This window comes from Bacillus sp. BB081, assembly GCF_008368895.1.
In the GTDB taxonomy this organism is placed as follows: Bacteria; Bacillota; Bacilli; order Bacillales; family Bacillaceae_G; genus Bacillus_A; species Bacillus_A wiedmannii.
Map to the genome: position 1 here is coordinate 57,672 of NZ_QOZX01000041.1, position 57,671 is coordinate 115,342.

General features: G+C 35.7%; 48 protein-coding genes, 2 other RNA genes and 3 riboswitches (1 of these 53 only partly in view). Of the genes, 17 read left to right on the forward strand and 33 right to left on the reverse strand.

Translation table 11 applies throughout. The features are described from left to right. The 4 genes from DN394_RS18175 to DN394_RS18190 all read left to right on the forward strand — a co-directional run. Positions 1-484: the 3' portion of an MFS transporter gene (locus DN394_RS18175; RefSeq protein WP_149294084.1), read on the forward strand. 731 nt of this gene lie to the left of the window's left edge; 484 of the gene's 1,215 nt are visible here — the last part of the coding sequence; its start codon lies beyond the left edge, outside the window; the stop codon is at positions 482-484. Between the two features lie 128 nt (positions 485-612). Further along, the gene (locus DN394_RS18180; protein WP_149294085.1) at positions 613-1,062 is read left to right on the forward strand and encodes an ArsR/SmtB family transcription factor; all 450 of its coding nucleotides are present in this window, start codon (positions 613-615) and stop codon (positions 1,060-1,062) included. 19 nt (positions 1,063-1,081) lie between these two features. Continuing rightward, positions 1,082-2,302, forward strand: coding sequence for an MFS transporter (locus tag DN394_RS18185; RefSeq protein WP_074651096.1), 1,221 nt, complete (start codon positions 1,082-1,084; stop codon positions 2,300-2,302). A gap of 127 nt (positions 2,303-2,429) precedes the next feature. After that, positions 2,430-3,155, forward strand: coding sequence for a sulfite exporter TauE/SafE family protein (locus DN394_RS18190; protein WP_149294086.1), 726 nt, complete (start codon positions 2,430-2,432; stop codon positions 3,153-3,155). 87 nt (positions 3,156-3,242) lie between these two features. Here DN394_RS18190 and nfsA read toward each other — a convergent pair whose 3' ends face one another. The 3 genes from nfsA to DN394_RS18205 form a co-directional block, all read right to left on the reverse strand. Then, a complete protein-coding gene (nfsA, locus tag DN394_RS18195) occupies positions 3,243-3,977 on the reverse strand; it encodes an oxygen-insensitive NADPH nitroreductase (RefSeq protein ID WP_149294087.1) in 735 nt (244 codons plus the stop codon). Positions 3,978-4,250: 273 nt separating this feature from the next. After that, positions 4,251-4,568 carry a magnetosome magnetite crystal formation protein family gene (locus tag DN394_RS18200; RefSeq protein ID WP_000678049.1) on the reverse strand — a complete coding sequence of 106 codons (318 nt, stop codon included), beginning with the start codon at positions 4,566-4,568 and terminating at the stop codon, positions 4,251-4,253. A gap of 148 nt (positions 4,569-4,716) precedes the next feature. Further along, complete coding sequence (locus tag DN394_RS18205; protein ID WP_149294088.1) at positions 4,717-5,295, reverse strand: YdcF family protein; 579 nt, start codon at positions 5,293-5,295, stop codon at positions 4,717-4,719. 160 nt (positions 5,296-5,455) lie between these two features. Here DN394_RS18205 and DN394_RS18210 point away from each other — a divergent pair, with 160 nt between their 5' ends. Continuing rightward, on the forward strand, positions 5,456-6,121 hold the full coding sequence (locus tag DN394_RS18210; protein WP_149294089.1) for a DUF421 domain-containing protein: 666 nt from the start codon (positions 5,456-5,458) through the stop codon (positions 6,119-6,121). 36 nt (positions 6,122-6,157) lie between these two features. Here DN394_RS18210 and DN394_RS18215 read toward each other — a convergent pair whose 3' ends face one another. From DN394_RS18215 to DN394_RS18225, 3 genes are all read right to left on the reverse strand, one after another. After that, positions 6,158-7,513: an MATE family efflux transporter gene (locus tag DN394_RS18215; RefSeq protein WP_097918050.1), complete on the reverse strand. Its 1,356-nt coding sequence runs from the start codon at positions 7,511-7,513 to the stop codon at positions 6,158-6,160. 129 nt (positions 7,514-7,642) lie between these two features. Then, on the reverse strand, positions 7,643-8,488 hold the full coding sequence (locus tag DN394_RS18220) for a MerR family transcriptional regulator (protein ID WP_149294090.1): 846 nt from the start codon (positions 8,486-8,488) through the stop codon (positions 7,643-7,645). A 96-nt stretch (positions 8,489-8,584) separates the two neighbouring features. After that, positions 8,585-10,258 carry a ribonuclease J gene (locus DN394_RS18225; protein ID WP_137052277.1) on the reverse strand — a complete coding sequence of 558 codons (1,674 nt, stop codon included), beginning with the start codon at positions 10,256-10,258 and terminating at the stop codon, positions 8,585-8,587. A 331-nt stretch (positions 10,259-10,589) separates the two neighbouring features. On the opposite strand from DN394_RS18225, the gene DN394_RS18230 reads away from it, so the two are divergent. After that, entirely contained in the window at positions 10,590-11,753 is a 1,164-nt protein-coding gene (locus DN394_RS18230; RefSeq protein WP_000393879.1) for a cation:proton antiporter, read from the forward strand. A 63-nt stretch (positions 11,754-11,816) separates the two neighbouring features. On the opposite strand, the gene DN394_RS18235 is transcribed toward DN394_RS18230, so the two are convergent. From DN394_RS18235 to DN394_RS18270, 8 genes are all read right to left on the reverse strand, one after another. Then, positions 11,817-12,095 carry a DUF3986 family protein gene (locus tag DN394_RS18235; protein ID WP_000759748.1) on the reverse strand — a complete coding sequence of 93 codons (279 nt, stop codon included), beginning with the start codon at positions 12,093-12,095 and terminating at the stop codon, positions 11,817-11,819. Positions 12,096-12,151: 56 nt separating this feature from the next. Further along, complete coding sequence (locus tag DN394_RS18240; protein WP_000850952.1) at positions 12,152-13,501, reverse strand: aspartate aminotransferase family protein; 1,350 nt, start codon at positions 13,499-13,501, stop codon at positions 12,152-12,154. Between the two features lie 180 nt (positions 13,502-13,681). Continuing rightward, complete coding sequence (locus DN394_RS18245; protein WP_046958956.1) at positions 13,682-15,232, reverse strand: solute symporter family protein; 1,551 nt, start codon at positions 15,230-15,232, stop codon at positions 13,682-13,684. Between the two features lie 2 nt (positions 15,233-15,234). Then, the gene (locus DN394_RS18250; RefSeq protein WP_046958955.1) at positions 15,235-15,576 is read right to left on the reverse strand and encodes a DUF485 domain-containing protein; all 342 of its coding nucleotides are present in this window, start codon (positions 15,574-15,576) and stop codon (positions 15,235-15,237) included. A gap of 309 nt (positions 15,577-15,885) precedes the next feature. Next, complete coding sequence (locus DN394_RS18255) at positions 15,886-16,515, reverse strand: sterol desaturase family protein (RefSeq protein WP_046958954.1); 630 nt, start codon at positions 16,513-16,515, stop codon at positions 15,886-15,888. 82 nt (positions 16,516-16,597) lie between these two features. Continuing rightward, a complete protein-coding gene (locus tag DN394_RS18260) occupies positions 16,598-16,891 on the reverse strand; it encodes a hypothetical protein (RefSeq protein WP_000286368.1) in 294 nt (97 codons plus the stop codon). A gap of 19 nt (positions 16,892-16,910) precedes the next feature. Further along, positions 16,911-17,543 carry a LysE family transporter gene (locus tag DN394_RS18265; protein WP_046958953.1) on the reverse strand — a complete coding sequence of 211 codons (633 nt, stop codon included), beginning with the start codon at positions 17,541-17,543 and terminating at the stop codon, positions 16,911-16,913. A gap of 138 nt (positions 17,544-17,681) precedes the next feature. Then, a complete protein-coding gene (locus tag DN394_RS18270) occupies positions 17,682-18,410 on the reverse strand; it encodes a YqcI/YcgG family protein (RefSeq protein WP_046958952.1) in 729 nt (242 codons plus the stop codon). Positions 18,411-18,676: 266 nt separating this feature from the next. Here DN394_RS18270 and cspB point away from each other — a divergent pair, with 266 nt between their 5' ends. Both cspB and DN394_RS18280 read left to right on the forward strand, forming a co-directional pair. Further along, positions 18,677-18,874: a cold shock-like protein CspB gene (cspB, locus tag DN394_RS18275; protein ID WP_001161731.1), complete on the forward strand. Its 198-nt coding sequence runs from the start codon at positions 18,677-18,679 to the stop codon at positions 18,872-18,874. Between the two features lie 119 nt (positions 18,875-18,993). Next, positions 18,994-19,242, forward strand: a complete 249-nt coding sequence (locus DN394_RS18280) for a DUF2564 family protein (RefSeq protein WP_097918025.1) — start codon at positions 18,994-18,996, stop codon at positions 19,240-19,242. 34 nt (positions 19,243-19,276) lie between these two features. On the opposite strand, the gene DN394_RS18285 is transcribed toward DN394_RS18280, so the two are convergent. The 3 genes from DN394_RS18285 to DN394_RS18295 form a co-directional block, all read right to left on the reverse strand. Further along, positions 19,277-19,453: a zinc-finger domain-containing protein gene (locus DN394_RS18285; protein WP_000358801.1), complete on the reverse strand. Its 177-nt coding sequence runs from the start codon at positions 19,451-19,453 to the stop codon at positions 19,277-19,279. 12 nt (positions 19,454-19,465) lie between these two features. Further along, positions 19,466-20,125: a ribonuclease H family protein gene (locus DN394_RS18290; protein ID WP_000875530.1), complete on the reverse strand. Its 660-nt coding sequence runs from the start codon at positions 20,123-20,125 to the stop codon at positions 19,466-19,468. 151 nt (positions 20,126-20,276) lie between these two features. After that, entirely contained in the window at positions 20,277-20,762 is a 486-nt protein-coding gene (locus DN394_RS18295) for a QueT transporter family protein (protein ID WP_001026467.1), read from the reverse strand. A 6-nt stretch (positions 20,763-20,768) separates the two neighbouring features. After that, positions 20,769-20,813, reverse strand: a riboswitch (PreQ1 riboswitch). Positions 20,814-20,945: 132 nt separating this feature from the next. Here DN394_RS18295 and DN394_RS18300 point away from each other — a divergent pair. The 3 genes from DN394_RS18300 to DN394_RS18310 all read left to right on the forward strand — a co-directional run bounded on the left by DN394_RS18300 (position 20,946) and on the right by DN394_RS18310 (position 23,193). Then, positions 20,946-21,818, forward strand: a complete 873-nt coding sequence (locus DN394_RS18300; protein ID WP_046955187.1) for an aldose 1-epimerase family protein — start codon at positions 20,946-20,948, stop codon at positions 21,816-21,818. A 69-nt stretch (positions 21,819-21,887) separates the two neighbouring features. Next, complete coding sequence (locus DN394_RS18305) at positions 21,888-22,274, forward strand: reverse transcriptase-like protein (protein WP_002011911.1); 387 nt, start codon at positions 21,888-21,890, stop codon at positions 22,272-22,274. A gap of 13 nt (positions 22,275-22,287) precedes the next feature. Further along, a complete protein-coding gene (locus DN394_RS18310) occupies positions 22,288-23,193 on the forward strand; it encodes a DMT family transporter (RefSeq protein WP_141475196.1) in 906 nt (301 codons plus the stop codon). Between the two features lie 2 nt (positions 23,194-23,195). Here DN394_RS18310 and DN394_RS18315 read toward each other — a convergent pair whose 3' ends face one another. Continuing rightward, positions 23,196-23,456, reverse strand: coding sequence for a DUF6123 family protein (locus DN394_RS18315; RefSeq protein WP_001195212.1), 261 nt, complete (start codon positions 23,454-23,456; stop codon positions 23,196-23,198). 182 nt (positions 23,457-23,638) lie between these two features. On the opposite strand from DN394_RS18315, the gene DN394_RS18320 reads away from it, so the two are divergent. Continuing rightward, entirely contained in the window at positions 23,639-24,199 is a 561-nt protein-coding gene (locus DN394_RS18320) for a cysteine hydrolase family protein (protein WP_149294091.1), read from the forward strand. Positions 24,200-24,233: 34 nt separating this feature from the next. Here DN394_RS18320 and DN394_RS18325 read toward each other — a convergent pair whose 3' ends face one another. After that, entirely contained in the window at positions 24,234-25,094 is an 861-nt protein-coding gene (locus DN394_RS18325) for a GNAT family N-acetyltransferase (RefSeq protein ID WP_149294092.1), read from the reverse strand. A 122-nt stretch (positions 25,095-25,216) separates the two neighbouring features. On the opposite strand from DN394_RS18325, the gene DN394_RS18330 reads away from it, so the two are divergent. Further along, positions 25,217-40,249: a DUF11 domain-containing protein gene (locus tag DN394_RS18330; protein WP_149294093.1), complete on the forward strand. Its 15,033-nt coding sequence runs from the start codon at positions 25,217-25,219 to the stop codon at positions 40,247-40,249. Positions 40,250-40,315: 66 nt separating this feature from the next. Here the strand turns inward: DN394_RS18330 and DN394_RS18335 are convergent, their stop codons facing one another. The 6 genes from DN394_RS18335 to DN394_RS18360 all read right to left on the reverse strand — a co-directional run bounded on the left by DN394_RS18335 (position 40,316) and on the right by DN394_RS18360 (position 45,106). Beyond that, complete coding sequence (locus tag DN394_RS18335) at positions 40,316-40,456, reverse strand: FbpB family small basic protein (protein WP_016088576.1); 141 nt, start codon at positions 40,454-40,456, stop codon at positions 40,316-40,318. A 360-nt stretch (positions 40,457-40,816) separates the two neighbouring features. Then, complete coding sequence (locus tag DN394_RS18340) at positions 40,817-41,683, reverse strand: 5'-3' exonuclease (protein ID WP_000757060.1); 867 nt, start codon at positions 41,681-41,683, stop codon at positions 40,817-40,819. Positions 41,684-41,813: 130 nt separating this feature from the next. Continuing rightward, a complete protein-coding gene (locus DN394_RS18345; RefSeq protein WP_046958946.1) occupies positions 41,814-42,539 on the reverse strand; it encodes a P-type ATPase actuator domain-containing protein in 726 nt (241 codons plus the stop codon). Between the two features lie 342 nt (positions 42,540-42,881). After that, positions 42,882-43,047: riboswitch (M-box (ykoK) riboswitch) on the reverse strand. 125 nt (positions 43,048-43,172) lie between these two features. Further along, positions 43,173-43,559, reverse strand: a complete 387-nt coding sequence (locus DN394_RS18350; RefSeq protein WP_000606860.1) for a DUF350 domain-containing protein — start codon at positions 43,557-43,559, stop codon at positions 43,173-43,175. Further along, on the reverse strand, positions 43,556-44,791 hold the full coding sequence (locus DN394_RS18355) for a glutathionylspermidine synthase family protein (protein WP_149294094.1): 1,236 nt from the start codon (positions 44,789-44,791) through the stop codon (positions 43,556-43,558). The genes DN394_RS18350 and DN394_RS18355 overlap by 4 nt, the downstream gene beginning before the upstream one ends. 3 nt (positions 44,792-44,794) lie before the next feature. Continuing rightward, positions 44,795-45,106 carry a hypothetical protein gene (locus tag DN394_RS18360; RefSeq protein ID WP_000169026.1) on the reverse strand — a complete coding sequence of 104 codons (312 nt, stop codon included), beginning with the start codon at positions 45,104-45,106 and terminating at the stop codon, positions 44,795-44,797. 719 nt (positions 45,107-45,825) lie between these two features. Here DN394_RS18360 and DN394_RS18365 point away from each other — a divergent pair. Together DN394_RS18365 and DN394_RS18370 are read left to right on the forward strand one after the other, a co-directional pair. Then, complete coding sequence (locus DN394_RS18365; RefSeq protein ID WP_149294095.1) at positions 45,826-46,956, forward strand: RNA-guided endonuclease InsQ/TnpB family protein; 1,131 nt, start codon at positions 45,826-45,828, stop codon at positions 46,954-46,956. A gap of 148 nt (positions 46,957-47,104) precedes the next feature. Then, complete coding sequence (locus DN394_RS18370; RefSeq protein WP_097914907.1) at positions 47,105-47,554, forward strand: hypothetical protein; 450 nt, start codon at positions 47,105-47,107, stop codon at positions 47,552-47,554. 54 nt (positions 47,555-47,608) lie between these two features. Here the strand turns inward: DN394_RS18370 and ssrS (DN394_RS18375) are convergent. From ssrS (DN394_RS18375) to DN394_RS18395, 5 genes are all read right to left on the reverse strand, one after another. Then, positions 47,609-47,792, reverse strand: a non-coding RNA gene (ssrS, locus tag DN394_RS18375) — 6S RNA. Positions 47,793-47,813: 21 nt separating this feature from the next. Next, positions 47,814-47,996: non-coding RNA, 6S RNA (gene ssrS, locus DN394_RS18380), on the reverse strand. Positions 47,997-48,112: 116 nt separating this feature from the next. After that, a complete protein-coding gene (locus DN394_RS18385) occupies positions 48,113-48,946 on the reverse strand; it encodes a sulfurtransferase (RefSeq protein WP_149294096.1) in 834 nt (277 codons plus the stop codon). Between the two features lie 2 nt (positions 48,947-48,948). Beyond that, positions 48,949-49,221 (reverse strand): YpbS family protein, encoded by a 273-nt coding sequence (locus tag DN394_RS18390; protein WP_000451806.1) that lies wholly within the window; start codon positions 49,219-49,221, stop codon positions 48,949-48,951. Between the two features lie 21 nt (positions 49,222-49,242). Then, positions 49,243-49,710 (reverse strand): GNAT family N-acetyltransferase, encoded by a 468-nt coding sequence (locus tag DN394_RS18395; protein WP_097914903.1) that lies wholly within the window; start codon positions 49,708-49,710, stop codon positions 49,243-49,245. 72 nt (positions 49,711-49,782) lie between these two features. On the opposite strand from DN394_RS18395, the gene DN394_RS18400 reads away from it, so the two are divergent. Continuing rightward, a complete protein-coding gene (locus tag DN394_RS18400; RefSeq protein WP_000369740.1) occupies positions 49,783-50,037 on the forward strand; it encodes a DUF3931 domain-containing protein in 255 nt (84 codons plus the stop codon). A 3-nt stretch (positions 50,038-50,040) separates the two neighbouring features. Here DN394_RS18400 and DN394_RS18405 read toward each other — a convergent pair whose 3' ends face one another. Then, the gene (locus tag DN394_RS18405) at positions 50,041-53,700 is read right to left on the reverse strand and encodes a dynamin family protein (protein ID WP_149294097.1); all 3,660 of its coding nucleotides are present in this window, start codon (positions 53,698-53,700) and stop codon (positions 50,041-50,043) included. 549 nt (positions 53,701-54,249) lie between these two features. Here DN394_RS18405 and DN394_RS18410 point away from each other — a divergent pair. Next, positions 54,250-55,413, forward strand: a complete 1,164-nt coding sequence (locus DN394_RS18410) for a DUF418 domain-containing protein (RefSeq protein ID WP_149294098.1) — start codon at positions 54,250-54,252, stop codon at positions 55,411-55,413. A gap of 15 nt (positions 55,414-55,428) precedes the next feature. Here the strand turns inward: DN394_RS18410 and pbuX are convergent, their stop codons facing one another. Together pbuX and DN394_RS18420 are read right to left on the reverse strand one after the other, a co-directional pair. Beyond that, positions 55,429-56,751: a xanthine permease PbuX gene (gene pbuX / locus DN394_RS18415; RefSeq protein WP_000809222.1), complete on the reverse strand. Its 1,323-nt coding sequence runs from the start codon at positions 56,749-56,751 to the stop codon at positions 55,429-55,431. Between the two features lie 3 nt (positions 56,752-56,754). Continuing rightward, positions 56,755-57,348 (reverse strand): xanthine phosphoribosyltransferase, encoded by a 594-nt coding sequence (locus DN394_RS18420; protein ID WP_000866483.1) that lies wholly within the window; start codon positions 57,346-57,348, stop codon positions 56,755-56,757. Positions 57,349-57,454: 106 nt separating this feature from the next. Then, a riboswitch (purine riboswitch) is annotated at positions 57,455-57,556 on the reverse strand. Between the last annotated feature and the right edge of the window lie 115 nt (positions 57,557-57,671).

Sequence of the window (57,671 nt, forward strand, 5' to 3'; positions counted from 1 at the left end):
CGAAAAGATTTTCCACACCAACATTGGAATTTTATATACGATTCAAGGGGCTGGGCTTATGATTGGAAGCCTCCTCGTTAATCTTTATATGCCTCATAATAAAGAAAAAATGAAAAAAGCATTCGGTTGGGCCTATTTCCTACAAGGAATTTTCTTTCTCGGATTCATTTTGTCCAATCAACTTATTATCGGTATCATTACATTGCTCTGTATGCGCATAGCAGGAGGAATCATCGTTCCACTTGATACGACATTACTTCAAACTTACACGAATGAAAATATGATGGGTAAAGTTTTTTCATTCCATTATTCCATTTATGGATCTCTTATTCAGTTATCCATGTTTTTTACAGGAGCACTTTTAGAAGTCCTTTCTCCGCAAATTATTGGTAGCCTATTAGCTATATGCTGTATTTTTGTTAGTTTTATATGGCTTTACCTGTTTTATCGCGGGAAACTGAGTGAAGAATCTACTATCACTTAATAGCATGTTTATATACATGCTATTTTTCTTTATGTCGAAATATAAAGGAAAAAGGCGATTTATTTCCCTTACGTTCTAATTTTTTAGAATGTACAATAAATTTAGATTATAAGAAAGGAGATGTCATAATGTTTGACGATAGACTTACTATTTCAGCTGAGCAGCAGAAGCTCATTTCTAATGCAACTCGCATTCAAATTCTTCACCTTTTAAAAGACGAGGCACTCACTGCAAAACAAGTAGCTACTAAACTAAATAAATCTGCTGGTAGCGTACATTATCACGTTCAAATTTTATATGATGGAGGGTTACTTGAATTAGTAGACACGAAAGAAAAACGAGGAATTATTGAAAAATATTACAAGGCAAAATCTGCTCATTTCTATATTGAAGAAAGCGGCACAGAAGGACCGAATACAGGCAGTCATATTGTATCTCATTTATTTTTAACTCCAGAGGAATTACAACAACTTACTTGGGAAGTTACACAAGTTTTATTACGCTGGGAAAACAAAACCGCTCGTCAATCAAACTCCGAAGAGGAATACGCTATTTCCTGCAGGATTAAAAAACAATGAAAGAAAGGTCCAACTGCTCATGAAGAATAAATTATTATTATTGTCGGGAACAGGAATTTCTCGTTTAGGTGATTTTATGTATCTCATCGCCCTAAACTTAATGGTATTAAATAGCACAAACTCCCCTGCTGCTGTAGCAGGATTATGGATTGTAGGTCCAATTGCTACCGTTGTTACAAAAATATGGTCTGGTAGTATAGTAGATCGATTAAACAAACGGTCCATTATGCTCATCACAGATATAATTCGAGCAGCTCTCATTGGCTGTATTCCATTATTTGATTCTATTTGGGCCATTTATATTTTTATCTTTTTAACTCGCATCGCTACATCGTTTTTCGATCCAGCTTCATTTACTTATAAAACAATGCTCATACGAGCTGAAGAACGCGCTCAATTTAACGCTTGGAATAGCTTATTTACAAACGGGGCTTTTATTATCGGTCCAGCCCTTGCTGGAATACTTCTCACCACGTACTCAGCAGCCTTTGTTATTTACTGCAATTCTCTTTCCTTTCTACTTTCTACTATTCTCATTTACTTCTTGCCAAACATTACATTACAAACAAAGCAAAAAGAAGAGGTTGCAAATACTTTCGTACAAACATTACGAAGTGATTGGAAACAAGTTTTTTCATTCGCTCGAACTGAAACTTACATTATTCTCATATTCGTTTTATTTCAAGCTACTATGCTTGTCTCTATGGCACTCGATTCACAAGAAGTTGTTTTCACAAGACAAGTACTGTTTTTATCCGATATAGAATATAGCATGCTTGTTAGTATAACTGGTGCTGCGTACGTTTGCGGTTCATTTCTTGTCTCTCTCTTTGCCAAACGATTACCAATTCAATATTGTATCGGACTCGGTATGATTTTCACAGCAATAGGCTATGTAATTTTCGCCTTTTCAAATTCATTTATAGTTGCAGCGAGTGGTTTCATTTTACTTGGCATTTCTTCATCATTTGCTGGTACTGGCTTTATAACATTTTATCAAAATAACATCCCTGTACATATGATGGGACGTATTGATAGCGTGTTTGATTCAATAAAAAGTTTCATCCAAATCTTTTTCGTTTTAGCAATTGGGGCATCCGCACAATTCCTTTCCGTTCAAATCACTGTAATAAGTAGCTCATTACTCATTCTTTTCCTTTCCTGTTTATTAGCAATCCGTGTAATGACGCCTTCACGAGAAAAATATTTTAAAGCTACAGGATCGTCATTAGAATACTAACTGCAACATAAAAAGCGGCTATTTAGCCGCTTTTTTCCCGTATTAAAGGACAGTAAGCCCTCCCACTGATTAAAGCTTCACTTTATGTTAAAATATGTATTGGATCTGATTATGTAGGAGGGCAATTTTGGAGATTATATTCATTTTCATATGTATTATATTAGTAGCTTCTATTTTACAGACAAGTACAGGTTTTGGCTTTTCTATTATGGCAACACCTTTCTTACTCATGTTATTTCTACCACAAGAAGCTATACAAATAAATATCATTTTATCATTAATTATTTCCATATCACTCATTTGGAAAATAAGAATGGACATTGATTTTATTCTACTGAAAAGATTAATATTCGGAAGTATAGTTGGTGTTCCTTTTGGTATTTTCATTTTCATTTCCATTAACATCAACACTTTTAAATTAGCAATTAGCATCCTGCTCTTACTATTAACGTTGATGCTAATATGCAACCTTAAGATTAAATCGACAAAATCTAGAGATTTCTTAGTAGGCGGATTATCCGGTCTTTTAACGACAAGTATCGGTATGCCAGGACCACCCCTGTTACTTTACTTCACAGGAACTAATACGAAAAAAGAGAAGTTGAGAGCAACTACTTTGGCTTTTTATCTATTTATATATTTCATTAGTCTACTAACTCAAATACTCTTTACTGGCACGAACAAAACAATTTGGGAATCAAGCTTTTATGCTATCCCTATCGTATTTCTAGGTTTGTATATAGGCCAAATTATTTTCAAATGGCTTAATCAACGGATTTTCAAAATATTTACGTATATCCTTTTAAGTTGCACGGGTATGTATCTTCTTATTGAAAGTTTACATTTGTTATAAGTAAGTTTTTCAAGATAAAACGATTAAAGCTTGCTTCATCTTTCTCCTCCAAAAAAGGCAGACCTGCATGCAGGTCTGCCTTTTTACTCATTTCTTATTAAATCCTTTTTCACTTAAAAACTCTTTCATATGCATTCTTTTCTCTTTAGCCATAAACGAACTCATTGATTCCGTCCATGTTACGTTTTTCTTATTTGATGATCTTTTTTTGTAATAGGAGCTCATCGTTTCATCGTATTCGTTTAATAATTCATCATATTTCTTTTCATCATACCCATCTTCATGAAGGATTGCTGCTACTGGTAAACGCGGTTTCACTCCATGATTTTCATCTGGTACACCAACTGTCATTCCGAATATAGGATATACTTTATCTGGTAAATGAAGCAATTCACTTACTTCCCTCGGATTATTACGAATACCACCAATATAACAAATACCGTATCCTAACGATTCTGCTGCTAACGCTAAGTTTTGCGCGAACAATGAAGCATCTACTGTCGCAACGATAAAGTCTTCTACTCCTTCATGCTTTATTTCTGTACCATGTTGTTCACACGCCATTTCAAGTCGTTTTAAATCTGCACAACAAACAAAGAATGCTGCGCAGTCTTTCACGTGACGATTTCCGGATAGCTCTGCTAGTTTAACCTTTAGGTCTCGATCTGTTACATATATAACAGAATACGCCTGTACAAAATGCGAGGAAGCAGCATGCTGCGCAGCTTGCACCATTCTTTCTACAACATCTTTCGGAATTGATTCTTCTTTATATTTACGAACTGAAACGTGTTGCTCCATTTTATGTATGATCTCATTCATGAAAAACACTCCTTTTTTCTCTTCATAATGAAAAATTAACATATCTTTTTCAATATTCACAACTTATAAGCACAAAAAGAGCAATTCTTTTTGAATTGCTCTTTTTAAAACGTCTATCAATACGGTACATGAAATTATACCGACGATTATTTAAATATATCGACGATTCCTTACACTATATCAACGATTTTTCGAATATATCGACGATTCGACAATTGATATCGACTTACCGACAAATAACGACAAATTCACTCCGAATTATTTCTTGTCTTATTACGCTGTTTTCAAAACTTTAATACCTTTTACGATATTCCAAATGAAGTAGTAAATTCCTACAAGAATGAACACTGCATATGTGATCATCATTCCAATTCCAGCACCATCGGATTGATTGAAGCTTAAACCATATATGCCGGATACTGCTAATCCACCAAATAAAACCGCATACGGGAAAATATGTGACCAAAATGCTTTTTTCGCGTGGTATTTCACTTCATCCTCCGCAACGAAGTACACGATAATTGGCAGTAAAAATGGTGCAAAAAAGATACTAAAGTAACATAACGAAGATAAAATATTATTTCCTTTCATCCGATTCACCTCTAAATAGTTTTTGTTACCTTCATTATGTCAGGAAACCATTCTAGAAACTATCGCTTTACCTTTCACGAACGTGACATATTTGTAAGATTTTCCTCAAATTAAATCCCGCCTGAAATTTCAGACGGGATCGCTTTCACTATATTCGATTCATAAACCAATATTGTGTAATCGCTAAATATTCTCGTACATTCGATGGAATGATGATTGGTTTCGGTGTTTTTGCCGGAAGACCTTCTAATTGTAAACCTTGTTTGGCCGCTATTTTTTTTGCTCTAAACATATGGAAATCGTTTGTTACGATCATCCCTTTTTTCATATTGTCCGGAATTAAAGGTTTTGAGAATGTAATATTCTCATCTGTACTCGTTGACTTATCTTCCATTATTATGCGGTCTTCTGCAATTTTTAGTTTCATTAATCCATTTTTCATTGCTAATGCTTCTGAAATATCTTCTCCTTTTCCTTTCCCTCCAGATACTATAGCAATTGTTTTCTCATGTGATTGTAAATACTCAGCTGCTTTATCAATACGATATTGCAAGGAGTATGATGGTTTCGTCCCGTTTACTTTCGAGCCTAATACAATTATATAATCAGCATCATAGGCCGCATTCATTTGCCCATGCTTATAAATGTTATATTGTAAAAATCCCGCATAAACAGCGCAAACCATTATAATCCCTATCATATACTTAATTATTTTCTTCTTTTTCATATCCATATTCTCCTATGTTCTTTGCTTCTTTCATGATAATATCCATTTATTTGTTTGTATACAGACAAATTCCAATTCAGTCTAATTTATCCTCTGGAAAGTAATATTTATATTTCTTTCGGGAACAGTAAGTACAACTTTGCACGAAGGAGTGTCTCTATTGCTTCTCTTTTTATGTAACGTATCGTTCTTTTTCATCTTATTTTTACTATCACTTAAAATGCTCGGTAAATCAGCATTAGCACAACTAACTCCTCATGATTTTGGTGCTATTATCTTTTTATCTTATTTAGCTTTTCAGGCCATACCTGTCTCTGGTGCTTTGCAAGCTTTTCTCGGTATGGTCGTTATTACATGTTTGCATTTGCTTCTTACAAAATTAAGCTTACTAAACAAACTAAATCGTTTTATTCTCGGGCACCCTATCATTTTAATTAAACATGGTGATATTATTTTTGAAAACTTACAAAAAAGTAGATATCCAATCGCTGAACTACTGTCTAACCTTCGCGTCGCAGGATATCCAAGTGTTCACGAAATTGAATATGCTATTTTAGAAGCGAACGGAGCCATTAGCATTTTACCAAAGCGTGAACTTGTACCATTAACTCCAAAAGATTTGAACATAGATGTTACGTATGCTGGATTACCAATTGCCCTTATCGTTGATTCGCAAATTCAATACGATAACTTAAAGTTAATTCATAAGGACAAAAAGTGGTTATATAAAGAATTAAAAGAAAAGGGCATCACTAATATTAAAAGCGTTGCTTTCGCGTCTGTTCAAGAAACAGATGGATCTTTTGCGATTAGTTTAAAAGAGTAAAAAAATCCCCTTACTTGCTCAAGGGGATTTTCTTCATTATATCGCTTCTTTCTTTCCTGTCATATTTAACGGAACAGGATGTTTCATACGATTCATCGTAAATACAATAATCGCTGTCAATACTTCAGCTACTGGCATAACGAGCCAAATTCCGTTTATACCAAATAATTTTGGCATAATCCATAATAATGGAATAATAAATAGTAATCCTCGGCTCATTATAATCAGCACTGATTTTGTCGTTTGTCGCACGGATTGGAAGTACTCTCCATACACAATGTTATAGCCTAAAAATACATATTGGATAAAGAACAAGCTAATACCCGTTAATGTTAACTCCAATAACTCTGGAGATTGGACATCAAAGAGACCAATAATATATTTCCCGAAGAATAATCCGACAATTATTGCTACGCCCCCAAGTACTACCGCAATTTTTACAGCAAACTGCAATCCTTCACGTAATCTTTCTGCTAAATTTGCACCGTAATGGAAACTAGCGATTGGCTGTAACGCTGCTCCAACGCCGAAGAATAATAGTAATGTCATCGCATGAATACTATTCACCATCGCATAAGAAGCGACGCCTACTTCTCCTGCATATTGAACGAATGTAATATTAAAACCAATCGTAACAATCGCTACTGTACTTTCTGCTGTAAAGCTCGGGAAACCTATGATCATAATTTGTTTAACTGTATCCCATTCAAAATGGAATTTCGTCCATTTTAAAATACTACTTTTTCTAAAGAAGTGCGTTAATAATACAAGGAAACCAATCGCTGCTGAAAGAATAGTCGCTGAAGCCGCACCTGTTACGCCCCATCCAAAGATGAAAATAAAGATATAGTCAAACACTATATTTAATACAGCCGTTACAACTAGCCCTGCCATTGCTAAATTAGGATTTCCATCATTTCGTATAAATGTACTTAAAATATTTTCTAAAACGTATATCATTCCAAATGTTAATAACACGTGTAAATAGTCTAACGCATACGGTAAAATCACTTCGTTTGCACCGAATAAGTATGCTAAATCTTCTATTCTCCATAAGCAAATCGCTGCTAACACACCTACGATAATTACTGCTACCGTCATGGATTGAGTAAAAATAGATCTTGCCCTATCTAATTTATTTTCACCTAGTGCAATGGAATATAACGTTGCCCCGCCCATTCCAATCCATAATGAAATAGAGAAGAAAATTGAAAACGCTGGAATAGCCACGTTTACTCCTGCTAATCCGTTTGCTCCAACTCCCCTACTAATCATAACCGCATCAATCACAATATTAACTGACATTAACACCATTCCTAGAACGGCTGGTATTAAATAAGAAATAAATAAACTTTTTATCGGTTTTTCTCTTAACTTTTCTGTTGTTTCCATCATATAAATGCTCCTTTTTCAATGCTCTGTTCACAGTTTAAACCTTCAAGTTACTTGAAGGTCAATAGAGAATTAAAAAATAGGTAACTTAATTATCATATTTAGGGCCAATTTGTAATGATACGCGTCCTACAACTTATTGCTTTGTTTTTTCATTATAGGAATTTGAATTTCTGTTACTTGCTCCTCTGGATTGTCTGTTACAGACCAATCAATTAATGCTATCTCAATCGCATCTCCACTTACTTCGTATCCTTCTTGATTAATATATTTCATTAACTTCTTATATGTTTCATCCGTTTCTTCATATGGTCCATGATGATATACACAGGCAAACATGCCTTCTTTAATTTCATCTGAACTATGTATTTGAAAAGGCATGTAATCCAAAAGAATAAAAACACTGCTATATGCTTGAAACTCATTTTGCATTAATCCTTTTTTCGCAACTGTTACACCGATATCTCCAGAAAATAAGCTATCATCCATTTGTCTCATATTTTTTTGCAACGAATGAATATAGTACTCAAACATATCATCCGTCGTATTCGGGGCAACCGCAATTGCTGTAATTTTTCGCTGCGGGATCTCTTTAATTACCATTTGTTCAGCTTTTACTTTTGTTGCTTCCTTAATTAAATGAATTCTATGCTCCATTTTCGCCAAAGCATATTCAATTTCTCTTTGTTTTTTCAACATCATTTCTTGTTGTTTTTCCAGTAAATTGAGTGCGTATGCCGGATTTCTTTCATCAATATATTTCTTAATTTCCTTTAATGGAATATTTAATTGGCGTAAAAATTTAATCGTATCTAATAGTGAAAATTGATCGATCGTATAATAGCGATAATTTGTTTGCGCGTCCACAATGGACGGATGAAAAATTCCCTTCTCATCATAATAACGTAAAGTTGATTCAGCTATATTATGCATTTTTGCCATTTCTCCAATTGTAAAGCGTTTGTTTAATAACATCTTTTATTTCCTTCCATTTCTATTTATTTCATTATATGTTCATTCTGTCTTCAAAACAAAAAAGAATTCCCCTATGAGAATTCTTTTTATTAACTCTTAAACCTCTATTATTATAGGAAGGATCATCGGTTTTCTTTTCGTGCTAGTATATATAAACTTTCCTAAAGCTTCTCTTACTTCTCTTTTCAAAATACCCCAGCTATTCACATTCTCTTTCTTTAAATTATTAATTGTAATAACAGCTAATTTATTTAATTCCTTCAAAAATTCTTCTGAATCACGAACATAGACAAATCCACGAGATATAATATCAGGACCTGAAATAATTTCTCCATCCACTTTATTAAAAGTAATAACTATTACGAGCATTCCATCTTCTGAAAGTTGTTTTCGATCACGTAATAAGGCATTTCCAACATCACCAATTCCTAATCCATCTACATATATATTTCCAGCCTGTATTTTTCTAGATTGAATGGCCACTTCATTACTTATATCTACAACATCCCCATTACGAACGATAAAGATATTTTCTTTTTCAACACCAATTGATTCTGCTAACAAACTATGGTGATGTAGCATTCTAAACTCTCCATGAATTGGGATAAAATACTTTGGCTTCATTAAAGTGAGCATCAATTTCAACTCTTCTTGATATGCATGACCGGATACATGGACTCCAGTAGAACTACCTGATCCATAAATTACTTTTGCTCCTAATGCAAATAAATTATCTATAATTCGTGAAACATTACGCTCATTTCCTGGAATAGGAGTTGCGGCTATAATAACCGTATCTTCTGGTAAAACGTCCACTTGTCTATAGTTTCCACTAGCTAAGCGCGCTAAAGCTGCCATTGGTTCTCCTTGGCTTCCTGTACAAAGTATTGCGACCTGCTTTGGATCCAAACGATTTACCTCACTCGCTTCAATTAACATGCCGTCTGGAATATGTAAATACCCTTTCTCTAGAGCAACTTCTACTACATTTACCATACTTCTCCCGAGCAAAGCCAGTTTTCGATTTGTTTTTATGCAAGCTTCAACTATTTGCTGAACACGATTTACATTAGAAGCAAATGTAGAAATAATTACTTTTCTGCTAGCTTTCAAAAATAATTCTTCTATCCGTTCCCCTACCGATCTCTCTGATGGAGTAAAACCTGGTCGTTCTGCATTTGTACTTTCAGATAGTAAAGCTAGTACACCTTCACTACCTATTTTAGCCATTTTATGAATATCAGGATGTTGGTTATTTACTGGTGTTAAATCAAATTTAAAATCCCCGGTATGTACTACAGTACCTTCTGGTGTATGAAACACAATACCGAGACAATCTGGAATACTATGATTCGTTTTAAAAAATGTCGTCTTAATAGAACCGAGATCGATTTCTGATTCTGCGTGAATAACGATTAATTCTGTACCATTTTGAAGATTATGCTCCTTTAATTTAATTTCAATTAAACCTAACGTTAACTTCGTCGCATAGATTGGTACGTTTAGTTGTTTTAAAAAATATGGTATTCCACCAATATGGTCCTCATGTCCATGTGTCACGACTAACCCGCGAATTTTTTCTTTATTTTCTTGTAAGTATGTGATGTCTGGAATTATTAAATCAATTCCTAATAAACTTTCATCTGGAAATTTAGATCCACAATCAATAACGACAATATCATTTTCATATTGAATAGCATACATATTTTTCCCTATTTCATTTACTCCACCTAAAGCAACGATAGACAAGTTGTTTTTTAATGACTTCAAATGATAAGCCCTCCCTTTCACAGTTATAATTCGTGAAATCGTATTTAGACTTTATTATTTGTAATGAAAAAAGACTTCATACTATTTTATACATATAAAATCCGCACGCTTCTCTTATATGTATATCCCTAATAACACAGCCTCTCTCTAAAAAAGCTCCTATTTTTTCATTGATTTTTTGTAAAATATATTATATATTAATTACAGGTTCAAATTACGAGTTCAAAAGAACTTGTAATTAGACCCTTTGTTTAATGGGTTTTACATATTTTCATTAGGCAAATTCCGAGAAATCGTATGATAAAAATAAAAATGATGAGGAGAGGATCCGATGGAATTCGAATTTTTCTTTCAAATTGCACTTATTTTATTAAGTACAAAGCTTGCCGGTGATCTTAGTGTTAGATTAGGTCAACCTTCTGTACTAGGTAAATTAATTGTCGGTATCGTTATCGGTCCAGCTTTATTAGGTTGGATTGAAAATTCAGAGCTTCTAACACAATTAAGTAATGTCGGTGTTATTCTTTTAATGTTTATGGCAGGACTTGAAACAGACTTAGAGGAATTAAATGCAAATCGTAATTCTTCTTTAGCTGTTGCACTTGGAGGTATCATTCTACCATTCGTAGGTGGTTACGTTTCTGGTCTTGTTATGGGAATGGAACAAGGAAATGCTGTATTTTTAGGATTACTTCTATGTGCGACAAGTGTTAGTATTTCCGTACAAACACTTCGTGATTTAGGAAAGATGAAAACACGTGAAAGTACAACGATGCTTGGCGCTGCTGTATTTGATGACATTCTTGTTGTTATTTTATTAGCATTTGCAATGAGCTTCTTAGGTACAGACGATGTTAACTTAACAATGGTTATCTTGAAGAAAGTTGTATTCTTCGCTTCTATTATTTTAATTGGATGGAAAGGTGTTCCTGCGATTATGCGCTGGTTATCACCACTACGCGTATCTGAGTCTATCGTGAGCGCGGCTCTTATCATCTGTTTCTCATTCGCATATTTCGGCGAACTATTAGGAATTGCTGGTATTATCGGTGCTTTCGCAGCTGGTATCGCTATTTCTCAAACGAACTACAAACATGAAGTAGAAAAGAAAGTAGAACCAATTGCTTACGCTATGTTCGTTCCCGTGTTCTTCGTAAGTATCGGTATGAATATTACATTTGACGGTATTGGCAATCAAATTTGGTTCATCCTAGCATTAACAATAATCGCTGTATTAACGAAACTAATTGGTTGTGGATTTGGTGCACGAATGACTGGATTTGACGCTAAGTCTTCTGCAATTATCGGTGCTGGAATGGTTTCTCGTGGTGAAGTTGCACTTATCATCGCAGGAACAGGACTTTCTTCAGGCCTATTAGCACAAGATTACTTTACAGCTATCGTTATTGTCGTTATTTTAACTACAATGATTACACCACCAATGTTAAAATACACTTTTGGTGCAAAAGATAAAGCGATGAAAGCAAGTAAATAAGTTTCATATAATAAAAGGAGATTGCTATCTTATAAGATAGCAATCTCCTTTTTCGTTTTATCTTTAAACAATTTTATTCGTTTTTAACCATTTTTCAAAAATAATTCGTGCTTCTTCATCATCAATATCATTACTAAATGAATACACCATAATGCCGTAATCATCTATATATTCACCTAGCTTCATTTTCTCCACTTTCTTGTAAAAATCGTCTACCTCATAGTGCGGAATATAAGCATCCCAAACTGGCTCATTTATTCTTTTGTACGCCGTCACTTCTAAATCGTATCCATCTTCATAATACCCGATGTGATAATGTTGACTAGGCTCATATTTCTTCATAAAAAAAACCTCCTACTAAACAAAAGCGAGCTGTAATATACAGCTCGCTTCATTCATTAAATGCGTTCCATCGCTGTCTTCAACGTTCCAACAACAAAAGCAATTTCTTCACTTGAAATAACAAGCGGTGGTGCTAATGTTAAGACGTTATTATATCCTGCTGTTGTCATGCCGTTTCGTCCAATAATTAAACCTTTTTCTTTACAAGCATTTACAACACTTGCAATTTTGTCGTTATCAATTGGCTCTTTCGTCTCTTTATCATTTACTAGTTCGATTCCAACTAGTAAACCTTTCCCTCTAATATTCCCAACAAGTGGATGCTCTCCAATTTCTTCTTTTAATTGCTCTAATAAAAGCGAGCCCATTTGTGCAGATCGCTCAATTAAATTTTCATTTTCCATAATCTCCAAGTTTTTAAGCGCTAATGCACAAGCCGCAGGATTTCCACCAAATGTATTAATATGACGGAAGAATTCATATTCTCCCTTCCCTTTAAATGCTTCATATATTTCTTTTTTCACAGCTGTCGCTGATAACGGTAAATATGCACTCGTAATCCCTTTTGCCATCGTAATAATATCCGGCTGAACGTCATAATTCATAAATCCAAATGCTTTTCCTGTACGTCCGAAACCACAAATCACTTCATCACTAATGAGCAAGGCACCGTGTTTTTGACACGTTTCATGAACAGCTTTCATATAGTCTTGTGGCGGCATTAAAATGCCTCCGCCCGTAATAATTGGTTCCATAATAAAAGCTGCAATCGTTTCACTTAATTCCCATGTCATAACGCGATCTACTTCTTTTACACATTCTACATCATAAATGTTTTCTCTTTCTATTCCAGGCATACGATAACAATCTGGCGGTGTTACATGTAAAAATCCTGAAGCAAATGGCTCATATTGATATCTACGCTGTGCTTGTCCCGTCGCTGCCATCGTTGCCATTGTATTTCCATGATACCCGCGGTAACGCGACATAAATTTATAACGATGCGGTTCACCTTTTTGAGCATAGTATTGTCTTGCTATTTTAAAAGCTGTTTCGTTCGCTTCCGAGCCACTATTAGAGAAGAAAATAACATACTCTCCTCCAAGCCACTCATTTAATTTTTCTGCAAGCTTTATAGCTGGTTCATGCGATTGTGACATCGGAAAGTATGATAATGTTTGTAATTGCTTATATGCCGCCTCTGCGAGCTCTTTTCTGCCATATCCACTATTCACACACCAAAGACCACTCATACCATCTAAATATCTTTTCCCTTCTATATCTTCAACCCAGCACCCTTCTGCTTTTGCCCCTACCATTGTACTATTTGGACTAAAAGGACGCATTCCGTGCCAAACATATTGCTCATCTTTTGCTAATAATTCATCAGTCTGTTTCGTTTTCATCATTTCTTCCACCTTCCATAACAACTTATTTTTCACAAAAGCTGCGCTGGTGCCATGATGATTTAAATTTCTCCCTGCTTATTTTCATTCCACAAAATTAAGACAAAATCCTACTTACAATACAGTAATATTTACAAGAAAAAAAGAGCTTTTCTTATATATCGAAAAGCCCTTCTCTTTTTAATGTGACGATGCATCACTAACACCATGACCTGTATTAGATTTCACAAGAATCTCATCAAATTTCGCAGCATCTTCTTTCTTACTAGATAACACGGTTCCTAAATATGCTGCAAGGAATCCAAGCGGAATTGAAATAATTCCAGGTGTCGTATATGGGAATATCGCTTCCCCAACAAATATAGCTTTTCCAGCTACAGGGTTCCAAACATTTGGACTTAAGGCTACGAGAACAATTGCTGATACAAGACCAACGGCCATACCCGAAATAGCACCTGTTGTATTGAAGCGCTTCCAATATATTGTGAATAATATAACTGGTAAATTTGCACTCGCTGCAACTGCAAATGCTAATGAAACTAAAAATGCTACGTTCAACGTTTGAGCAAATAACGCTAGTATAATGGATAATACCGCTACCCCAATAGACGCATAGCGAGCCATTGACACTTGCTCTTTTTCCGTTGATTTCCCCTTGCGAATAATTTCATTATAAAAATCATGTGCAAATGCTGATGCTGCTGTTAATACAAGGCCTGCCACTACAGCTAAAATAGTTGCAAAGGCAATTGCTGAAACGAAAGCAAATAAGAAATCTCCACCTAACGCTTTAGCTAACAAAGGTGCTGCCATATTACCAGCAGGGTTTGCTTTCATAATTGCCTCATTCCCTACAAATGCTGCTGCCCCAAATCCTAAGAAGATTGTCATAATATAAAATGCGCCAATTAACCACGTAGCGTACACAACAGATTGCCGTGCCGTTTTTGCATCACGTACTGTAAAAAAGCGAACAAGAATATGTGGTAATCCGGCAGTACCAAGAACTAGTCCTAAATTTAAAGACAGTGTATCAAGACCATCCTTATACTTTACTCCTGGATTTAAAAACGAATCTTTTAATGGCGTAGCTGTTTTCATTTGAGCGAACATTTCAGTCACACTAAAATTAAATTTGGAGAAAACGATAACAGAAATAATAAATGTACCAGCCATAAGTAATACAGCCTTAACAATTTGTACCCAACTCGTCGCAGTCATTCCACCAAAAATAACGTACACTGTCATTAATGTACCAACGATTAAAACGGATGTCGTATATTCGATCCCTAATAATAATTTAATAAGTGCACCAGCCCCAACTAATTGTGCAATCATATAAAAAATCGAAATCGTCATCGTATTAAGCGCTGCAACGCCGCGAACTTTTTTCGCATCAAAACGCGCCGCAATCATATCTGCTAACGTGTACTTCCCTAAATTTCGAAGTGGCTCTGCAACTAAGTATAATACAACTAAGTAAGCAACTAAGAAACCGATACTATAAAAGAACCCATCAAACCCAGTTAATGCGATCGCTCCGGCTATACCAAGAAAAGACGCAGCAGACATATAATCTCCCGCAATGGCCAGACCATTTTGCCAACCAGTTAATCCCCCTCCAGCTGTATAAAACTCACTCGCATTTTTCGTTTTCTTCGACGCAAAATAAGTTATGACGAGTGTACCAAGAACGATGATTAAAAATAATGCAAAAGCGGTTACATTCAAAGTTAGCCCCTCCCTTTTTGCATATCTTGTAGAATTTTTTGCGAGATTTCATCAAAGGATTCTGCTTTTTTGCTATAAATCATACATAATGACCACGTCATAATAAATTGCGCAAATGCAAACACCCATGCCCACGTAACATCCCCAAATGCTGGTGTATTGAGCACCTTTGAATACGATGTTAAAATAGGTAATGCAATAAAAAAGCTTAAAAAGAAAATACTCATCGGAACGATAAACTTCTTTTTCGTATTTAATAGTAATTGAAATTCTTCTGACTGAACAATCTCTGTATAATTCACTTCATTTTGTAACTTACGTGCTGACGTATCATCTCTTTTCATTCCCATTCCCCTCTCTTACTGAAAATACAATTCCCCCTTGTATACCTAAAGACTAAATTTTATAAATATTCAGAAACTTATTTCTATTTTAGACAATCCATACATTCCTGCAAAGATTTTTCGATAGACATTTTTCGCCAATTTCTCCTAAGTTTTTAATATACTTTTTCAACATAAAAATTACGTACTTCAATTCCTCACCAGTCAAGCTTTACAGGAAGTTATCTTCCATTTAACTTCCTCATATTTGCCGAATTTTGAGGGGGGAGTTTTACCGCCCGGCAAATTTCCAGATAAAAAAAGTAGTGCTTATCGCACTACTTCTGTCTTTTTTTCTTTTTCTAAATTACGAGCTGTTTCGCTTAATTCAACGTCTTTCCCATCTTTAAGCGTTCCAAATATGAAATCGAATACTGGATTTGAAACACCAAACCAAAACTTTTCATTTTTATAATGATGTAATATGTGCTGTTTTTTTAGCCATCTTCCAAACTTAGTGAACGGACGAATCGGCTTATGTGCAATATAATGTTTCCATTCATAAACGAGAAGCATGATAATCATTCCAGTTCCGAATGAAAGTGTAATAGTAACACTTTTTGTTATACCATATGCTATAAGTAAATATATAGTAAAGCTCGGTATACTAAACCATACAGGCAAAAACAATAGTTTTAAATCATCTGGATATACATGATGATCATAATGTAATCTTCTTAACATTTTTAATAAAAATACGTTTTTAGGTGGCTTTAAATGGAATAAAAATCGATGTGTCATATATTCGTTAAGCGTATAAAAAACAATCCCAAACAAACACGCGAACATACCGATCCATGTGAAAAATTGCATTTTTAAAATAATGATGAAAACAAATAGAATACTATACATAATAACGATATCATGTTGTAAAAAGAACTCTTTCCCCACTCTCTTCATCTTCCTTCCCCCTTTTCCAAAAAAACAGCCGCAACATATCGTTACGACTATTTCTTTTATTTTTTATTTTATTCTATTCACTTTACAAATTTGCCTGCTGCTCTATTGTCGAGAAAAAATTGTTCGATCCAAATATATTTTGCTTTGGAATAATATGTTCCACTGCAAATACTGTTACTTCTCCTCTTTGTACCTCTCCAATAATGAGCCCAAATATTTCATGATTCACTGCAAACGTTGATTGCTTTGTTTGTAGTAATCTTGCTGCATTGTGAAATACCGCTTCATATAGTGGATTTCTATCAGTAATTTCTTTTCGGATTTTGGGTGCTAACGTAATAATAATTTCTTTTCCGTCAATAGTGGTTCGATACATAAAAATCTCCCCTTCAATCTTATGTGAACAACTGTAAAGCTTTGTATGCAAAATGGATAGAATATCCTACTAAAATAATACCGGCTCCGGCTGTTATATAGCCAAGTGCTTTTTGCTTTAATAAAGTTCTGCCAAAATGGACAGAAAAAGCAATATTTAAATTCCATAAAATAATGCCAATGATAATACAAAGACTGTACAAAAAGGCTTCTTGTTTCGTTACCTTCGTAAGTAATGAACTAAGCGTACTTCCATATATTCCAAACCAAAAAACAAGGTTTAATGGATTGGATATCGCAATTAAAAAACCTGCCATAAACGATTGTTTAAGACCGCCTACCTCTTCTTTTTTATATTCCATATTCGAGTGAGAAATTCCTTGTTTTACACTTTGAAATCCTAAATAAAATAATAGGAAAAACCCTGTACAATACATAAAAGCTTGTACATATGTATACATAAACACAGAAGATAAACCGAAGTAGATGAGCAGCATAAACAAAATATCTGCAGTCATTCCACCAATTCCAACAACCCACGCATGCCAAAAACCTCGTTCAATTCCTCGTTTTAACATTTCAATATTAATCGGACCTACTGGCGCAGCTAATGAAATACCTAATACAATTTGTTGTATAATCGCTCCAAACATCGCTCTATCCTTTCTACTTCCTTTACTATTAAGTAATGATGTAATGATTAAAAATAGACTAGCCTTCATCAAAATATTTACTACTAAAATACCCTTTTTTATCCAAAATATGCAAAAGAACCATCTAGATGATGGCTCTTACTTTTCTAATTTATGAAGAAAAGGACATTTTCCTTTTATCGGCTCTACATCGTCTCCTATGAAATATTGTTTCCATTCGCGATGGTCTGGATCACCATAATGACTAATGTTAGGGTGTTTCGGCAGCTGATCCCACTTTTCAACTCGATCTCGGACCGTTTGTCTTGAATATGCTCCTTTAGGGCGATCCCCTTCTAATCCATCAAAGATGGTACGCGGTTGAAATCCAATAACGAGAGAATTTCCTAAATGCCTAGTTTTTCGTTGTTTATAAGCTGGCGCATTTCCAAATGCGAATATCGGTTCACCACCAAATGAAAATTCCCATAAGTAATGGTCTGGGTCTTCAGGAATTTGCTTCGGCCATGTTTGGTCATCGTTTTCATGTAAATATTGTAATACTTTCCAAAAGTAATCACGATAATATTCCAGTGATTGCTCTTCACATTCCGGTTCCACAAAAAGAAAAAATCCTCTTCTTACAATTGGACGCTCTTTCATTAACTCTAAAAAAGATAACATTGTATGTGGCAAATGACTCCAATCATTATGAGAGAGAAATGAATAACGAAGTTCATTCTTTTTCAAAGCTGTTAAGCCGAAATAACACGGGAAAGTTGGTTCTAGCACGACACTCGAAAAATTTTGAAATTCTTTTGTAACCCAATCTGGTATGTCAGTTCTCGTTCTCATTCCTTCATTATCTAATAAATAAGACTCATTCATTCTTTCTTTCACCTCATTATGTATAGCATTCAATTAAGAATATTACATACTCGGCCTGTCCTATACCTATTTAAAAATTCGGCTGAAAAATTATTTAAAAATACAAAAAAATAAAATCGCTTACTTGACTAATTTCTACCAATTCGTGTATATTTAAATTAATCATTTAGCAGAATATTCAAGATTATAGCATTTTTAGTTTATATTATCTTTCAAATGAATTTCACTAAATGAAAAAAGCAAATGTTTTTAGGAGGAATTGTAACATGCAAGGAAAAGTGAAATGGTTTAACAACGAAAAAGGTTTTGGATTTATCGAAATGGAAGGCGCTGACGATGTATTCGTACATTTCTCTGCTATTCAAGGCGACGGCTACAAAGCTTTAGAAGAAGGTCAAGAAGTATCTTTCGACATTACTGAAGGAAACCGCGGACCTCAAGCTGCTAACGTAGTAAAACTTTAATCCAACATATGACAGGAGGTTACCTTACTTGGTAACCTCCTTTGTTATTCCTTTGTATATTTCCGTTTTACAGAGCAAAAACTATGTGAAATGCGCAATATACAAAGGAGGAAGTAATAATGGGATCAGAAGTAAATGATTTTGAAGAAGTGAAATTCCGTGTAGAAACAGCACAAAAAATGGTAGGGTCAGCGACAATTTCAATGGATCCAGATACATTAGAGCATGCCACTACTGCTGTAGAAGCAGCTCGCTCTCAGCTTGAAATTATGAAATCTGTTGCGGTAGATTTAGATGAGCCGTTTCTAATGAATGAGGAAAAGAAATTAAGTGAATGCGAGCATCAATTAAACGAAGCAAAGCACTAAAAAAACATCCAGAGAATGTTCTCTGGATGTTTTTTCATGATAACTGTTCTCCATACTTTTTCAATGTTTCTCCAACTGTACATTGCCTAATACAAAATGAATGAGCATAATATTTACTATTTGTCTTTCGATTATGTTCTCGCAAAAAACACCCTTCACAATACGTTTCTAATAAGTCATTTACCTCTGTAATGAGTTGCTTTTTATCCACGGTTGCACCTCTCTATTCGGTTATTTCTTTATGACTATCAATGACTGTTCCTTCTAATGCTTGCGTTGCTAATTGATGTGCTTCTTTATTTTGTTTTCTAGATATTGGCTCGCATACAAGTTTTAATTTCATTTGCTTCGCTTTTTGTTCAATTTGGTCTAAATAATGATTTAAATGCTCATCATAGCAAGGCCATTCCCCGGCCAACTGCTGCAGTACAACTTGAGAATCGCCGCGAAGTGTAACTGCTTCATACTTAATTCCGAATTCCTCGAGTATATTCATGCCATGTAGTAATGATGCATATTCCGCTTCATTATTATCATATATACCTTCTATATATGCATTACGGCGAATTCGGTATTTTGTATTTCCTTTTTTATAGTATACACATATACCTACTCCAGCTTCTTTCGTCTGTACATCATAACCGCCATCAAAATAAACGAGTATTTCTTGGGGCTCTTCCTCCACTTGTTTACTCAGCTTTTTCATTTCCTTTAATGACCATTCTGCATCCATTTCATCATAAAATGATAGTTCTTTCACTCTTCCTGTTTTCTCGAAATCCTCTGCAAATTGCAGCACATCTTCTATGTTCATATAATCTGTCGTTAATTCCGTCTGCAAACCGCGCTTCGTTTTATACAACCAATGAATTTTATATTTCATACTAGATTCCCCTTATGTAAGACTTCTTATATGTATCCAGCTAATGAAAGCCTCACTTTATTTTATTATATTTTATCAAGAGTCTCTGAATTATATTCAATATTATCACATGCAAAAAGAGCTATCCCTTTAGGAATAGCTCTTTCATCTATTACATAAATCTTTCAAATTGTACTCGTTTATTAATCCAGTACATTACAGGCATACCAATCGCCATGACAACAAATTCACCGATTGCACATGTTAACCAAGTCAACATAAATGGTAAATCAAATGCAAGATGAAGTTCAATTGCAATCATAAACATTGTAATTGTAAAAATAACTGTATTAAAAATCATACGAGCCCAAACACCTTTAATAAATCGCATAGAAATAATCGTTGCAACTAATGCGAGAATAGATTGCCCTACTCCAAATACTAAATCGTAAGCGATCATAGGTGAGAAAAAGAGATTTGTTAAAAATACACCTAATACAATTCCGTAAATTGCTTTCTTATTAAATACAACAAGATGATTAAACATCTCTGAAATACGAAACTGTACATTCGTAAAGCCAAATGGCTGAATAAGCATAGAAACAGCAATATATAATGCCGCTAAAATACCATTACCGACTAATGTTCTTATATTCATGACAAAATCTCCTTAGTTTTTTTACGTGGGATGGTTTCGAACCACGTTATTCGTTTTTTAAGCAACAAGAATATATTCTACGCAATACACACTCTCTCGTCAATAGATTCCTATCATTAACTACCTTTTTTCTTTTAGACAACGTATAATAAAACATATGAAAGTTTTAGGAGGTTTCACTTCATGACAGCAACAATTCAAAATGAAAAAGTGGTCGTTTCCATTTCTGACAAAGGTGCAGAATTACAAAGCGTTCGCTTAAAAGAAGATAACACTGAATACTTATGGCAAGGCGATTCTACTTATTGGGGGCGCCGCGCACCAATTTTATTCCCAATTGTCGGCCGATTAGTAGATAATACATACTACGTAGATGGTAAACCATATTCTTTAACACAACACGGCTTTGCTCGTGATCTTACATTCTCTGTACAAGAACAAAGTGAAACGAAAATCACTTATATTGTAACTAGTAATGAAGAAACATTAAAAAAATACCCATACGAATTCGAATTACTCGTTTCTTATGAGCTAGACGGACAAATCGTTCATGTAACATATGAAGTAAATAACCCTGCTTCAAAAGAGATGTTCTTCTCAATCGGAGCACATCCTGGTTTCAACTTCCCCTTATTAGAGGGCGAATCATTTACTGATTATCATTTATCATTTAATGGTTCTGAACGCTTAGAAACAAGCGTATTAGAAGGACCTTATCTTTCAAGTAAAAAACAATTAATTGCTGAAAATACGAATGAATTACCACTTACATACGATTTATTCAAAAATGATGCGCTTATTTTTGAAAATATGAATACGGATGAAATCTCTATTCGTTCTCATAAACATAATAAATTTGTAAAAGTAGAATTTGACGGATTCCCATTTGTCGGCGTATGGACACCAGGCGAGAACGCACCTTTCCTATGTATCGAACCTTGGTACGGTATTGCTGATGAAGTAAATCCAGCAAAAGATTTCAAGGAAAAAAAAGGAATCCAATCTTTACAAGCGAATGAAACATTTACATGTCGTTATAGCATTACAATTGGCTAATTACTCTATCCCCTACTTCAAGGAAATATATAAGTAGGGGATCATCTTATCATTTGGAGGTTTCACATTTTGATTGAAGTATATATTGATGGTGCATCAAAAGGAAATCCTGGTCCTTCTGGTGCAGGAGTATTTATTAAAGGGGTTCAACCAGCTGTACAATTATCATTGCCCCTTGGGACAATGTCCAATCATGAAGCAGAATACCACGCCTTACTTGCGGCATTAAAATATTGCACGGAGCATAATTATAACATTGTCTCTTTTCGTACAGATTCGCAACTTGTCGAGCGAGCTGTCGAAAAAGAATACGCAAAAAATAAAATATTTGCACCACTATTAGAAGAAGCATTACAGTACATAAAAAGTTTCGATCTCTTTTTTATTAAGTGGATTCCAAGTAGTCAAAATAAAGTTGCTGATGAATTAGCTAGAAAAGCTATCTTACAAAATTAACGGGGGTATGAGTGTGAAAAAAGATTGGGTTGCTCCTCTTGCGTTATTATTTGTCTCTTTTATTTGGGGAGCTACGTTTGTTGTCGTTCAAAATGCTATGTCTTTCGTTGGTCCATTTACTTTTAATGGTATTCGCTTTTTATTCGCTGGAATTATTTTATTATTCGTTCAAATAATTTTCTCAAAAAAAGCTTCAAAACAAGATATAAAACAGAGTAGCTTCGCTGGATTAATTGTTGGATTCTTTTTATGTATTGGCTATGTATTACAAACATTCGGCTTACTTTATACAACTTCTTCAAAAGCTGGTTTCTTAACAGGGCTTAGTATCGTTATGGTACCCATTTTGTCTTTTATCTTTTTAAAACAAAAAGCTACCATTTTTATCGTAATGGGCATTGCTGTAGCAACAGCAGGTTTATACTTATTAACGGCCGGTGATTCTTTTCAATTAAACATTGGAGATATACTCGTTCTTGGTTGTGCAGTTGCTTTCGCCGCCCATATTCTTGTTAACGGCTTCTTCTCTAAGAAAATATCACCTTTATTGTTAAGCACATCGCAAGTATTAGCTGTCGGTATGTTTTCTTCTATTTGCGCCTTTTTGTTTGAAGATTGGGAAAAATTATTTTCAGTGGCACTATGGACGAATTCTTCCTTTTTATTCGCTCTATTTCTAACTTCCCTATTTGCGACATCCATTGCTTTTTTTATTCAAACATCAGCACAAAAACATACGTCTCCAACGAGAGTAGCAATTATTTTCGCAATGGAGCCTGTTTTTGCTGCATTAACAGGCGTTCTCGTTGCAAACGAACAACTTTCTATTTCTGCTATTATCGGATGCCTATGTATTTTCCTAGGCATGGTTTTTGTTGAATTACCTTCCAAAACAAAAAAAGAAGCGCAGGCTGCGTGAAGTTACGCTTGTAACTTCCGCATAAAAGCCTTAGCGCTTTTTTTATCTGTAATTTCTTCTTCTTTCAAACGTTCTAATAACGCAACAAAATAACTCCCATCAAACTGTAATTGATGTTTAATTGTCGCTTCTATTGCTGCGTTCACAATTCCATCAGATGCACCAGTATATCCTTGTCCGAACATAATAAACCCTTGTGCTTCCTCTGATAGTTTAAATCCTTTCGTATGTAAGAATGAAAGATAATCTTCTACTGTTTGCATGATATTCCCACCTACTCAAAAATTCTCCATCTCCTATCATACATGTTTTTACACGCTATGAGAATGAAATTTCTTTGACAACTTTGTAAATCTATCGTCTACTGCATAGACAATAGAGGATTTCCTTGCAATATGAATGAATATGTATAGTGGAACTTATTTCATATTAAAGGGGAGACACGATGAAACAAGCACTATTAATTATCGATGCGCAGCAAGAATTAATGGATGGAAATGAAAAAGAAAATGAAATTTTTCGTAAAAAAGATCTATTATCTACACTAAATACAGCCGTACAGAAAGCACTAGATGCAAATGCCCTTGTTGTTTTCGTAAGAGATATCGATGTTGCTTCTGGTAGCGGAGAAGGATTTGAAGTACATAATCAAATTCAAGTACCTCAGTCTGCAATCCTTATTAATAAAGCAGCAACAAACGCATTCTATGGCACTTTTCTACTTGAACTTTTAAAAGAAGAAAAAATTAATCATATCGTTATCGGTGGATGTAAAACAGAACATTGCATCGACACCGCAGTTAGAACAGCTACTGTACAAGGATTTGATGTTACATTAATTAAAAACGGTCATTCCACAACTGATTCTAACGTGTTATCTGCAGAACAAATTATCGAGCACCATAATAAAGTTCTACACGGTCATTATAATGTGGATCATTTTTCTATGGTGAGAGATATCGAGGAAGACCTCTTCCAACCAACTCACGACCAATATCGTGATTAATAAAAAAGAATCCTTCATTTAGAAGGATTCTTTTTTACCCAAAAATTTGCGCTGCAATACTGTATAGTTCCCCATTTTTTTTCAAAAATTGATCACTATTTCTCATCATAATTGGCGGTGTATTAACCTTTTGAAAACCAGCAATCTCTAACTCTTTCAGAAAATCGTCCTTTCCTTTTGGTACATCCATTCTTAATCTCCCATCATGCCCTCTTGCTAAAGCATGTACTATTCTCATTGCCATTGCATCATTTTTAGCAACGATCGGTCCTATTATTTTATTTTCTGGCGTTTGTACACTTATACCGTATCCTACTACATTTTCTTTTGTATCCTTTATAACAACACACTGATCACTTTGCATAATTCTTTGTTTTAAAAACTCGTTTCGACTTGTTCCAAATGCGCCTTCATCTATTTTTATTATTTCTTCTAAATCCCCCTCTTTATAATTCATCACATATTCTTCATTTCCTTGACAGTTATAATTCGTATTGTACGAGTTACATATGTATTTAGAAATATAGCTCACTGCCCTAAATCCTAACTTTTCGTATAAAGGTTTCCCCTCATCTGTAGCAATCAGCATAATTGAAGTTCGATCTGATACGCTATTCATGCAAGAACTCGTTATCGCCTTACCAATCCCTCTTCCCTTATAATCCGGATGGACAATGCCCATTCCGATAGACGCTAATTTCTCCCCATATAATATAATTGCCGCGCTAGCAATAAGTTCCTCTCTCTTATTCCACACACCGTATATAATACCTGAATCAAAAATAGTCTCAATTTCTTCCTTGTTATAATCCCACCCAATATAAGAAGATAATGCTACAATATCGCCTATTTGTTCTTCCCTAAGACGCTCCACCTTAATTTCCAATTCAAGCATACTTCATCCCCTTATCTAGACATTTAAATCATTATTATCAAATCAACTTGTACATGTTTCCTTTTATTTGTCACACACATATCCTATTTTGACCAAGACTATATTGTAAATGAGGTGACAACATGCCCATTACGAATCGATTTTCTACCACCACTAACGGCGCACTCGCTATTACAGGAAATACTTTAGGCTTAAGTAAAATTAGTAATCAAAACCGTGCTGGTACAATCGGGGCAATTGGTGCATTCGCAACTACGAATACAGCTTTACAAGTCACTACTTTTCCTGCTGGTACAACGTTAAACTATACACAAAATAGTTCTACCGCTATTTTAAATATACCTGCTGGTAGTACAATTCTTTACGCAGAACTCGTTTGGGGTGGAAACTATTTATCTCGTGATCAAAACATTACGAGTGTATTAGGAAACCCGGTTTCTTTTACAACACCTGTGTCAACATACTCGATTACTCCTTCAGCTGTTACAGCTTCCAATCAAACATTCGTTTCCGGGTCCGTCACATTTGGATTCTATACACGTTCTGCAGATGTAACATCTCTTGTTCAAGCTGGAGGATCTGGCTCTTATACAACTGGCTCTGTCCCTGGACTTGTGGATCCCATAGATGCTTCTAACGGAACAATTAATTCGGCTGGATGGACGCTTATCGTCGCTTATCAAAACGGGACATTACCCGCAAGAAACTTGACGATTTATGTAGCAGGTAACCGTGTTTCCGCAGAAACTGGTAGTGCTGATGTATCTGTCTCAGGATTTTTAACACCTTCAGGGGGACCTGTAAGCGGGAGATTATTTTTAAGTTCTACCGAAGGAGATGCTGATTTAACCGGGGATCAAGCTTTATTTGGACCCAATTTCAGTTCATTAAATGCTTTATCTGGGCCAAATAATGCTGTAAATAATTTTTTTGGTTCTCAGGTCAATAACGCTGCAGGAAACTTAGATACAACTGGGACATTTGGAACGCGAAATCAAAGTGCCTCTACAGCTACAAACATCTCAGCCGGTCGACAAGGTTGGGACATTACTTCTATTGATATTTCCCCTTATTTAACAAATTCTCAAGTGTCCGCCGCCATCCGTTTAACAACTAACGGAGACGCGTATATGTTAAATACAGTCGGTTTACAAATCAACATAAATTCACCTAACATACAAGCAACGAAAAGCGTAAATAAAAGTGTCGCTGCAATTGGGGATGTCGTCACTTATACCGTTACGATTCCTAATACCGGGCTTCTTCCCGCCAATAACGTTATTTTTATAGATAATCTTCCTACCGGTACTTCATTTATACCTGGCACTGTAACGGTAGATAACGTACCACAAGCAAATGCAAATCCTGCCGCTGGTATATCTCTTGGAACCATTAATAATAATTCTTCTCGTACAGTAACGTTCCAAGCGACTGTCGTTTCTCTTCCAAATCCAAATCCGATTTCTAACACCGCTAATATTACATTTCAATATACACCAATTGCTGGAGGAACAACCTTTAACGGTCTTGCAACAAGCAACTCTGCTGGAACGCAAGTTAACCTCGCAGATATTAATGGTACAAAATCAGTTAACAAACTTTTTACCGATATTGGTGAAACGTTAACTTACAGTATTGCCTTAGCTAATATAGGAAATATCGCCGCAACGAACGTTATATATACGGATCCGATTCCTAGCGGGACTACTTTCATTCCAGGGAGCGTAACTGTTAACGGAGTTACTCAGGCTGGAGCAAATCCAGCTACTAGTATATCAATTGGATCTATTGCCGCAAATTCCACTACTACTATTTCATTTCAAGTATTCGTTCCGTCTATCCCCCAAACAAATCCAATATTAAATCGTGGAACAACAACGTACCAATACATTCCTGTGCCAAATCAACCGGCAGTAAGTGGGACTGATACGACCAATATCGTATCTACTCAAGTGAATAACGCTACTGTAACTATGGCAAAAGCAGTAGATAAAAATTTCGCAGATATTGGTGATACACTAACGTACAACGTTTCCTTTACAAGTACAGGTAATACGAATGCGAACAACGTTATTTTTACAGATGTCATTCCTAGCGGAACAACTTTTGTTCTAAACAGTTTAACAATAGATGGCACGACACAAGTTGGAGCAAACCCCGCTAACGGTGTAAACATTGGATCAATCCCAATTGGCTCAACAAAAAATATTTCATTTCAAGTAGTTGTAAATACAATACCCGCGTCAAATGTCGTATCTAATGGATCAAGCGCTTCTTATCAATATACCGTCAATCCAAGCCAATCACCCGTTACAAAAAACATTTCTTCTAATCTCGTTTCCACTCAAATTAACAATGCGAATGTAACATTAACAAAATCAACAAACAAACAATTTGCTACAATTGGCGAAACGATAAGTTATACAATCCTCATTACAAACAGTGGAAATACAGCCGCAACTAACGTGCAACTAACAGATCCACTTCCAAATGGAACGATATTGACTCCTGGTACTGTAACACTAAATGGAGTTTTGCAAAATGTAAATTCTCTCGTCGCTTTACCTATCGGAACAATTCCTGGCGGAGCTACTTTTACTCTTTCTTTCCAAGTAACAGTCATTAATATTACCGCCCAAAATCCTATCATTAATAATGCTTTCGCTTCTTATCTATATACTGTTAATCCAAGTCTGCCACCAACTTCAAAAACAGCAAATTCTAATTCTGTTACATCAACAATTAGACTAGCAAACCTTCAAGCTACGAAGTCTGTAGATAAAACATTTGCGGAAGTTGGAGATGTATTAACTTATACCTTTGCTCTTACAAACGATGGAAATGTTGCGGCGAACAATGTAGTACTATCCGATTCAATTGCGAATGGTACTGCCTTTGTACAAAACAGTGTTACAATTAACAATGTTGCTCAGCCAGGTGTTACACCAGCTAGCATCAATATTGGTAGCATCAATGCAAATACTACAATTACAACTTCATTCCAAGTATTAATAACTAGCATCCCAAATCCAAATCCTATTTCAAATAGCGCTTCTATTTCCTATAACTTTATCGTGGATCCAAACGCTTCACCTGTAAGTAAGAACACTACTTCAACCACTACATTTACTCAAGTAAACGATGCAAATGTCATTTCAGCAAAAACAGTGGATCGGGCGTTTGCTACTGTTGGGGATGTATTAACTTATACTATTCTTTTAACGAATGCAGGAAGTGTTACTGCTGATAGCCCTACTTTCGTTGATACGAATCCAGATGGTACTACCTTTATTCCAAACACTTTCCTTATTAATGGTGTACTCCAAAATAACGCTGATCCAAACGCCGCTGTTTCGTTACCTTCCATTCCTGCTAACAGCTCACTTACCGTCTCTTATCAAGTAACTGTCACCTCTTTACCAACACAAAACCCAACATTAAATTCATCTAGTACACAGTATAGTTTTATTTTAAATCCGGGTGATCCACCAACTATAGAAACATCTTTAAGTAATACTGTAAGTACACAAATTAATTTAGCAAATGTAGTTATTGTCAAACAGGTAGATTTAACTATTGCTGATGTTGGGCAACCAATCACATATACAATTGCCTTAGCGAACCCTGGGAATACTCCAGCGAATAATGTAGTTGTTACCGACATACTCCCTCCTGGTACGACTCTTGTACCAAATAGTATTTTTATAGGCGGCGCTTTACAGCTAGGTGCTGATCCAAGCGTTGGTCTTCAAGTTGGAACAATTCCCGCAGGTGGAATTACAACTATTGTTTTTCAAATTAGTGCAAATAGTTTACCTTCACCAAATCCAGTTCAAAATAGTGTTGCACTACAATATAGCTTTATCACAGATCCAAATTTACCTGCTGTTGTTAGAAATGCCACTAGCAATATCGTAACGACACAAATTAACACCGCAAATCTTGTTGCTACGAAACTAACAAGTACAAATTTCGCTGATGTTGGCGATGTCATAACTTATGCAACAATTTTAACGAATAACGGCAATATCCCTACCTCTAATGTAACGTTTACAGATATCATTCCAGCTGGTACCATCTTCCTTCCTAACACTGTAACGATTAACGGTGTCCCTATAGCTAATGCAAACCCTGCTAATGGCATTTTGATTGGCACGATAGGAGCGAATTCATCACGTACTGTTTCATTCCAAGTTTCTGTACCAACCATTCCTCGTGCAAATCCGCTTACGAATCAATCGAGCACTACATTCCAATACACGTACGATCCATCCAAACCAGTTGTAACGCAGATAGTGACCTCTAACACTGTACAGACAACTATTAATAATGCAACGATTACCTCTGCAAAATCTGCTGATAAACAGTTTGCAAACGTAAATGATATTATTACGTATACGACTACTTTAACGAATATTGGGAACACACTTGCATCAAGTATAGTATTTACAGATGTAATTCCAAACGGGACATCATTTATTCCTAATAGTGTAACGGTAAACGGGAATACACTCCCTAACACAAATCCAGCAAGTGGAATTGCAATTGATCCAATAACCCCTAATACAAGTGCAACAATCTCATTTCAAGTAATAGTAAATTCCATTCCTAGTCCAAATCCAATCCCGAACCAAAGTAACACAGCTTACCAATATTTCGTAAATCCTAACTTACCTCCAGCATCCGCCAATGCGTTAAGTAACGTAATAACAACTCAAATTAATAACGCTACAATCGTCGCTACGAAGTCAGTGAATACACCGACAGCTGCAATTGGTGATATCGTTACTTATACGATTGCAGTTACGAACACAGGGAATATCCCTGCTAGCGCTACAGTTTTAACAGATGGACTCGGTGCAGGCGCCTCATTTGTGCCAAACTCTGTAACTATCGATAATATTCCGCAGCCAGGGTTAGATCCATCACTTGGTATTCACTTAGCAGATATTCCCCCAGGAGATACTGTATTCATTACTTTCCAAGCACAAATTTTAGCGATACCACCTAGTGGCACATTAACAAATAATGCTCTTGTAAATTATGAATATACCGTGAATCCAAACCAATCACCTGCTGTTAATAGTACAATTACGAATACGACGGTTACTCCAATTATTGATGCTACTTTAGTTTTAAATAAAAATGCGAGTACAACTTTCGCTACGATTGGTGATACGATTACATTCACTTCATCTGTTACAAACACAGGAAATACGACTGCAAACAACATTGTTTTTACAGACACAATTCCAAACGGTACTACCTTTGTCCCAAATAGCTTTAATATAAATGGTGTAACCATCCCGAATACAAATCCACAAAACGGTATTAATATTGGTAACTTGAATGCAAATGCATCGATTACACTCAGTTTTCAAGTAAACATTACAACGCTTCCAGCCCCTAATCCAATTCCGAACAAATCATCACTTCAATATGGCTTTATTGTAGATATAAATGAGCCGCCAGTTTCACGAACAGTTCAATCTAATAAAACTTTTACACAAGTAAATACTGCTTCTGTTATCGCAACAAAAACTGCAAGCAGTGCTTTTGCTGCTGTTGGAGATACAATTACGTATACAACTACCCTCACTAATAGCGGAAATACTACCGCAAACACACCTGTTTTTATCGATATATTACCACCTGAAATTTCATTCGTTCCTGATAGCGTACAAATTAACTCCATCCCACAACTTGGATTTAGACCAGATAGCGGAATCTCTTTAGACTCAATTCCAGTTGGAGGAACGACAACAATTAGCTTTCAAGCTATCGTTGGCTCAATACCAGCTACAAACCCAACATTGAACCAGTCTAGCACGACGTACTCGATCATTGTTGATCCTACCCAGCCGCCGGTGACAGAAACAGCTACAAGTAATCCAACTTTAGTTCAAATTAACGAAGCGATTATTCAAGCAACGAAAAGTGTGGATCGACTATTCTCTGACATCGCACCTGGAAATTCATTTTTAACGTATACTGTTTTATTGGAAAATATAGGGAACACAACTGCTACGAATATCATTTTTACAGATCCAATTCCAAATAATACAGTATTTATAGAAGATAGCGTTCGAGTAGGCGGAGTTTTATTACCTGGAGTAAGTCCAGCGAACGGGATACCAATTGGAGATATTATTGCAGGAGATTTTATAAACGTCACCTTCCGTGTGCAAGTAGTTAGCATCCCAAATCCTATTTTTACAATCGGACCTGGAGGACCAAACTCACCAGTTGTAAACGGCGCTTCTATTGATTATCAATTTATGACAGGACCTAATTTACCACTTGTTTCACGAAATACGACATCTAATTCTGTTTCGACACAAATAAATTCTGGGGAAATTGTGGCAATCAAATCTGTAGATAAAATTTTCGCAACAATTGGCGATACAATTTCTTATACGATTACATTAAGTAACCCTGGAAATGTCACTTCACAAAATATAATTTTTACGGATACTTTACCTGATGGAACGACATTCATATCTGGCACTCTTACAAATGATTCTGGTACACAGCAAATCGGAAATCCATCTAACGGGATTCAGATTGGAAATATAAACCCAAATGGAACGGCTGTGATTACTCTCAACGTACTTATTACAAACATTCCAAGTATAAATCCAATTTCTAATTTTAGTTCTGTACAATTTCAGCATATTGTCGATCCAAGTCAACCAGTTATCACTCAAACCGCTTCATCGAATACCGTTACTACGACAATAAATAGCGCAATATTAACTACCACAAAAAATGCTGATAAATCCATTATTTCTGTTGGCGATACGATTACGTATACATCTACTATTACAAATACAGGAAATACAACAGCAACGAATATTACTTTCACAAGCGCTATTCCAGCCAACACTACATTTATACCAAATTCGGTCACAATTAATGGTATGCAGCAACTTGGTGCACGGCCAGCACTTGGAGTCAATATACCCAATATCGCTCCTGGCGAAACAGTAACCGTTACTTTCCAAGTAAATGTTATTTCTGTTCCCCCTTCAAGTTCAATTATGGATAACGATACAATTTTATACTCTTATACTGTTGATCCAAGCGCAGCTCCTGTTACTACTTCTACTTCAACTAACAGCGTTACAAATCCTGTACTAGATGCTATGATAACGATGATTAAATCAGTTGATCAAACACTTGTAACACTAGGTGATACTATTACCTATACGACACTTTTAACAAATAGTGGGAATACAAATGCTACGAATATTACGTTCACTGACCTTATTCCAGACGGTACAACGTTCGTTTCGGATAGTGTCACAATCAATGGCAGTACACACATCGGACTCGATCCTAATACAGGTATAACAATCGGATCAATTGCTCCTAACAACTCAATATCTATAGCATTTCAAGTGACCGCTACTTCTACCCCTGTTCAAAATCCTATTGCCAATTCGGCTAGTGCTTCTTACACATTTATCACTGACCCTAATGCCCCTATTGTTTCAAGGAATGTTACTTCAAACACAGTGTTCACTACAATTAACACAGCTACCATTCTTTCATTAAAACAAGTCGATAAATCCTTTAGTCGTATTGGAGACACACTCACCTATACTGTTACTTTAACAAACAATGGAAACTCATCCGCACAAAATGTTATTTTCTCAGATACAATGCCGAGCGGAACTACATTTATTGCAAACTCATTTTCTATTAACGGGGTTTCTCAAAGTGGTGCGGACCCATCGAACGGAGTAAATATTGGGCCTATAACAGCTGGGTCTACAGTAACTGTTTCATTCCAAGTAAACGTGGCGTCATTACCAACCGAAAACCAAATTGTAAATTTCTCATCAACATCGTATCAATTAGTCTCACCGCCTGATCCAGAAACTTCCATTAGTAATCCTGTTTCAACACAAATTAAAGAAGCAATACTATCCATGATAAAAAATGAAAGTGTCTCTTTTGCAGATGTCGGGCAAACTGCTTTTTACACTACTTCTATTTCAAATATAGGAAATACAGATGCAGCCAACATTGTATTCACAGATGTATTACCGAGTGGACTCACATTTATTCCTAACACATTAACTGTTGATGGTGTTTTACAACCTGACGCGAATCCAAATACAGGTGTATTACTTGCAGCACTTCCACCAAATGAAATATATAGTATCGTCTTTCAAGTTACAGTGAACAGCATTCCACCTATTAATCCAGCACCGAATACTGCATCAACGACATATGAGTTTACTGTTGATCCTATTAATCCTCCAGTATCAAGTTCAGCTACTTCCAACACTACGCTTCTTCAAATAAACAACGCTACTATTATAAGTACAAAAACAGCAAATCTTACTTTTGCGGATGTTGGTAATACAATAACATTTACACTTAACCTTCCTAATACCGGGAATGTGGCTGCAACTGATGTTACAGTTATCGATATACTTGATAGCAATTTAAGTTTCGTTCCAAACAGTTTCACAGTTAATGGGCAAACCATTCCAAACGCTGATTTATCTACTGGTGTAAATATCGGTGCAATTAATGGTGGAAATACATCAATTGTCACATTCCAAGCCATCGTTTCAACCCTCCCAATCAACAATCCTATTTCTAATTCGGCTCTTACCAATTACCGTTATATTGTTGATTCAGATCAGCCGTTCATTTCGACTTCCAATCAATCTAATACAACGACAACACAAGTTAATAGCGCTATCCTTACTGCACAAAAAAATTCAAATGTGCAAACAGTAGATATTGGGCAAGATATTGTCTACTCAGTTACGATTACAAATAGCGGCAATGTTAGTGCGACGAATGTTATTTTTACCGACCTAATTCCAGACGGAACTTCCTTTGAACCGAATAGTTTTACACTTAACGGAACTACCATCCCAAATGCAGATATCATTACAGGCGTCCCAATTGGTGATATCGCGCCAAACCAATCTGTCATTGTGGCATTTAATATTATCGCAGATGAAATCCCGCCTATAAATCCAATTACCAATCAAGCTAGCGTTAACTTTCAACATATCGTTAATCCGGCTAATCCATCAGTTTCAAAAAACATTACTTCTACTACTGTTTCAACAAAAATCGAAAGTGCAATTTTAAACACGATTAAAATCGGAGATAAAGCTTTTGCAACGATTGGTGATACGATTACGTATACAACTACGATTACGAATACAGGAAATATTCCAGCTAACAACGTTGTTTTCTCAGACCCTTTACCATCATGGACACAATTTGTTGCAGGATCAGTTGTTGTTGACGGTACTTCATTACCATCCGCTTCTATCATCGACGGTGTTGGCATAAATACAATCAATCCAAATCAAACTGTAACAATCATATTCCAAGTTCAAATTGTAAGCAATCCAACAACATTCACTCCTGAACTTCAAAACTTAGGATTTGTGAACTTCCAATATAACGTAGGCAATGCATTACAGGCTCAGCCTGGCAACGTGGAAACGAATGTCTTCGTTACTTCTATTAATTCAGCAATACTTTCAGCTGTAAAAACTGCTAGTATAGCCTTTGCAAATATTGGAGACACGATCACTTATACCGTTTTAATTCAAAATAGCGGCAATACAAACGCTACGAATGTAAATTTCTCAGACCTCATTCCAGCAGGAACAACCTTTATTGAAAATAGTTTTGCTGTAAATGGAAGTACCATTCCAGGTGCAAATCCAAATAACGGAGTTAACATCGGAACCGTTAGCGCGGGTAGTTCCTTAGCTGTTACTTTCCAAGTCATAGTTACATCTACTCCACCTTCAAATCCAATTACAAACGTTGCATCCATTCAATACACATTCATCGTTGATCCGGCGGCTCCTCCTGTTACCGGCACAATAAATTCTAATAGCGCTTCAACACAAATTAATAACGCGACTGTTACAACTGTTTTAGAGGCAAATCGAACAATTGTATCTATCGGAGATATCATTACCTATACAGCAATATTAACGAATACTGGAAACTTCCCTGCAAACTCTGTATTACTCATTAACGGCGTTCCTGAAGGAGCATTATTTGTTCCAAATAGTGTTACACTCAACGGGATTTCACTTCCAGATGCAAGTCCAACTCTCGGTATTCCAGTTGGTATTATCGCACCAGGTGATTCTGCTACGATTACGTTCCAATTTCTTGCAAGCTCTATTCCATCGCAAGGAGCAATTATAAATCAAGCACTTACAAGTTACACGTATATTGTCGATCCGAGTCAACCTCCAGTTACAGCAACCTCCTCATCTAATACGGTTAGTACAGCTGTCGTTGATGCATCGTTATCCGCAATTAAAAATACAGATTCTCTCATACAATCTACTAACGGTACAATCACTTACACTGTAGTCGTTCAAAATAACGGGAATACAACTGCAAATACAGTTACTTTAACAGATTTGGTCCCAGAAGGAACTGCATTTATTCCGAATAGCGTAACCATTAATGGCGTTTCAGCTCCAGGTACCGATCCAAACGTAGGGATACCATTAAACTCCATCGTGCCTTCAGACATTATCACCATAACATTCCAAGTTATCGTTCAATCCATTCCAAGCGTGAATCCAATTTCTAATATAGCCCGTATTGCCTATGCTTTTATCGCCGATCCAACCGCTCCTATCATCTCTCGAACAATAACGTCTAATCCAGCATTCACACAAATTTCGGATGCGAATGTTCTTTCATTAAAAGCAGTCAATGCACAACAAGCAACAATAGGTGACATTTTGACCTATACGATAACACTAGAGAATACCGGAAATATTCAAGCTACTAATCTTATATTTTCAGATACTATTTCAGAAGGGACTACATTCGTAGATAATAGTTTTACACTTAACGGAACAGCTATACTTGGTGCAAATCCAAACGCAGGTGTTACTTTGCCTAACCTAGCAGCAAACGCTACTCACCTTATTTCGTTCCAAATTCTTATTAACGATCCATTCTTGCAACAATCGATTACAAATCAATCCAATACAACATATACAATTCAACCAGACCCAGGACAACCGCCTATTACGGAAACCTCCACTAGTAATATCGTCATTACAAATTTCGTGCAAGCACAATTGACAATTACAAAAACATCCAATCCAACAACTGTAGATATTGGTGGAACGATCCATTATATTTCTGAAGTGAAAAATATCGGCAATGTTGACGCAATAAATATTGTTTTTACAGATTCGATTCCAGCTGGGACTACATTCGTTCCCGACAGCGTCACAATTAACGGTGTACTTCAGCCTGGTGCAGATCCTGAAAACGGAATACCAATTGGAACGATTACACCAAACAGTTCCAAAACAATACTATTTCAAGTACAAACAAATAATCCACCTACTGAAACAGAAATTGTAAATCAATCTTCAGCAACTTACCAATATGTAAGTATTCCTACAGCTCCCCCAGTGAATCGCTCTGCAACTTCTAATATCGTTACAACATCACTTCAAAATGCAAATATTATTTCCGTTAAACAGGCGGATGTTACTTTCGTATCCATCGGGCAAAATATTACCTACACAAATACACTACAAAATATCGGAACTGTTCCAGCTAACAATACGGTGTTCATTGACAACATTCCAGAAGGTACTATATTCATTGAAGATAGCTTATCAATAAATAATGTCATTCAGCCTGGTGCGAACCCTGAAAATGGAATAACTCTTGGCACGATACAACCAGATGAAACAGTCACTATTTCATTCCAAGTACAACTTACAAGTATACCTCCTGGCAATACAGTCATTAACATTTCAGACACTTCGTATGAATACCAAATTGAGCCTAGTTCTCCAATTATTCAGCGTAGATCGTTATCAAATGCAGTAAACACGGAAGTCCGTACAGCAAATGTTAGTGCAATTAAATCCGCTAACAGATCTATTACACGCATCGGTCAAATCATCACATATACAGTCGCAGTTACAAACGCTGGTACAGTACCTATTACAAATACTCTCCTAATTGACGCCATTGCTGCTGGCACCACATTCGTTCCAAATAGCATCCTTGTAGATGGCATACCGAGACCTAACGAAAATCCAATTACCGGAATCACCCTTGATATTATCCTTCCAAACAATACAATTATCGTTACATTCCAAGTAAATGTAATCTCTGCACCTTCTCAAAATAACATTAATAATATCGCCGTCATCCACTATGAGTATCAACCAGACCCAAGCTTGCCACCAATTTCAGAAACGACCTCTTCCAATACTACAAATATACAATTTATTGATGTGATTCTTATCGCTACAAAATCTGCTAATAAAGTATTAGCTAATATTGATGACACCATTGAATATACAGTATTCATTCAAAATAACGGATCTACTACAACTAACTCCATCTTTTTTACAGATACTATAGAAGATGGAACAGTATTTATTCCGGGAAGTGTAATAGTTAACAACACTGTACTTCCTGCAGCAGATCCGAATATCGGCTTTTTCATTCCTAATATTGCGTCAGGGCAAGCGACTACAATAACGTTACAAGTTTCCGTTACGAATTTACCAGCTTTAAATCCAACGCCTAATACTGCAAACATCGTCTACGACTTTATTTTCAATCCTGACTTTGTACCAATTCAAAAATCTACTACTTCCAATACTACTTTCGTCCAAATTAATGATGCTGATATCGTTTCACTGAAAACTGTTGATTTAACTTCTGTAACGATTGGTGACATTTTAACTTATACAACAACTTTAACGAATATAGGAAATGCAGATGCTACTACCCTTGTATTTACAGACAATATTCCTGTTGGAACAACCTTTATAGACGGTAGCGTTTTAGTAAATAATATTCCTCAGCTTAACGCGAATCCAAGCACTGGTATACTTGTAGGAACGATTGCTCCTAACATTTCTATCCCAGTCACGTTTTCCGTTACTGTGTTAGCTCTTCCAGCTAGCGGTCGTATTCAAAATCAATCCACTTCCCGTTATACAATTAATGGTGAAGAACAAATATCGACTAGTAACATTACCTTCACTGAAGTTATTTCTGCTCATGTAATTGCAACAAAAACAACACCTATCCAATACGCTGACCTACAAACGATTATCCCTTACACAATTTCCATCACGAACAATGGGAATATACAAGTTGAAAACATTATCGTTACAGATATCATCCCAGCAAATACGAGCTTTATAGGGAATAGTGTTATCGTGAGTGGCACCGCTCGTCCAAATGACAATCCAGTTAGTGGGATACAAATTGATAACATTCCGCCTAATACGACAGCAACTGTTCTATTCCAAGTACGGGTTACTTCGATTCCACAAACCAATCCAATCTCTAACACGAGTACAATTGAATACCAATACACGTTACCTAATCGACCGCCTATTACCGAAACTATTCTTTCATCAGCTTCCGTAACAGCAATTAATCACGCGAATTTAAATAGTAACAAAACTGTTAACCTTGCATTTGCAACAGTCGGTGACACGTTAACGTATACGATTACACTCAATCAAACTGGTAATGTTGCAGCAAATGATGTAACCATTCAAGATATGATTCCTCAAGGTACTACATTTATAGAAAATAGCGTTATTGTAAATGGAGATGCCCTTCCGGGAGTTAGTCCAGTAAGTGGGATACCAATTGGCACTATAATTGTAGGCGGAAACGCTAGCGCTTCATTCCAAGTATCTGTGACTTCTATCCCAACACCAAATGAACTCAACAACAAAGCAATTACTACCTTTAACTATATAGTCAATCCAAATAACGTACCCGTTACGAATACAACTACAACAAATACCGTCACAACAACTGTCCAAAATGATAATGTCTTTGCTATTAAGTCTGTTGATGTAACGAATGCCTTACCTGGTCAAACTGTAACGTATACAATCACAATTACAAATAGCGGTAATGTAACGATTGAAGATCTTCTTGTCATAGACACGGCACCAGTAGATACAACCTTCGTTACGGGCAGCGTTACGATTAACGGAATCAATCAACCTAATGCAAACCCTGAAAATGGTATTACATTAGGAAACCTTGCTCCTAATGAATCTACTATCATTACTTTCCAAGTAACAATATCTCCTTCGACTCTTCAATCTGCAATCAATAACGATGCTTCTGTTTCCTATACTGTTACCATTGATCCGAATGAACCGCCTATTACAATTACAAAGCAAACAAATACCGTTACAACAACAGTAGTTGATCCGATGGTTCATATTGAAAAAACAGCAGATAAATCTATCGTAGCAACAGGTGATACTATAACTTTCACATTGGAAGTAATAAATCATTCACCAATTCCTACAATTAGTACTTCTGTCCTAGATATCATTCCATCTGGTACAACATTTATAGAAAACAGCGTAACAATTAACGGTACTCCGGTTCCAAATGTTCGTCCAGACACTGGTATTAACATCGGCGCTTTACCTGCAGATGTTGTATCAACGATAACATTTAAAGTTCTCGTCACTTCTATTCCTTCAAACAATACAATTGTCAATTCCGCAACAGTTACAGCAGCTTTCCAATTGACACCACAAGACCCGATTATTACTTTCATTGTTAATTCAAACATTGTACGCATACCAGTTCAATTTATAACTGCAACAGTAGTAAAAAACGCTTCCGTCAGCTCAGCTTATTTAAACCAATATTTTGATTATACGGTGCGTATTACAAATACTTCTGATATTTCACTTTCAAATGTTTCATTACAAGATACCATTCCACTAGGTTTACAATTTATGAACGGCACTGTCTTTATTAACAGCGAACGCTCTCCACTAGCGAATCCGAATATCGGTTTCCTAGTCGCTACTAATTTGGAACCAAACGAAACAATTATCGTATTATTCACAGTACAAGTGATAAGTCCACCTGTTAATAATGAATTCAAAAACACGGCGAATATTTCGTTACAACTTCAAGTCTCGCCTACCGATCCACCAATTACAGTAACCGTTACAAGCAACGAAAACATCGTCTCTTTTATTTCAGAAAATCCAGATGAAACACTTCCAAATTTAAATTGCTTCTTTAACGGTGAACGTTTTATACGCGTTACTCCTCGAAATATACGAAATTACTTTTGGGCTTGGATTTGGTGGAAGTAATAAAAAAGAAAAAGCTTGTAGTTTGGATAGTATCCAAACTACAAGCTTTTTTCATAAGCAAAATTATCAATTGCTAGCAGCACTATATGCTACATGTCGTTTCTCAATTCTCTCTTCAATTTCTTTCATATTTTCTTTATTATTTAATAGTGATTGTTTATTTTCAATTAATAATTGTTTAAAAGATTTTCTCACTTTTTTTCTCATTTTCATTGTCCTCCTTGGGGGATGGTCTATATAAAAGATAAGGAATTATCTGTGTGCCCTTATAATAATTGATTGTTGTGAATTCCATTTGAACTTCATATGAAAATTTCATTTATTTTCTGACAACTTTGTGAACATACAAAAATGTGATCATCCTAAAACCATTTTGAAATTGCTTCATTTCATTATAAAAGTTGCTATTGTCATCAACTTCTATCAATATATTTTGTCGAAACATTTATATATTTAAAATTGAGTTCGATATAATTTTATTTACTACGATACTGTTCGTAAAAACAAAAAGAGGGGTGTTACATAAGTCAAAGTTTGACTTATATAACACCCCTCTTTCAAAACTATTTATAGCATATTGATTAATATTTCAGGTCTTCCCCAATTCATTTCTTCACAAACGAATCTAAGTTTTTCTTCATCCATTGTGTGTAATCCTTCTTCTAGTAAACATGAAATTGGAACTTCACAATGAATTTGTGCCAATTGTAATGAAATATTTAAGTTCTCTAAATCACTTTCAATCTTTGTGCGCTGCGCTTTCGTTAATGATGCTACATTTTCTAGTACAGTTGCTACTGTTCCGTGCTCTTGAATCAATTTATACGCTGTTTTTTCCCCGATACCTTTTACACCTGGGTAATTATCGCTCGTATCTCCCATGAATGCTTTCGCATGCACGATTTGCCACGGCTCTACGCCTTTTTCTTCCATGATTTTCTCTGGTGTGTAATATTCGTAATTTCCGATTCCTTTGCGCAAGAGCATTACTGTAACGTTCTTATCAACAAGCTGAAGTAAATCCGTATCACCTGTTAAAATATACACTTCCGCTTCATTACAGTATTGTTTTGCAAGCGTGCCGATACAATCATCCGCTTCATACCCTTTCATACCGATAACTGGAATAGACAATTTCGCAGTCATTTCTTGAACTAAATCAAATTGCGGAATTAATTCTTCAGGCGGCGCTACACGATTCGCTTTATAATTCGAGAACGATTCTGTTCTAAATGTCGTACTACCCATATCCCAGCATGTTACGATATGTGTCGGTTCAATTGCTTGCATAGCTGTTAATAAATGTTTCATATAACCATGAATCCCATTTGTAGGGGTACCATCTTGTCGTTTCATAAATTGTCCGTAGACACTTGTTGCGTAAAAAGCACGAAATAATAGTGCCATACCATCAACTAATAATACTTTTTTCATAATCCCTCTCCTACCAAAAAAATAATAACCCCACGTCATCACGTAAGGTTATATAAATAGATTACCATTCTACGTTTTTTCAACTTTGTCTATTATACATTGTTTTTGTATATTTAGCATCATTTACACATTAAGACGTTCTACTACAACAAGTATGAAGAATTCCTGTATACGTATTTTTCCCAGTCGAAACAACTACAGCCTTTGCATTTCCGCCAACAATATGAGTCCCTTTGAAACATACGTTTTCAAGTTCAAGTGGATTATAGTCTTTCATTCGTTTTAAAGGAATAAATCGTTTACGCTCAAGGTGATAGCAACTTTCAAATTTCTCAATAATTGCATCTTTTCCTGTTAGCACGGATTCATTTACTAATAAATCATTCGCGTAAATGATACGTACATCTGCTGGTACTGTATCACCTTCTGAAAGAAAAATCATATCCCCAGGAACAAGCTCTTGTACTGGCACATTCATCATTTTTAATTCACCGTTTAAACCTGTTACACTAGAACATTCTACTCGAGACACAGTAATTTTCTCACATTGTAATCCATCACGCACATGTTGTTTTGAAAAACCTGGAATCATTCCACTTAGCTTCATCATTACTTCCGCAATACGCGCTCTTTTTGAAATTAATTCGTTTCGGCCGTATACTTGAATGCGTTTTTGTGCCTCTTTCATAGATAATCCGTCTCTTGTTGTTTTAAAATACGCAAATACAGATTTCACATCTCTCGTTGCGATTTCAATTAATAAATCTTTATTTTTTTGAAGCATTGTTTGTTCTTTCATTGATTTTTTACTTAATTTATATGACGTGTTACCCACAGTTTTGTTTGCATATAACATATTATCGTCTCCTCCTGTACAACATAGGAAGAAACGCTTTGTTTCTCAATTTATCCACTTTACCGTAACAGTGTTTAGCGCTTAAACATGCATATAAACGCTACATTATGATAAATATAGAGGGAGGAACAAGTCGTTTCCTGCCTACATCATATATTTTTGATTTGAAGTATATGGGTAACGGAACCGAGTCAGAATTTGACATGCTCCTCACCTCCTCGTTTAATTTTATAGTTTATACTATGAAGTTACTCATAGATTTGTAACAAAAAGACCCTTACTCTGAAAAGAGTAAAGGTCTTGGCATACACAAATAAACGATTCCTAAACAATTAGAAATCTACGGACCTCTCCCTCGCCGAGTTTTAGCACTGTATAGCATAGGTACATTACCAGCTACGTTAAGAAAAACCTTAATTCGATCATTCCTGTTGACCCATTGGCGTCTCTCGACATTTTTGGGCAGTAGCATTTCTCTATACAGGAGCCTCACCTAACAGAGACTTATTTTTATTACATAGAAAATGTTACTCTTATTTAAAATAGATGTCAACAGTAGCCTACAATTTTTTCGAAAAGTATGGCGAACTAACGTATATAAAATTAAAACCTTTACGTCTAAACGTAAAGGTTTTAATAAGTTATACAACCAGCAATTACAATCCCAATGGAAAGCGATAAAAACATAAGAAAAAGACCGACTGCTTGATTATCTTCTTCAAGACTTTTGTTTATATTAAAGCGTGGTGTAAGCCACTCAGCTAAATAAAAGACGATAATTTGAGCCAAAATCCCAACGGCTCCCCACGAAACCATATCAAGAAGTGAAATGGAATTAGCTGCTGTCGAATATAAAACAATAGCTAACCCAAGTAATCGTCCTCCAAGTACATAGCTTACCGCCTTATTTCCTTGGGCCATTAACTTAAATTCTTTTACTTTCGTTGTCACTTCCATGAGGAACAGACCAATGCATAAAAGGCCCAGTGTTACTGCTAAATATAATAAAAAATTAATCATATACTTTCCTCCTTTTTTATACCTACCGGTAAATAGTACGATTCATTCCCCGTAATTTTTTCCCCAGCGCGAATACCGATACTACTCGCTTTTCCAGCAATTAAAAACGAACCAAACACATACGACAGTTTCTCCATCCCTTTCTCTGTTTCCAAAGATACGACTGGAAGTTCTGTATACTTTTGAAATATCGGCAGTGACGCTTTATACGTTTGGTGTGCATTTTGAATCATAATATTTTCGTCCTTATCGCGAACGGTAATTGTGTCTCCTTCTCTACCAAATGAAGGTTTTTGAACGAAAGAGCCTTTTCCTAAAAATAAATCTGGTTCTAAATATGTAGGTAACATATATTCTTTAATCCACTGTTGTTCCTCATTTGTATAAAAGGCCTTTTCTTCTGCTAACCCCCAAATAAGACACTGAATTGATTTTGGCTGAAGCAAAAATGCTGACAAAGGATTTATTATAAAAAGCTTTCCAGCTTTTACAAGTTGCAACAGTTCCACACCTACGAAGTCTCCTGTTTCAGGATCTTGATCCTCAATTAAATCTTCTATCGGATATGTTTGGCGATATAAAATATCAATCTGTACTCCATCCCTATCCACTAAAGCATCTTTTGTAATTCTAAGTTCTGACATTGGCACTACTTTATTTTCAACATGGCATAACTGACTCAAATACATAGTCGTATTCCAATCCTCAATATGTTCATGATGTGCTGTAAAAACAACATTTGGGTTATCTATTCCCTTTGTCGCTTCCATTACGGCCTTTGTAACACCAGAAGATAGTAATCGTTCTTGACCCAAGTTTGGATCATCATAGCCTAGTTTTCCACAAACTTTTCCATTCATTTGAAAGCATTCCATAATAAAAGTTGGTGTATCACTATTAAACTCAAGCATTTTAATGTGGTTATCACTTGTTAAAACGAAATCAAATCGTGAAATAACAGATTCAGGATATAATCCTTTCATTCTAATAAACGATAAGCTTGCAGGAGGATACCCAAGTTCAAGAAGCTGTTCGTCACTTAAATTCCGCAAAAGTTTAGCAGTCTTAAAAAATATTTTCCCCATTCGTTCAGTTGCTAATTGCAATTGTTTCATAGTCTGATTTGTTATAGAGAAAATATGAAACAAACTATACTCACATTCATATAAATCCGACCAAAAATTCGGATATTTCGAATAAAACTCTTTTCGATCCCTTATGTATTGCGACATATGTTAGCCCCCAAATCCTCCCTTTGAACCGCTTCCAATTCCACCTTTAAATTCCGCAGACGATTGATAAGATTTAAACGCCGATGAATTTTTAAAAGTGGATTTATTTTGATAGTAACTCCCACCATAAAAATAATGCCCACGATAACCTGACCTACTATCATCACACTGCCATACCCCAAGTTCATCATCCCAATCCCAATCTGAACAACTATTATCATTCGGTTTTGGGGGAAGATCTTGTGCGCAGCCAAATAAGGTGCCAGTCATTAAAGACGTTACGACACCACCTACTAGCCATTTCGTTTTTGTCACCTTCGCACTCCCCTTTTTAAATTCTATTCCTATTATATAAGATAGCATGATAAAGTAGAAGAAAAAGGAAGAAGAGGGTAACTAACTGTTACGATTTATTTAACCAATTATAAAGAAAGTTAATTAAATATATCAGTAAGCCCTGCTAGTCAAGTGATTGGCTAGTAGTGAGGGTTAACTGCGGGCAATCCCTAAAGCTGATTGAACTACAACGTGGCTAGAAATGGCGAGCGTGAATGTTGCGAAAGCAGAAAAAATCAATCAGATGATGCAAGGTTAAATCCTAAACATTAGAACAATGGGTCTTCCGCCTCGAATCATCTAAGTCAAAATGGATAAGATGAACGTTCAACGACTATCTCGTATAACTGACGAGAGTACATCACAAGCCTATGGTGGTGGAAAAATCCTCTATCTTTAAGTAGATAAACATATAGTCTGCGCTCATGTGAAAACATGAGAAGTTCATAAGAGAACTGGCTAAGGAATTGCGCCCTTAGTTGAACGAGATAAATATAATTAAATCTATTAAGTCTCATTGAATATACCGAACACACGTGCTATGTTAGGTTCAATGAGGTGAGAATAATAATGAAATTTTCACGAGTTAGTCAAGTATCAGAATTAACAGGTTTGCATCCGAGTAGTCTCAGGAGAATGCTGGTGGAACACGCTACGATTCAGAAGAACAAATCTTTCATTAAAGGAGTTACATTCTGATGATATTGGCGAAGAAAGTTAGACTGATTCCAACGCCTGAACAAGAAAAAGTGCTTAGAAACCATGCTGGCGCTGCAAGATTCGCTTATAACTATTGTAAAAGAATGAGTGATAGATACTATAAGCTATTTGGAAAATCTGTTTCACAGTTAGCTTTACAGAAACGATTTACAAAGATCAAGAAGCGAAAGAGATATGAGTGGTTACAAGACATCAATGCACAAGTTCCTAAACAGGCTTCAAAAGATTTTGATACGGCTAGAAAAAATTCGTTCAAAAAGTACAAAAATGGTTATCACACTTCTTATAAATCCAAAAAAGATTTAATCCAAGGATTTTATGCCAATTATGAAAGACTGATTATAGGAAAAAAAGTAGTTCATATTCAGTCCATTGGGGAAGTGAAAACAAGCCAACAACTACCAAGAAATAAAAAACCATCCAATCCAAGAGTTACCTTTGATGGTCGTCACTGGTGGATGAGTGTAGGGTTCCAAGAAGACTTTGAATTACAAAAATTAGCCAATGAGTCGATTGGTGTGGATGTTGGTTTAAAAGAGCTTTTTGTAGCTTCTAATGGTATGAAAGAACGAAATATAAACAAAGATGCTAAGGTTAAAAAACTTTTGAAAAGGAAAAAGTCAGCTCAAAGAGATATGTCTAGGAGATTAAAAAAAGGTGTGAAAATTCAATCTGCCGGATATGAAAAAGCGAAAGCTGAGCACCTGCGGTTATCTAGGAAAATTACGAATATCCGAAATAACCATATCCATCAAGCAACAGCGAAATTGGTGAAAACCAAACCAATGAGGATTGTTGTGGAAGACTTATCTATCTCAAACTTGTTAAAAAACAAAAAACTATCGAAAGCATTTTCATTTCAAAAATTAAACTTCTTCTTTCAATGTTTATCATACAAGTGTGAGAAGTATGGCATTGCGTATGTAAAAGCTGATAAATGGTTCGCTTCAAGCAAGATTTGCTCATGTTGCGGAGTTAAATACGACCATTCAGTTCAACCAGAAGGACAGTGGAGTTTAAAAATACGTGAGTGGTGTTGTGCTTCATGCAATAGCCATCACGATAGGGATGTAAATGCATCGATAAATTTATCAAGATGGGTAAAATAAAAGCTTGATAATAGGAGGTAACGATACTGCCTCGTGTGGAGTGTTATACCCCTCGTCCCTTCGGGGTTGCGAGAACACGATGAAGCACTAACTTGTGTAAATTTGATTGAATTGTATAGATTTAGTTAAGTTTATCGTATCGGATAAAATGCGCTTAGAATATCGACTTAATGATGAAACGAAAGGCTACCCTGCTTTATGGAACTACGCAAATATTTCTAATTCTGAAATCATCGCGCGCATGACGTGTGAATATTTTATAAAAGATAACAATACATATGTTGTTACTGCTACTTCAGTAGATCCAGACGGAACAGCAGTTATATATATTCAAAAAGAAGAGTTTGCAAATGACCCTTCAGATCCTACATACTCTCACATCGGTTTTGAGGTTAGAGAACTAAGTGAAACGAGTTCAAGCATAATAGATCGGAAAGATGTATGGAACTATGAAGAAATTTTGCCATCTCTTCATTCAGACCTTATATATATTCAGCGCGACGGCATGCATATGGAGTTCGCTTTAGATTCAAGAGAGATTGATGAAGATAGAAAGTGCTATATTTATTATGGAAACTTCACAGGTGAATCCAGATAAAATAGATATATTTATGCAACAAAAAAACCTTACGTATAAAACGTAAGGTTTTTATATAGCCCCACATATGCCGTTCTCTCTAGATGTCCATAAACCTGCTCTCACAGGTGGATGCTCTCACAAATGTTTGTAACTTCCTTCTTAAAAAGATGGCATGTTAGCTACATTTAAATATTGAACTTCCATATTAAACTTATTGGTTTAAGACATGCATAAGCTACGTACACCGTAGGAATTTTATATAATGTTAGTTGAAATAAGACCCCCGCACGTGCCGCTCCTCGTAAATGTCCAAAAACCCGCTACTCGCAGGTGGATGCCCTCACAGTTACCGTACATCTTCCTCCACAAGGAAGGCTTGATGATGGTCGCTAAATATTGAGCTTCCGTATAACTAACATCGGTTTTAGACATAAATAAGTTACGTACACCGCAGGATGTATTATTTACTTGTCGTTATATTATCACATTGTTTCCAATGTGTAAAATACAAAGTTTTTCGAGCAATTTCTTGCTTGTGACCTTATTTTAATACAAATTATTTTTGCATGCAAGTGATTAATCTTCTTCTTTTGCAATTTGATTTTCTGGATAAGAAATCCAATCACTCCAGCTACCCGCATACAATTTAACATTTTGGAATCCAGCTAATTTCAATGCAAGGATATTTGGACAGGCTGTAACACCAGAACCACAATATACAATTGTTTCCTTATCTTTCGAAAGATTTCGGAATCGTTCTTGTTGCCCAGCTTCATTCTTAAATTGTCCTGATTGTACAATTCCATCCTTCCAAAAATAGTTTACTGCTGTCGGAATATGTCCTGCTTTTGGATCAACTAGTTCCTCTACACCAGCATAACGTTTTGGCTCTCTAGAATCAATTAACGTAACATCTGCACCTGTATGAATATTCTCTCTCACCGTTTCCATCGTTACAAGCATATGATCTTGTACATTTGCTTTGAATGTTTTTCGTATAGCAACAGGAATTTCCGTTGTTATCGGTAGTCCATTCTCTTTCCAAGCTGGAAATCCACCATCTAATATATATACTTTCTCATGTCCTACATAGTTTAATAACCACCAGAGACGAGAAGCATTTACACCCGCTTGACTGTCATATGCAATTACTGTCGTATGTTCATCAATACCAGCTTGTGAAAGCTTGTCTGCAAACTCCTCAATATCCGGCAATGGATGGCGACCACCATGTTCTGTTACAGGACTTGATAAATCTAAATTCAAATCAAAATATAACGCATGAAGAATATGTTCTTCCTCATACTTTTCTCTACCCCAATTAGGATTCGCTAAATCAAAACGACAATCGATTATACGGACATTCTCATCTTCTATATGCTCACGTAACCATTCGACTGTAACTATCATCTTTAACGACCTTCTTTCTCTTGCAAACGACTTACATACTCCATAACCATTTCTTCTGTAACAAATTTACGCTGCAGTGTAACACCATTTTTTGCAAGATCATTAATTTGCTTTGTTACAACATTAATGATATCAACCGAAAATTCTTTCCCCTTTGACGCAAGAGATACGGCTGCTTCAATAGCTGCTTCACGCTGCGCATCTAATTGTAAACATGCTTTTACACTTTCATTTTGTTTACGAGAATGTGCTGTAATTGCTTTATGTACTTCCATCTTCTCTTCCCCCTAAATAAGTTATACGTTCTTATTCAATTCCATTGCAAGCCGAATCATATCACGACATACAATCCCATTTTCAATAATCTCTTCTTCATAATGCTTTGAAAAGTAATCAAAATCAATAGAAAAAACACGAAATCCACATTTTTGATATAAAGCAAGTTGTGAAACACTAGAATTACCCGTACCAACTTCAAGTTTTGACATACCATATCCTTTAGCAGTTTCTACAGCATGACTTAATAGCTGCTTTCCAATCCCTTTTCCTTGCAAATGCTCTACAACCGCAATATTCATAATTTCCATCGTCTTCGGCCTTGTTTCCAAAAGAACATATACACCGACAACTCTCTCCTCTTGCTTAGCTACATATGTTTTCCCTCTTTGTACATATGCATCAATTTGCTCCTCACTCGGATCAGCAAGCAATAATAAAGGCTTCGGTATAACTTCTTTCGAAATATACTCTATTACTACACACATAAAAAACTCCCCTTTCTCTATTGTTCTAAACCCTCCTTGTCTACCATAAATAATAGAAAGGAGGGATTCACCATGGACAACAATGAGAAAAAGTGCAACGTCATCTCTATTGATGGAAAGAAGAAGAAAAGCGACACGTATTCCTATCCAAAATTAGTAGTAGAAAACAAAACATATGAATTTTCTTCATTCGTCTTATGCGGTGAAACACCAGACGGCAGACGCCTCGTTCTTACTCATATGATTTCTACCGATGAATTTGCTGGGTTTGTCAAATCTTTAGATACAGTATTGCAAAAGAAAATTGAACGAATCTTTTTCTCATAACGACTATATCACATAAATTTCTTTTTCAATCTCTACTAACTGCTTTTGCAATTGTTCTTTACTTTGTTCATATAGTGATACATCAATTGTTTCAGCCAATGCAAATAATACACTTTCATAATAATTCATCACATCTTGCTGCATCACTTTTTGGAATAAGTTCCATTTCAAATCCCACTCTTGCTTATAATGATGAACAAATAAATCTTTTTCATCAGCTACATAGTTTGATACGAAAGGCTCTAATACAACTTTAGCCTCTTCTTGCATGAAAGCTTTATCATTTTTTTCAAAAAAGCTTTTTTCATTTTTAAAATGCGCCAGTGCTTTTTTGAAATCTTTTATTTCAACTGAAGGGAACGGTTCTTTATGTGCAATATCTTTATATTCATAATCCACTGTTCCACTCATAGAAATTGATTCATTTTCTACTTTACAGTTCACCACAATTTCATTCTTTGCACGCTTCATCGCTTCATCTATCCATTTCTCAAGGCGTAATGATGTCGCACGCATTTCTTGTAGTAAATCATGCTGAATAAATGCTACTAATTCCATAACGCACTGTTGCAACTGCACTTTCACATTCCCATCCGTTCGCAGCGATGCTGGATTAATAAATTCAGTAAACACATCGTTATAGCGTAGGAATAGACGCTGTTGCACGTAATAAAGCAATTCTTTCACTTCATTTTGCATCGCCTGCTCTTCAGCAAGCACACTATATGATGAAATAATATGAAGTAGCTGATCACGCTCTGCTTCATATTTTTTCGTTTGCTTCTCTTTCTCTTCATTCCCCTGCTTTGCACCGTTTATCATATTTACTAAAAGCTGATCTGCTCCTTGCAATGTACCATATAAAGCATGAACAGATACGAGCATTAAATCTCTCATCATAAAGGATGTAAATGATTCCTCGAACTTAGCAATCCCAGAGTTTTGTAAAATACCGTACTTCTCTTTTTCAATATTCTTTCCTTGCTTCTCTTCAAGTGCACATAAACTTGAAATTGCAAATAAACGCGGATTTCTAATACCATATTGCAGTAGCTGGTCTGCGATATAACCTTTTACCATTTCAAGTTCTTCTTCAGACTCTGCTAAATCGGCCGCATTAATTAAGAAGAACATTTTATCAAGTGCAAAAGTATCCTTTACACGACCAAGTTGGATTAAGAATTCACGGTCAGCACGAGAGAACACATGATTATAATACGTTACAAATAAAATAGCATCTGCGTTTTTAATATACTGGAACGCAACGTCCGTATGGCGGGCGTTAATAGAATCCGCTCCAGGTGTGTCTACAAGCGCTACTCCTTGCCTTGTTAAAGCACAATCATAATAAAGCTCCATGTACTCAACAAAACATGATTTTTCTTCATTCGCTACATAATCAGAAAACTCTTCTAATGTAACTTGTACTTGCTCCCCTAAATGAGCAGAAACCGTATCATACCCTTTTTGTACCGCTCGTAAAAAGCTAAATGTTGTTTTTTGCTTCCCAGTTGGTGAAGGATATTTCATAACTTTATCAATTTGTGCTAACGCTTCATCTAACGTAGTAATCTCATAATGAAACAACTTATAAACAGCTTTCATATCTTCTAATAGAGCTTGCTTTGATTTGAATTGAACCATTACTGTTCCGTGTGGTTTTTCCTCTGTAACCGGCAAAATTTGATTAATCGTTGCCGTCGTCGGATTTGGTGATACAGGAAGTACATTCCCACCAAGCAATGCATTGGCAAATGATGATTTCCCAGCACTAAAAGCTCCGAATAATGCTACTGTAAATTGTTTCGTTTCCACACGACGCCTTTTTTCTATTACCTCTTGTTGTACATGTTTCAGCGCTGGCAATGGCTCTAATATCGTTTCAGCTTTCTTCACTTTCTCTAATATACGCTGAATATTTAAAGCTGCCGTTCCTTTTATCTCTTCCTCACGAGCCATTACGTTATCGTTTACGCTTTCCTGCTCTTGTAGTGTGAATTTCTCACTAACAATTTGTGTTTTACTTTGCAATATCTCCTCTATTTGCAATCCTTCTGGTGTAGCAACACGCTCGTGCCAAACATTTTGCAAATAACTTTCATATGTCTCTAAATTGTTACTGTATTGCAATTGCGTTTCTTTTGCCGTTTGCAACATCGTATATTTTTCAATCTCTTCTTCAATGCGTGCAACTGCTTCCTTCACCTTTTGCTTTAAAACGACTGCACTTTTATCAAAAATTTGCTGCGCTTTTGTAAAATAACGTTTCTTCAGTTCATTCGCTACATCCGCTGTATAAAGAAGTAAGTAATCACCTGTGAAACCTGCACCTTGTTTAATGACTTCAGCTAACATTTCTGGTCCAAAAGCAATTTCTAAAGCATATATGTCTTTCCCAATTTCCTCTGTGAACAATCCTTCTTCTTTTAAGAAGGCAACAATAAATTCTTTCACATGAAAATCAAGTTGCGTTTCAACAGTCTTTTGCAAAGCAGAATAAAAAGCATCTAAACGTCTCTGTTTTTCTTGCTCCGTCTTTCCTTTCGCAAACAGCAAACCGACCTTAAATTTAGTTAATTTCGTTTCTAAATACGCATTTGCCAGTTCTCTCGTTTCAAATGGCATTAAATATGCGTTATCTAATATAGCTTGTAAGCCTTTTATAAATTCGTTTCTCACATGAGATTCTTTACTAACCTCGCGTTGTTTAGTTTCCGTTAGCTCTTCTTTCTTTTCAACTATCTCTGAAATAGAAAGCGGCGATGCTAGCTCTTCCTCATATTTCAAAAGAGCTTTTTCATTTTCTGAAAGAATAAACGAGAAATGTTCCCCCATTAAATATTCTGTTTCTCGCTCCATTCCATCTCTTACATACTGCACTTTTTCTTTCATAATAGAAATAATTAATGTTTCTAAGCTTCCAATTTCATTATGCGTATGGTTCATCATTCGTAATGACGTATAATACACTCCATCTACTTCAATATCCCAGTTAGAGAACGATTGTTTTACACTATCTTTATAATCCTCAAACGATAATTCATTTTCTTTATGTTTATCTATTTGATTTACAACGAGATAAACCGTTTTATTACGTTGTTTCAATTCTTTAACAAATTGTAAATTCACTTCCGATTGGACGTGATTATAATCCATCATATAAAAAATTACGTCTGCTAGATGCAGCGTTGATTCTGTCGCTAATTGATGGGCATCATCTGTTGAATCAATACCTGGTGTATCAACTAACATAACACCCTCAGGAATTGGCGCATCATACCGATAAATATGAACACCAATTACCTCATCACCGTCTTTACAAATTTGTTTTAATTCTTCAGCTGAATATGCACCATCATATTCGTACTGTTCTCCAGATTTAACTGTTACAACAACACGATCCATTCCTTTTTCAATTTTGACAACGTTAGCGCTTGTCGGAATTGGACTTGTTGGTAACAACTGCGCTTTATATAGATGATTCATCATCGTTGATTTCCCTGCAGAGAAGTGACCGCAGAACGCTATCATAAGCTGCTCTTGTTTATATTTTTGAATCACCTCAAACAACTTTACACTATTCTCTGCATCGCCGTGTTTTTGCCACTCTTCATAAAAACAAACAAGTTTTTTCATACCGTTTGTCTGTACTATGTTTGTCATCCCCTTGTTCCCCTTTATCCAAGATGTATATACTTTTTCCCACCATTTGCGAGCTCATAATCATCAGGAAATACATCCCCTCATCGATTACAGTTTCACTTTACTATCATACTAAATTTTCAGCATATTCTCATTAAAAATAAAAAATCCCTTTCATTCTTTTTACAAATGAAAGGGATTTTATGTCATATCACTCATTTTGCTGTTCCTACTCCATTTAAAACATACTTTGCAATAACTGCATATACAGCGACTGTACCTGCTACTAATGCATATACCATACTCATGCACCAACCTTTTTTGATAATGATTATCACTTTTGAATACATTTTATCATTAAAGAGAATCATTATCAATACTTTTCATAAAGAAAGCCCCTTATAGAAAGGAGCTTTACTGCCTGTTTTGAAGAAGGTTAAAACTTGTTGTGCACTCTTATTATATCTCATAATACATATCTTAACAGTTTTAAAAATTGGAAATTACCTATATACCCTCCTCTTTACATTTTGTATAATAAAAGGGAATTACTTAACAAGGAGGAAAATAATGACACAAAATATTTCACAAGGCGAGAGGATACATTCCATCGATATTATTAGAGGAATAGCTGTACTAGGTATTTTTCTTGTTAACTGGCCTGTTATCGCTGGGATTGACTCACGCGATCTTTCAGGAGTTTATGAGGGGCTAGATAGCTATATCCGTCTATTTTACGATATGTTTATTCAAACAAAATTTTATACAATCTTTTCATTTTTATTCGGCCTAGGCTTTTACATTTTTATGACTCGTGCTGAAGCGAAAACAGATCGCCCAAAAACTTTATTTGTTCGCCGCTTACTTATTTTATTATTATTTGGTTTCTTACATTACGTTCTTTTATGGGACGGAGACATTTTACATACTTATGCAATCGCTGGATTTTTCTTATTTTTATTTTATAAGAGAGAACCTCGTACCATTTTAATATGGGCAATCGTTTTATTAAGTATCTTTCAATTTCTTATGCTAATTGCTAGTATTGGTATTGCCTTCATGCCAAAGGATGAACTTGGATTATCCTTACCAATCATGCCACTTGAAGACTGGATGTCACAAATACAAAATCGTTTCCATACATTTTATGCTAATGGAATAGGGCTAAATATTTCAATGCTCCCAGAAACACTCGGATTATTTTTACTCGGTTTATACGCTGGTAAAAAAGACATTTTCCGTCGTACGAAAGAGTTAGATCCGAAACTAAAAAAATGGCAAATCATTATGTTCGTTTTAACATTACCGTTTTGGTTCTTTATGGTTCGTTATTTCTTATCAACATCGTCATATGAACCACTTTATATGCAAGGACTTGCAATGTTTAGCGGAAAAACATTATTCATCTTCTACATTTTCACACTTATGCGTTTATTACAGAAAGAAAAATGGCAAACATTATTACGACCATTCCAATATGTTGGTCGAATGGCGTTAACAAATTACATCTCGCATACAATTGTTACGTTACTTGTATTCGGACTATTGTTCAAAAATGATTATCTTGCTCCATTATGGGTAGGACCTCTATTTTGCATTAGTTTCTATACGTTACAAATCTTTATTAGCCGCTGGTGGCTGTCACGTTATCAATACGGGCCACTTGAGTACATTTGGCGTCTTGGTACTTACGGGAAAATGATGCCACTTAAAAAGAAAAGCAAGGTCTCATAACGAGACCTTGCTTTTTTATGCTTCTCTTACTGCACTTTGCATCGACACTGGCTCTTCTTTTACTTTCACTTTACGCTGCGGCACCATATTAAATACGATATTTAAAAGTACTGCTGACGCACTTCCAAGTACAATTCCGTTATCTGTTAAAATACGAATGTTTTCAGGAAGTTGTGAGAATAATGTAGGAACGACAGTAACCCCTAGTCCGATCCCGACAGAACATGCAACGATTAATAAGTTTTCTTGTTTACCAAAATCAACGCTACTTAACATTTTAATACCATATGCCATTACCATACCAAACATCGCTAACATTGCACCGCCAAGTACTGATTTCGGGATAATAGTTGTAATAGCTGCGATTTTTGGAATGAACCCAAGAACGATTAACATACCACCACAAGTATAAATAATAACGCGATTTCTTACTCCAGTTAATTGAACAAGTCCTACGTTTTGAGAGTATGTTGTATATGGGAAGGCGTTGAAAATACCACCTAACACCATCGCTAATCCTTCTGCTCGATAGCCTTTTGTTAATTCTTTTTCACCGATCTTTTTATTGCAAATATCAGATAATGCGAAATATACACCTGTTGCTTCTACAATCCCTACGCAAGCAACTAAAATCATCGTAATAATTGGCGTTAATTCAAATGTTGGTGTACCGAAGTAAAATGGCTGAATACCGTGGAACCAATCCGCTTCTCCAACCGCTTGCAAACTTACTTTCCCCATAAACGCTGCAACAATTGTACCGAACAATAGACCTAGTAAAATAGAGATTGAACGAATAAACCCGTCAAAGAAACGATACATAATGATGATAAATAATAATACACCAAATGCTAACGCTAAATTCTCAAGACTACCGAAATCCTTACTTCCTACTCCCCCAGCCATATCATTAATCGCTGCTGGAACAAGTGTAACTCCAATTACGGTAACGACAGATCCTGTTACAACAGGTGGAAACAGTTTTACAAGCTTTCCAAATAATTTCGCAAAAATAACAACGAATAACCCGGCAGCAATAATCGCTCCATAAATAGAAGACACACCGTATTGTTTCCCGATTGCAATCATTGGCCCAACCGCTGTAAATGTACAACCAAGTACAACGGGAAGTCCAATGCCGAAAAAGCGATTTGATAATGCTTGTAAAATCGTCGCAACGCCGCACATTAATAAATCAATTGAGACTAAATATGTTAACTCTTTTTGATTTAAACCAAGTCCGCCGCCCACAATAAGCGGAACGATAATTGCGCCAGCATACATCGCAAGCATATGCTGCATACCAAGCGATGCGATTTTAAATGGATGTTGCTTCATCGTTTATTTCACCTCCGCAGTTTCTTGCTGTACAAATGTAACTGTGCCGTTATCAAGTGATGCAATTTCTGCTAGTGACTCAACACGAACTCCTTGTTCACGAAGCTTCTTTCCTCCATCTTGAAATGCTTTTTCAATAACAATACCAATTCCTGCAATACTTGCTCCTGCTTGCTCTACTAAACTCATTAAACCTAAAGCAGCCTGACCATTTGCTAAAAAGTCATCGATAATTAAAACACGATCATTTTCATCGATATGATTTCGAGATAATGAAATTTCATTCGTTTCTTGTTTCGTAAATGAATATACGTTTGCAACGTACATATTATCTTGTAACGTTAACGATTTACGTTTTCTTGCAAAGATTACTTTTACACCAAGCTCTAATGCAGCCATAACTGCTGGTGCAATGCCTGAAGATTCAATCGTCACGATTTTTGTAATGTTCTCTTCTTTAAAACGTTTAGCAAATTCTTTTCCGATCTCTTGCATAAGTACTGGGTCAATTTGATGATTTAAAAATGCATCTACCTTTAATACGTCACCAGATAAAACCTTTCCTTCGTTCAAAATCTTTTCTTGTAATACTTTCATGTTTGTTCCCCCTCTTATGCAATAAAAAACTCCAAAAGCCGCCACCACTCGTTACAAGTGAGAGACGCGCTTTTGGAGTTTCGCAAAAAAGAATGCTAAACAAGCAAATATATTCGTCCTCACTCATAGTCAAAGTATTTACGGTACTTCGGTAGAAACTTGCAGGCCATATCCCCGCGATTATATGAGTGTAGCTAACTATTTATTTTATAGATGGATTATAACGCACTTTTTATACTTTGAAAAGCATTTCTTAATAAAACACGTACAAATTTTATAAAAACATCATTTTTGTTCGAGTTTTGTAAACTCTTACATATTAT

Bases quoted from the DNA above. Each gene is read 5' to 3' on its own strand.
- DN394_RS18400 (WP_000369740.1), top strand. From the start codon at position 49,783: ATGGACAACAATGAGAAAAAGTGCAACGTCATCTCTATTGATGGAAAG.
- DN394_RS18410 (WP_149294098.1), top strand. From the start codon at position 54,250: ATGACACAAAATATTTCACAAGGCGAGAGGATACATTCCATCGATATT.
- DN394_RS18340 (WP_000757060.1), bottom strand. From the start codon at position 41,683: ATGAAAAAAGTATTATTAGTTGATGGTATGGCACTATTATTTCGTGCT.
- nfsA (WP_149294087.1), bottom strand. From the start codon at position 3,977: ATGAATGAGATCATACATAAAATGGAGCAACACGTTTCAGTTCGTAAA.
- DN394_RS18235 (WP_000759748.1), bottom strand. From the start codon at position 12,095: ATGAAGAAATATGAGCCTAGTCAACATTATCACATCGGGTATTATGAA.
- DN394_RS18265 (WP_046958953.1), bottom strand. From the start codon at position 17,543: ATGTTTGGAGCGATTATACAACAAATTGTATTAGGTATTTCATTAGCT.
- DN394_RS18365 (WP_149294095.1), top strand. From the start codon at position 45,826: ATGATATTGGCGAAGAAAGTTAGACTGATTCCAACGCCTGAACAAGAA.
- DN394_RS18405 (WP_149294097.1), bottom strand. From the start codon at position 53,700: ATGACAAACATAGTACAGACAAACGGTATGAAAAAACTTGTTTGTTTT.
- DN394_RS18205 (WP_149294088.1), bottom strand. From the start codon at position 5,295: ATGAAAAAGAAGAAAATAATTAAGTATATGATAGGGATTATAATGGTT.
- DN394_RS18230 (WP_000393879.1), top strand. From the start codon at position 10,590: ATGGAATTCGAATTTTTCTTTCAAATTGCACTTATTTTATTAAGTACA.
- DN394_RS18220 (WP_149294090.1), bottom strand. From the start codon at position 8,488: ATGTTATTAAACAAACGCTTTACAATTGGAGAAATGGCAAAAATGCAT.
- DN394_RS18240 (WP_000850952.1), bottom strand. From the start codon at position 13,501: ATGAAAACGAAACAGACTGATGAATTATTAGCAAAAGATGAGCAATAT.
- DN394_RS18295 (WP_001026467.1), bottom strand. From the start codon at position 20,762: ATGAATATAAGAACATTAGTCGGTAATGGTATTTTAGCGGCATTATAT.
- DN394_RS18200 (WP_000678049.1), bottom strand. From the start codon at position 4,568: ATGAAAGGAAATAATATTTTATCTTCGTTATGTTACTTTAGTATCTTT.
- DN394_RS18180 (WP_149294085.1), top strand. From the start codon at position 613: ATGTTTGACGATAGACTTACTATTTCAGCTGAGCAGCAGAAGCTCATT.
- DN394_RS18335 (WP_016088576.1), bottom strand. From the start codon at position 40,456: ATGAGAAAAAAAGTGAGAAAATCTTTTAAACAATTATTAATTGAAAAT.
- DN394_RS18345 (WP_046958946.1), bottom strand. From the start codon at position 42,539: ATGTTATATGCAAACAAAACTGTGGGTAACACGTCATATAAATTAAGT.
- DN394_RS18250 (WP_046958955.1), bottom strand. From the start codon at position 15,576: ATGAAAAGAGATGATACGTCAGCACGTAAGTTACAAAATGAAGTGAAT.
- DN394_RS18395 (WP_097914903.1), bottom strand. From the start codon at position 49,710: ATGTGTGTAGTAATAGAGTATATTTCGAAAGAAGTTATACCGAAGCCT.
- cspB (WP_001161731.1), top strand. From the start codon at position 18,677: ATGCAAGGAAAAGTGAAATGGTTTAACAACGAAAAAGGTTTTGGATTT.
- DN394_RS18290 (WP_000875530.1), bottom strand. From the start codon at position 20,125: ATGAAATATAAAATTCATTGGTTGTATAAAACGAAGCGCGGTTTGCAG.
- DN394_RS18270 (WP_046958952.1), bottom strand. From the start codon at position 18,410: ATGAATGAGTCTTATTTATTAGATAATGAAGGAATGAGAACGAGAACT.
- DN394_RS18350 (WP_000606860.1), bottom strand. From the start codon at position 43,559: ATGATTAATTTTTTATTATATTTAGCAGTAACACTGGGCCTTTTATGC.
- DN394_RS18385 (WP_149294096.1), bottom strand. From the start codon at position 48,946: ATGATAGTTACAGTCGAATGGTTACGTGAGCATATAGAAGATGAGAAT.
- DN394_RS18255 (WP_046958954.1), bottom strand. From the start codon at position 16,515: ATGAAGAGAGTGGGGAAAGAGTTCTTTTTACAACATGATATCGTTATT.
- DN394_RS18325 (WP_149294092.1), bottom strand. From the start codon at position 25,094: ATGCTTGAATTGGAAATTAAGGTGGAGCGTCTTAGGGAAGAACAAATA.
- DN394_RS18370 (WP_097914907.1), top strand. From the start codon at position 47,105: ATGCGCTTAGAATATCGACTTAATGATGAAACGAAAGGCTACCCTGCT.
- DN394_RS18420 (WP_000866483.1), bottom strand. From the start codon at position 57,348: ATGAAAGTATTACAAGAAAAGATTTTGAACGAAGGAAAGGTTTTATCT.
- pbuX (WP_000809222.1), bottom strand. From the start codon at position 56,751: ATGAAGCAACATCCATTTAAAATCGCATCGCTTGGTATGCAGCATATG.
- DN394_RS18320 (WP_149294091.1), top strand. From the start codon at position 23,639: ATGAAACAAGCACTATTAATTATCGATGCGCAGCAAGAATTAATGGAT.
- DN394_RS18330 (WP_149294093.1), top strand. From the start codon at position 25,217: ATGCCCATTACGAATCGATTTTCTACCACCACTAACGGCGCACTCGCT.
- DN394_RS18185 (WP_074651096.1), top strand. From the start codon at position 1,082: ATGAAGAATAAATTATTATTATTGTCGGGAACAGGAATTTCTCGTTTA.
- DN394_RS18390 (WP_000451806.1), bottom strand. From the start codon at position 49,221: ATGGAAGTACATAAAGCAATTACAGCACATTCTCGTAAACAAAATGAA.
- DN394_RS18355 (WP_149294094.1), bottom strand. From the start codon at position 44,791: ATGTCGCAATACATAAGGGATCGAAAAGAGTTTTATTCGAAATATCCG.
- DN394_RS18300 (WP_046955187.1), top strand. From the start codon at position 20,946: ATGACAGCAACAATTCAAAATGAAAAAGTGGTCGTTTCCATTTCTGAC.
- DN394_RS18280 (WP_097918025.1), top strand. From the start codon at position 18,994: ATGGGATCAGAAGTAAATGATTTTGAAGAAGTGAAATTCCGTGTAGAA.
- DN394_RS18260 (WP_000286368.1), bottom strand. From the start codon at position 16,891: ATGTATCGAACCACTATTGACGGAAAAGAAATTATTATTACGTTAGCA.
- DN394_RS18215 (WP_097918050.1), bottom strand. From the start codon at position 7,513: ATGGAAACAACAGAAAAGTTAAGAGAAAAACCGATAAAAAGTTTATTT.
- DN394_RS18315 (WP_001195212.1), bottom strand. From the start codon at position 23,456: ATGCAAACAGTAGAAGATTATCTTTCATTCTTACATACGAAAGGATTT.